Genomic DNA, 57671 nt, shown 5'->3' on the forward strand with positions numbered 1-57671 from the left:
CACGCCAACTGTTGACCATGAAAAAATCTCCGCAATCAGGTTTCGCGCAGTTTACCGATCTTCCTCGTAAAACCTAGCGTGTCCTGGCCAGCCAGCGACCGTTTTCGCACACTGCACGACCGTCCATTTCCAGTTCGGTGAGTGCCGCCAGCACTTTGGGCAACGCCCAGCCGCTGCTGTCGGCCAAACCTTCACTGGTGTGCGGCGCGGCGTGGAGCAGGGAGAGCAACGGGTGATCGACTTTCGCCGTATCTGTCGATAAAGGTAGATGCTGCCAACCGCGCAGGGCTTCGAGGATATGTTCAATGGTTTCCACCAGCACCGCGCCGTCGCGGATCAACTGATGGCAACCGCGCGCACCGGGATGATGAATCGAACCGGGAATGGCATAAACCTCGCGCCCTTGTTCCGCAGCCAGCCGGGCGGTGATCAATGAACCACTGGCGACGCTCGCCTCGACCACCAGTACGCCAAGGGACAAACCACTGATGATCCGGTTGCGGCGCGGGAAGTTGCTCGCCGTCGGCCCGGCGTCCAGCGGAAACTCGGAAAGCACCGCGCTGCCGGATGCAATCATCGCGTCAGCCAGCCGTCGATTGCGCTGTGGATAAAAGTTTTCCAGTCCCGTTCCAAGCACACCGACAGTCAGCCCGCCGACATCCAGCGCGGCTTGATGCGCAGCGGCATCGATGCCCAATGCCAGACCGCTGGTGATGACAAAACCGGCCCCGGCAAGGCTTCGGGAAAACGCCGCCGCCGTGTCCATACCCGGACGCGAGGCGCGGCGACTGCCGACCATCGCCAGTTGCGGTTTTTCCAGAATCATCGGATCACCGGCAACAAACAATAGTGGTGGCGGATCGGGAATCTGCGCCAACAGCGCCGGATAATCCGCCTGGTCCCACATCAGCAAATGCTGATCCGGCCGCTCTAGCCAGCGCATTGCGTGGCTGGCGCCATCGCGAACTTCGGGACAGCGCCGTGCTTCTGCGCACACCGCCGGCAATCCCAGCGAACGCCAGGCGCTGGCCGGCGCACTGATGGCTTTGGAAGCCGAGCCGAAGGCTTCGAGCAATTTGGCAAAACGCTTCGGGCCGACATCCGGCAAGCGATGCAGGCGCAAGCGCGCTTCCAGTTCCGCCGGAGAAACCGGCGTACAGACAGGTGACATGATGGATCATCCTTGATCGTAATAAGCCCCGAACCATTCGGAACAAGCTGTGGATAACTCTGTTGGTAACTTGTGAAGCAAGCTACGGATTTCGCACCTTGTCGAGCACCGCCAGTGAACGCGATGCGTTGAGAACGAGTCCGTAGCTGAGTTTGTCGTAGGTGCGGAAAACCATCAGCAACCCGGCGCGTTCGTCGGGAATTTTCAGCGGCTGACCAGTGATACGGTCGCGCACGGTTTCACCGGTTTTCATCACTGCCAGCACATTCCCTTCGGCCAGACCATCGCGCTTGCCCTTGTTCAGCGTGACCACGTCCATCACGCCGATCTGGGTGACGCCGCGCGGCACGTCGATGATCACGCCGTTGATGTTGGTCGTCGGGGCGCTGGGCATGAAGGTCGAGTTGATCGAACGCTCTTCGCCACTGAACAAACGGTCGCCGAGGCGTACTTCCTGGGTGGTGCGTTGCAGGGCGAGGGTGGCGACGTCGCCTTCGGTGGCGACGATCTCACCGCCACCGATGTCGTCGGCGTTGATCCCGAGAAACTCTTTGGTCTGCGGATCGGTGTAGACCTTGCCCTGACGGAAAATCCCGTAAACCGGCTGATCCGGATCGAAATGACCGCGCGCGAAGATGCGGTCACCGGTACCGCTGAGCACGCGCTCGGCATCGCCGGCGACGATGTACGGCGCCTTGTCGAAATCCTCGACCTTGTCGACGATGCGGTTGCTCAGCAGAAAGCTGTTGATCGATTTCAGTGGAATGCTTGGAATCGCCTCGGCCACCGGGCTGGTGCGAATCCGGGGCGAGAGCTTGATGGTGCCGCGCGACTCGCCACGATTGAGCGTCAGACGCGGCTGGCCGTCGACGTAACTGAAGGTCAGCGTGTCGCCCGGGTAGATCAGGTTGGGGTTTTCGATGTGCGGATTGGCCCGCCACAGTTGTGGCCACTGCCAGGGTTCGCGCAGGTATTTGCCGGATATGTCCCAGAGTGTGTCCCCCGAAACCACCGTGTATTGCTGTGGAAAACCATCCCTGAGTTGCACTTGCCCTTGCGCCGCGCCGGCCGAAGCCAACAGCAGCAGGGCGAGTAGTGTTTTCCTCATGCAGTGAATCCCTTTATCATGTGCATTCGCGTGAACCGTCAGAGCCCCCGTGGCTCGCTTGTGCAAAATGCACAAGCTACGCTTCACAACGGTAGCCTGCATCTTCGGACCTGCCAGGCCATCGCCCGACTTTACTCAACGTGTGCAGCAATCAAAGCCTATGGCCATTTTAAACATCCTCGAATTCCCGGACCCGCGTCTGCGCACTATCGCCAAGCCTGTGGCTGTAGTGGACGACGAAGTGCGTCAGTTGGTCGATGACATGTTTGAAACAATGTATGAAGCGCCGGGCATCGGCCTTGCCGCGACCCAGGTCAACGTGCACAAACGTATCGTCGTGATGGACCTTTCCGAAGACCGCACCGAACCGCGGGTGTTCATCAACCCCGAGTTCGAATCGCTGACCGATGAAATGGAGCAATACCAGGAAGGCTGCCTGTCGGTACCGGGTTTCTACGAAAACGTCGACCGCCCGCAAAAGGTCAAGATCAAGGCGCTGGACCGCGACGGCAAGCCCTATGAGCTGATCGCCGAAGGCCTGCTCGCCGTGTGCATCCAGCACGAATGCGACCACCTCAACGGCAAATTGTTCGTCGATTACCTGTCCACGCTCAAACGCGACCGGATCAAGAAGAAGCTGGAAAAGCTGCACCGCCAGAACGCTTGATGCCCCCCCTCCAAAGGCTTGCTGCGGCAAGCCTTTTTCTTTTTATGAGACGCCCTTCATGACTGAGCCACTGCGCATCGTTTTTGCCGGCACCCCGGAATTCGCCGCCGAACACCTTAAGGCCCTGCTGAACAGCCCTTACGAGATCGTTGCGGTGTACACCCAACCGGATCGTCCGGCCGGTCGCGGGCAAAAACTGATGCCGAGCCCGGTCAAACAGCTCGCCCTGGAAAATAATATCCAGGTGTTGCAGCCGCCGACGTTGCGCAACCCTGACGCGCAGGCTGAACTGGCCGCATTGAAGCCAGACCTGCTGGTGGTGGTCGCCTACGGCCTGATCCTGCCGCAAGTGGTGCTGGATATCCCGCGTCTGGGCTGCATCAACAGTCACGCCTCCTTGCTGCCACGCTGGCGCGGTGCGGCGCCGATTCAGCGCGCCGTAGAACACGGTGATGCGGAAAGCGGCGTGACCGTGATGCGCATGGAGGCCGGCCTCGACACCGGTCCGATGCTGCTCAAGGTTGTCACCCCGATCAGCGCTGAAGACACGGGCGGCAGCCTGCATGACCGCCTCGCCGAAATGGGCCCGCCAGCCGTGGTGCAGGCGATTGCCGGTCTGGCCGCCGGCACGCTGGTAGGCGAAGTGCAGAACGACGAGCTCGCCACTTACGCACACAAGCTGAACAAGGACGAAGCACGCATCGACTGGAGCCGTCCGGCGGTTGAGCTGGAACGTCTGGTGCGCGCCTTCAACCCATGGCCGATCACCCACAGCACCCTCAACGGTGAAGCGCTGAAAGTCCTGGCGGCGACGCTCGCCGACGGCAAAGGCGCCCCGGGTGAAATCCTCAGCGCCAGCAAGGACGGTTTGGTCGTCGCCTGCGGCGAACAGGCGCTGTGCTTGACCCGCCTGCAATTGCCTGGCGGCAAAGCGCTGAACTTCAGCGACCTGTTCAACAGCCGCCGTGAGAAATTCGCGGTCGGCACCGTGTTAGGTGCAGCGGTGGACGCACAATGAACCCGCGTCTGGCCGCCGCCAAGGCACTCGCCGCCGTGCTCAGCGGCAAAGCCTCGTTGAATAGCTCCCTGCCGACGCAACTGGACAAGGTCGAGGATCGCGATCGCGGCTTCACTCAGGATCTGGCTTTCGGCACCGCGCGCTGGCAGCCACGTCTGTCGGCGCTGGCCGAGAAGCTGCTGCAGAAACCGTTCAAGGCTGCTGACGCCGACGTCGAAGCACTGCTGTTGGTCGGCCTCTACCAATTGCTCTACACCCGCGTGCCGGCCCACGCCGCCATCGGCGAAACCGTCGGTTGCGCCGACAAGCTGAAAAAACCTTGGGCCAAAGGTCTGCTCAACGCCGTATTGCGCAATGCCCAGCGCGAAAGCGAAACGATTTTCGCCGAGCTGGAACGTGATCCGGTGGTGCGCACTGCCCACCCGCGCTGGCTGCAAAAATCCCTCAAGGCATTCTGGCCTGAGCAGTGGGAAGCGATCTGCGCAGCGAATAATGCACATCCGCCGATGATCCTGCGGGTCAATCGCCGTCATCACAGCCGCGACGCCTACCTCAGTCTGCTGACTGAAGCGGGTATCGCTGCGACGCCATGCGTGTACAGCCGCGATGGCATCATCCTTGAAGCGGCTGCCGATGTGCGCAGCCTGCCGGGTTTCGCCGCAGGCTGGATCAGCGTGCAGGACGAGGCTGCGCAGCTGGCCGCCGACCTGCTTGATCTGGCACCGGGGCAACGCGTACTCGACGCCTGTTGCGCCCCCGGCGGCAAGACCTGCCACATCCTCGAAGCCGAACCGGCGCTCGCCGGCGTGGTCGCGGTGGATCTGGAAGCCAAACGGCTGGTGCGCGTCAAAGAAAACCTTGAGCGCCTCGGCCTCAACGCTGAACTGATCGCCGCCGACGGTCGCGATATCGAGAAGTGGTGGGACGGCAAACCGTTCCAGCGCATCCTGCTCGACGCGCCATGCTCGGCCACCGGCGTAATCCGCCGCCATCCGGACATCAAGCTGACCCGTCAGCCGGACGACATCGTCGCCCTCGCGCAACTGCAAGGCGAACTGCTCGACGCCATGTGGAAAACCCTCGAAGTCGGCGGCATCCTGCTGTACGCCACCTGCTCGACCTTGCCGACCGAGAACACCGAAGTCATCGCCGCGTTCCTCGAGCGCACCCCCGGTGCCCGCGAACTGGACCTGGCCACCAGCGCCGGGATCAAACAGCCCCATGGTCGCCAATTGCTGGCCCAGCAGGGCGGCCATGACGGGTTCTACTACGCCAAGCTGATCAAGATCGCTGCCGCGCGCGGCTAAACGGATTCAACGGAGTGACTGGATGAAAATCATCATCCTCGGTGCGGGACAGGTCGGCGGTTCGCTGGCCGAGCATTTGGCCAGCGAGGCCAACGACATCACGGTGGTCGACACCGACGGCGAGCGCCTGCGCGACCTCGGCGACCGCCTCGACATTCGTACCGTGCAAGGCCGTGGCTCGCTACCGTCGGTACTGCGTCAGGCCGGCGCCGACGACGCCGACATGCTGGTGGCGGTGACCAACAGCGACGAAACCAACATGGTCGCCTGTCAGGTTGCTCACACGCTATTCCACACCCCGACCAAGATCGCCCGGGTGCGCGAAGCGTCCTACCTCAATCGCGAGGAGCAACTGTTCCAGAACGAAGCGATTCCGGTCGACGTGTTGATCAGCCCCGAGCAAGTGGTGACCAACTACATCAAGCGTCTGATCCAGCATCCCGGCGCTTTGCAGGTGATCGACTTCGCCGAGGGTGCGGCGCAACTGGTGGCGGTGCGCGCCTATTACGGCGGGCCGCTGGTGGGTCAGCAACTGCGGCAGTTGCGTGAACACATGCCGAATGTCGAGACCCGCGTGGCAGCGATTTTCCGCCGTGACCGGCCGATCCTGCCCCAAGGCGATACGGTGATCGAGGCCGATGACGAAGTCTTCTTCATTGCCGCCCGTGAGAATATTCGCGCGGTGATGAGCGAAATGCGCCGCCTCGACGAAACCTACAAGCGCATCGTCATTGCTGGCGGCGGGCAGATTGGCGAGCGTCTGGCCGAGGCCATCGAAAGCCGTTATCAAGTGAAGATCATCGAGATGAGCCCGGCACGTTGCCGCTACCTCTCCGACACCCTCGACAGCACCGTGGTGCTGCAGGGCAGCGCGTCCGACCGCGACTTGCTGCTGGAAGAGAACATCGCTGACGCCGATATCTTCCTCGCCCTGACCAATGATGACGAAGCCAACATCATGTCGTCGCTGCTGGCCAAACGGCTGGGGGCGAAGAAGGTCATGACGATCATTAACAACCCGGCCTACGTCGATCTGATTCAGGGCGGCGATATCGACATCGCCATCAGCCCGCAACTGGCGACCATCGGCACCCTGCTGGCCCACGTGCGCCGTGGCGATATCGTCAGCGTGCATTCATTGCGTCGCGGTGCGGCGGAAGCCATCGAGGCGATTGCCCACGGTGATGCAAAGTCGAGCAAGGTGATTGGCAAACCGATCGAAAAGATCGGCCTGCCGCCGGGTACCACGATTGGCGCGGTGATCCGCAATGAACAAGTGATCATTGCCCACGACCATACGGTGATCGAAGCGGGCGACCATGTGATTCTGTTCCTTGTGGATAAAAAGCATATTCGCGATGTGGAGAAGCTGTTTCATGTGGGGTTGAGCTTCTTCTGATCCTGAATTTTCGGTGACTGTGGCGGCCTCTTCGCGAGCGAGCCCGCTCCCACAGGGGTAACGTATTCCAAATGTGGGAGCGGGCTTGCTCGCGAAGGCGGCCTCACTAAACCCGATGAACACCTGACACTCCCCGAAAAGGAATCCACCGATGCTCGAATCCCTGGAAAAAATGCTCGCCAAGGGTGTGGATAACTCCCTGCTGCGCTTCGGCCTGGGCAAGGGCTATCTGGATCTGGGCGAAAACGCCAAGGCCGCCGAGCACTTCCAGCGTTGCGTTGGCTTAGATCCCAAGTATTCAGCGGCATGGAAACTGCTGGGCAAGGCACATCTGGCGCTGGGTGATCACGCCGCTGCGCGTCAGGCGTGGGAGCAGGGCCTGGAAGCGGCCCGCGCCCATGGCGACAAGCAGGCCGAGAAGGAAATGACGGTGTTTCTGAAGAAGCTCGATCGTCAGGCGCAGTAAATCAAAGGTAACGAAGGCCAATGCCTTCGGCGTCCACCGTCACCACTTCCATCCGCACTCGCGGCGCGCCTGCGGGTAAACCCTGCACCTGGCCGTAAACCACGGCGCCTTTTGGCAAAGAAGCCAACACCGGATGCTGCACAAACACCCCCGTAGGCGACAGGTTGCGCGTCTGCCCGAGGCATTCGCCAAAGCTGTCGTGGGTGATCTTGATGCGGAAGGATTTGCGTTGTTCGGACATCTTGTCGCGCCCTTTGATGAACGGTTGTGGATAACCTCAGCAGAGAGGTTATCCACAGATCATGCCAATCAGCTCAATACCAGCGCGCTTCGCCCGGCGGACGCTTCTTGAAGCGCTTCATGCTCCACATGTACTGGCTCGGATACGCCGCCACATAACGCTCGACGACTTTACTCATCGCTGCGCAGGATTCGGCGGTATCGGTGCTGTACATGGCTTCCGGCGCCGCTTCGAGGATGACCTTGTAGCCAGATCCGTCGGGCAGGCGCAGCGCATGCAGGAACACGCCGACGGCTTTGCCACCGGCCAGCATGTTCGGCACGAATTTGCTGGTCAGCGCCTGCGTGGCGAAGAACGGTACAAAGATCCCGGCGGATTCGGCCGGTTCCGGGTCAGCGGGAATACCCACTGCACCGCCTTTGCGCACTTCCTTGATGACGCTGAGGATGCCTTCTTTGGTCGATGCGGCGACTTTGTTGCCCAGTTGCACACGCTGTTTACGCAGCAATTCATCCACCGCCTTGAGCTTCGGCGGGCGATAGAAAATGATCGGTTTGCACTGGCTGCAATAGAAGTGGTTGAGCACTTCCCAGTTGCCCAGGTGGCTAGTGATGCCGACCACACCTTTGCCCGAAGCCAGCGCATCCTTGAGGACGTCGAGGCCTTCGACTTCGCGCACCAGATCGATCGAACGCTGCGCCGGCCAGATCCACGCGCAGGCGCTTTCGGTCAGCGACTTGCCAATGTCTTTCAGGCTCTGGCCGACCAGACGCTCACGTTCGGCCGGGTCCATCTGTGGAAAACATTTGGCGAGGTTGATCCGCACCACGTCGCGGGAGCGGTTGGGGGTTTTCCACATGATCCAGCCGATCGCCGAACCCACGGCTTGCACGGCCCGCCATGGCAGCAGGGCAAACAGCCGCAGAGCGCCTACCAGCAAGGCGCCTTTAAACTTTTCCACAGGTCACTCCTGATCTTGTGCGTTGCGCGAGGCGGCCATTCTAACCGCCGTTGGCGAGCTGCGCGTAGCGGTCGCAATCCTGGGTGTGATCCATGACCATGCCCGAGGCCTGCATCAGCGCGTAGCAAATGGTCGGTCCGACGAACGTGAACCCGGCCTTTTTCAGGCCTTTGCTCATGGCGACGGCCTCGGGGGTGATCGCCGGGACTTCACTGCGATCCTTGAAATGATTGATGATCGGTTGGTCGTTGACGAACGACCAGAGAAACGCCACTGGATCCTCCAAGGCGAGCCAGGCTTGGGCATTGCGCCGGGCGGCGTTGAGTTTGAGACGGTTGCGGATGATTCCGGGATCGAGCATCAATTCATCGATTTCGGCGTCGCTCATCTGCGCCACACGCTGCACATCGAAGCCGAACAACACCTCGCGATAACGCTCGCGTTTGCGCAGGACGGTGATCCAGGACAGCCCGGCCTGGAACCCTTCGAGCAAAAGCAACTCGAACAAACCCTGCGCATCGCGTAGCGGCGTGCCCCACTCCTGATCGTGATAAGCCATGTATAGCGGATCTTCGGTACACCAAAAGCAGCGTGGCATAAGGCTCCAGGGGGCGTGCGCAGCAACGAATCGGGTATACTCCCGCTCTTTAAATCGCAGCCCAAGAAACAGGTGAATTTCGTGAGCCAGCCTACGCCAGCCGTGCGTACCTTCCAAGACTTGATCCTCGCGCTCCAGCAATACTGGGCCGAGCAAGGTTGCGTGGTACTTCAGCCCTACGATATGGAAGTAGGCGCCGGCACTTTCCACACCGCGACCTTCCTCCGCGCCATCGGCCCGGAAACCTGGAACGCCGCCTATGTGCAGCCGAGCCGCCGTCCGACTGACGGCCGTTACGGCGAAAACCCGAACCGTCTGCAGCACTATTATCAGTTCCAGGTCGTCCTGAAACCGAACCCGGACAACTTCCAGGAACTGTACCTGGGCTCGCTCAAGCATGTCGGTCTGGACCCGCTGGTCCACGACATTCGCTTCGTCGAAGACAACTGGGAATCGCCGACCCTCGGCGCCTGGGGTCTGGGCTGGGAAGTCTGGCTCAACGGCATGGAAGTCACTCAGTTCACTTACTTCCAGCAAGCGGGCGGCATCGAGTGCTACCCGGTGACCGGCGAGATCACCTACGGTCTCGAGCGTCTGGCCATGTACCTGCAAGGCGTGGATTCGGTCTACGACCTGGTCTGGGCTGACGGCCCGTTCGGCAAAGTGACCTACGGCGATGTGTTCCACCAGAACGAAGTGGAGCAGTCCACTTACAACTTCGAACACGCCAACGTCGACAAACTGTTCGAACTGTTCGACTTCTATGAAAGCGAAGCCAAGCGCCTGATCGAACTCGAACAGCCGCTGCCGTTGCCGAGCTACGAAATGGTCCTGAAGGCTTCGCACACCTTCAACCTGCTGGATGCGCGCCGGGCGATCTCGGTGACCGCGCGTCAGCAATACATTCTGCGCGTGCGCACCCTGGCGCGTTCCGTTGCGCAAGCCTACCTGCTGGCGCGCGCCAAGCTGGGCTTCCCGATGGCGACCCCGGATCTGCGTGACGAAGTACTGGCCAAGCTGGAGGCTGCACAATGAGTGCGCAAGATTTTCTGGTTGAACTGGGCACCGAAGAACTGCCACCCAAAGCCCTGAACACCTTGGCTGAGGCGTTCCTCGCCGGTATCGACAAGGGCCTGCAAGCCGCTGGCCTGAGCTACGAAAGCAAAACCGTCTACGCCGCGCCGCGTCGTCTGGCTGTGCTGATCACAGCGCTGGCGACTCAGCAGCCGGATCGCAGCATCAACCTCGACGGCCCGCCACGTCAGGCGGCGTTTGACGCTGACGGCAATCCAACGCAAGCAGCCTTGGGTTTCGCCAAGAAGTGCGGCGTCGATCTGAGCGAAATCGATCAGAGCGGCCCGAAACTGCGTTACAGCCAGAACATCGCCGGCAAGCCGACCGCGAGCCTGCTGCCGACCATTGTCGAGGATTCGCTGAACGACCTGCCGATCCCGAAACGCATGCGTTGGGGTGCGCGCAAGGAAGAGTTCGTGCGTCCGACCCAGTGGCTGGTGATGCTGCTCGGTGACCAGGTCATCGACTGCACCATCCTCGCGCAGAAGGCTGGCCGTGACTCCCGTGGTCACCGTTTCCATCACCCGCAAAGCGTGCGCATCGGTTCGCCGTCGAGCTACCTCGCCGACCTGCGTGCCGCTTACGTGCTGGCCGACGCCGACGAGCGTCGCGAGATCATCAGCAAGCGTACCGAAGAGCTGGCGACCCGTCAGGAAGGCACGGCAATCGTTCCGCCAGCACTGCTCGACGAAGTGACTGCGCTGGTTGAATGGCCGGTGCCGCTGGTGTGCTCGTTCGAAGAACGCTTCCTCGACGTACCGCAAGAAGCGCTGATCACCACCATGCAGGACAACCAGAAATACTTCTGCCTGCTGGATGCCGACGGCAAGTTGCTGCCACGTTTCATCACCGTGGCCAACATCGAAAGCAAAGACCCACAGCAGATCATCGCCGGTAACGAGAAAGTGGTTCGCCCACGCCTGACCGACGCCGAGTTCTTCTTCAAGCAAGACAAGAAGCAGAAACTCGAAGCTTTCAACGATCGCCTGCAGAACGTGGTGTTCCAGGAAAAACTCGGCAGCGTGTACGACAAGGCCGAGCGCGTATCGAAACTGGCTGCGTACATCGCCGCACGCATTGGCGGCAACGCCTCGTGGGCGGCCCGCGCGGGTCTGCTGTCGAAGTGCGACCTGGCCACCGAGATGGTCGGCGAGTTCCCGGAGATGCAAGGTGTTGCCGGTTACTACTACGCGCTGAACGACAACGAGCCGCAAGACGTCGCGCTGGCACTCAACGAGCAATACATGCCACGCGGTGCCGGTGCTGAACTGCCGGCAACCCTGACCGGCGCGGCCGTTGCGATCGCTGACAAGCTCGACACCCTGGTCGGTATCTTCGGTATCGGCATGCTGCCAACCGGCAGCAAAGATCCGTACGCCCTGCGCCGTGCGGCACTCGGCGTGCTGCGTATCCTGATCGAGAAAAAACTCGACCTCGACCTGAACGACGCTGTGGCTTTCGCCGTTAGTGCGTTCGGTGCCAAGGTCAAGGCTGCCGGCCTCAACGAAGCCGTTCTGGAGTTCATCTTCGACCGCCTGCGTGCGCGTTACGAAGACGAAGGCGTCGACGTTGCCACCTACCTGTCGGTGCGTGCCCTGAAGCCAGCCTCGGCGCTGGACTTCGACCAGCGTGTGCAGGCGGTGCAAGCCTTCCGCAAACTGCCGGAAGCGGCAGCGCTGGCGGCGGTGAACAAGCGTGTATCGAACCTGTTGAGCAAAGTCGAAGGCGCGGTGCCGACCGAGGTGCAAGCCAAGTACTTCGACAACGCCAATGAGTTCTCGCTGTACTCGGCAATCCAGCAAGCGGATCAAGCGGTGCAGCCAATGGCCGCCGCCCGTCAGTACAACGAATCGCTGGCACGCCTGGCAGCATTACGTGAGCCGGTGGATGCATTCTTCGACGCGGTGATGGTTAATGCCGACGACGCCAATGTGCGGGCCAACCGTTACGCGCTGCTGGCGCGTCTGCGTGGCCTGTTCCTCGGTGTTGCCGACATTTCGCTGCTGGGTTGAGGGATTGCTGTTGAAACTGCTGATTCTCGATCGGGACGGAGTGATCAATTACGACTCCGACGCTTACATCAAGTCAGTGGCGGAGTGGATTCCGTTACCCGGCTCGATCGAAGCGATTGCGCAGTTGAGCAAGGCCGGCTGGACGGTGGCGGTGGCCACCAACCAGTCGGGCATTGCTCGCGGCTATTACGACCTCGCCACCCTTGATGCCATGCACGCGCGCTTGCGCGAACTGGTCGCGGAGCAGGGCGGTGAAGTCGGGCTGATCGTGTATTGCCCGCATGGCCCGGACGAAGGCTGCGATTGTCGCAAGCCGAAACCGGGGATGCTGAAAACCATCGCGGCGCATTACAACGTGACGCTGGCGAATGTCTGGTTCGTCGGCGATAGCCTTGGTGACCTGGAGGCCGCCAAAGCCGTCGACTCACAGCCAGTTTTGGTAAAGACCGGAAAAGGCGCAAAGACTCAGGGCAAAACCCTGCCGGTTGGCACTCTGATTTTTGACGATCTGGCGGCGATTGCCGCAGAACTTATCCACAACTAGAGTACTTCTGAAGTTCCTGACCAGGGATTGATCGGGAGTGCGCTTGAACACTCGGGCATTGCCCCGTAACGGTAAACGTCACTATGTCGATACTGCGGGCCATCAGGATTTTTCTCTTTTACCTGCTGCTGGGCACCACTTCCCTGCTGTGGTGCAGCTTGAGTTTTTTTATCGCGCCGTTTTTGCCATTCAAGGCGCGTTATCGTTTTATCAACGTGTATTGGTGCCGCTGTGCCTTGTGGCTGACCAAGGTGTTTCTCGGTATCCGTTACGAAATCAAAGGCGCGGAAAACGTGCCTGACCGGCCCTGCGTGATTCAATCGAACCACCAGAGCACTTGGGAGACGTTCTTTCTCTCCGCTTATTTTTCGCCCTTGAGCCAGGTGCTCAAGCGCGAACTGCTGTATGTGCCATTCTTCGGCTGGGCGATGGCCATGCTGCGCCCGATCGCGATTGATCGCGACAACCCGAAAGCGGCGTTGAAACAAGTGGCGGCCAAGGGTGACGAACTGCTCAAGGACAACGTTTGGGTGCTGATCTTCCCCGAAGGCACCCGCGTTCCTCACGGCACCATTGGCAAGTTTTCCCGCAGTGGCAGTGCCTTGGCAGTAAATGCGGCGCTTCCGGTGCTGCCGATTGCGCACAATGCCGGCAAGTTCTGGCCAAAAATCGGTTGGGGCAAGAAGTCCGGGGTGATCACCGTGGTCATTGGCGAACCGATGTACGCCGAAGGCACTGGCCCTCGCGCCATCGCCGATCTGAACGACCGCGTGCAAGCGTGGAACGAGAAGACCCAACGAGAAATGGGTTCACTGCCACCAGCCCCAAAAGCACCCGTGGCAAATGATCAGGTGGCTGTCTGAGATTTTGTGGATAACCTGTGTACGATTTTGTTGAAAAGGCTTGAATACTCACACTAAGCGGTTGATTTACCTATATATTTCTCAAGCTCATAAAACACCGTAAAAGGTGCATAAGTTTTTTTAGGATGTAAAAAACCGGCTGATATAGCCGGTTTTTTTGTGCCCGTTCACTCGCGGATCAGCGGCAATTCGAGCAGGAACGTGGTGCCTTGTTCGACCACACTCCGGCATTCGATTTTGCCGCCATGGTGGTCGATCACTGCCTTGACCATCGACAGGCCCAGGCCCACGCCGTCGATCCCTTGTGCCGAGGAAAAGCGTCGGTACTGGCTGAACAGATCAGGTAACTCTTGTTCGGCGATGCCTTTGCCCTGATCCGTCAGTTCGCAACGTAGCCACTCTTCGTGGCAACTGACCCGCAGTTGAATAGAGGTCTCCACCGGACTGTACTTGATCGCATTCTCCAGCAGATTGAACAATGCACGCGTGAGTAATCCCTGATCAGCCATGATCAGGCGCTCCTGGGATTGTTCATCCATGTCGTGCAGCAGTTCGATGCGTTTCTGCTGGGCGATGGGCAACGCCTGATCCAGCACATCCAGCACCAACATCGCGAACAGGCTCGGCTGGAACTGATAGGTCTCGGACTCGGCCCGCGCCAGCAAGACGAAACCATCGGTCAGATCCAGCGCGCGACGCACCTGGCGCTCGATCTGGTCGAATAACGGCGAATCCGCCCCGGCCTGATGGCGATGAACATCGAGGAGGGCGAGGATGGCCGAATGCGGGGCACGCAGGTCGTGGGAAAGAAAGCGCAGTAATACTCCGCGTTGTTCCTCGGCAGCACGTTCGGCGCTGAGATCGGTGAGGCTCAGCAGCCAACCGATTGGCGTGTCCCCGTCCACCGGCAGCAGGGCGGCACGCTCCAGGCGCAGGCTGCGTTCCTTGTGATCGCGAAACTCCAACAACGGCATGGCCGACAGTGACGTTCGCGGCTCTGTGGACAACTCCGGGTAACCGAGGCGCGCCAATTGCTCGAGGACGTCGTCCCCCACCAGATTGTGGTCGAATAGTTGGCGAGCCTTGCGATTGCCCAACAGGATCTGGCCTCTGGGATCGCTGATCAGTGTGGCGACGGGCAAGTACTCCAGACCGTCGGCAATAAAGCGCCGGGTATCGCGGGTGCGACTCATGGCCTGTTCAAGCGCCATGATCTGCCCCTGCAAGCGATCAGCCCCGGTAAATTGCGTACGACGACGTTCGGGGAAAACTTTCGGCTCGCTGTCCAGCCGCGACAGCTCCCAGCCGAAATACGTCAACACCACGCTCAGACGCCGCCAGTTCCAGATCAAATAGCCGAACAACATACCCAGCACCGCCGGTGTCGGCGACCACCAGCGGTGCATTTCCGCCAGTCCGGCACTGGTCAGCAGCCCGCACGCCATGCCAATCAACGTTAGCCAAAGTGCCCATCGTGGTCGCCACAGCAGCAACCCGAGGACACAGGCCACCAGCCCTACCGATAACAACGCTCCCGTAACAGGCGTTGCATCGTGCAGATTGACCTGAGCGCGATACGACAACAGCGCAGTCAGCGGCAACAGCACTAGACTTATCCACAACCACTCGCGTACCAGCTGTCGAAACAGTCGCTGCACTTGGCTCGGCTCACGGCTTTCACGCCGACGATGATTGTTCATGGGGAAAAAGGGCAGGGCAGGGTGAATGGTTTCATAGGTCACAGGTCTGAGACGTAGACCGAAGAATCATAGCGGACGTCGATCAATGGCGGATCGCTTCTTTCACGGCAATGGCCGAGCGACTATGGTTATCAGCCAACAGCCCAGCAACAAGGAACCTTCGCCAATGCGTGTTGCGATACTGGACGACGAACCCGCCGAACTGCGCCGGGTCGAGCAGACCCTGCAGCAAATGGCCGACGCTGGCGAGCAGCCGTGGTCGCTGCACAGCTTCGAGCGTGGTGAAGACCTGCTGCGCCAACTGCGCCGGGAAACCTTCGACCTGCTGATTCTCGACTGGCAACTGCCCGACCTCACCGGCCTGGCGCTGCTGCGTTGGACTCGCGAACACATGGAAGCACCGCCGGCGGCGATCATGCTGACCAGTCGCGATGGCGAGAGCGATATCGTCCAGGCCTTGAACGCTGGCGCCGATGATTACGTGAGTAAACCGTTCCGTCCCAATGAACTGAAAGCCCGCGTTGCCGCAGTGCTACGTCGGCACAGCCAGCCACGCAGCGCCACGAATGAAGCGCTGAGCTTCAATGACCTGACGTTTGATGATGCGGAACTGACCGTCATCCGCGAGGGCAAACCTATCGTCATGACTGAGCGGGAGTATCGACTCGCCCGGTGCCTGTTCAGCAATCTGGGCCGACCGTTGTCGCGGGATTATCTGTATGAACGGTTTTGGCCGCATGAGGAAATAGCGTCTTCGCGACCGCTGGATACGCATATCTATCGGCTGCGTAACAAGTTGGGGCTGACGGCGGATCGGGGTTGGCAGTTGCTGACGATTTATGGATATGGATATCGATTGGAGAGTGTGGCGTCGGCGTCTGAATAAAGTCAAAGATTGCAGCCTGCGGCAGCTCCTACATGGATTACCTGTAGGAGCTGCCGCAGGCTGCGATCTTTTGATCTGCCAATAAAAAAGGCCAACGCAATGCGTCGGCCTTTTTTGTTTGACGCAAACCGGGATCAGAAATCCAGATTGGAAACCGCCAACGCATTGCTCTCGATGAAGTCACGGCGAGGTTCGACCGCATCACCCATCAGGGTGTTGAAGATCTGATCGGCGCCAATGGCATCTTCGATGGTGACTTTCAGCATGCGGCGCACGCTTGGGTCCATGGTGGTTTCCCACAGCTGATCCGGGTTCATTTCGCCCAGACCTTTGTATCGCTGAATGGTGTGGCGCTTGGTGCTTTCGGCCATCAACCAGTCCAGGGCTTCCTTGAACTCGGTGACCGCTTTCTTGCGCTCGCCACGCTGGATGTACGCGCCTTCGTCTAGCAGGGTGCTCAGTTGAGCGCCAAGGGTGACGACGGTTTTGTAGTCGTTGCTGCCGAAGAAGTCGCGGTTGAAGGTGACGTAGTTCGACAGGCCGTGGGAGATCAGTTCGACCTCTGGCAGCCATACACCACGTTCACGGTCTTCGCGCAGGCTGGCCTTGTAGACCAGACCCGACTTCTCGACGGTGCGCAGACGCACTTCGTACTGGGCCAGCCAGTCCTGCATCTTGGCGTGATCGCCAAGCATTTCCAGGCTCACGGCCGGCAGGTAGATGAAGTGCTCGGTCAGCTCCTGCGGGTACAGGCGCGACAGACGCTTGAGGGTCTTCATCACCATGCGGAAGTCGTTTACCAGACGCTCCAAGGCTTCACCGGAAATACCAGGAGCCTCCTCGTTCAGGTGCAGGCTCGCGTCTTCAAGGGCCGACTGCGTCATGTACTCTTCCATGGCGTCGTCGTCTTTGATGTATTGCTCTTGCTTGCCTTTCTTGACCTTGTACAGCGGCGGCTGGGCGATGTAGATGTAGCCGCGCTCGATCAGCTCCGGCAACTGACGGAAGAAGAAGGTCAGCAGCAAGGTACGGATGTGCGAACCGTCGACGTCAGCATCGGTCATGATGATGATGTTGTGATAGCGCAGCTTGTCGATGTTGTACTCTTCGCGACCGATGCCGCAGCCCAGCGCGGTGATCAGCGTGCCCACTTCCTGGGACGAGATCATCTTGTCGAAGCGCGCCTTCTCGACGTTAAGGATCTTGCCCTTCAACGGCAGGATCGCCTGGGTCTTGCGGTTACGTCCCTGCTTGGCAGAGCCGCCCGCGGAGTCACCTTCCACGAGGTACAGTTCGGACAGCGCCGGATCTTTTTCCTGGCAGTCAGCGAGCTTGCCCGGCAGACCGGCGATGTCCAGCGCGCCTTTGCGACGGGTCATCTCACGGGCCTTGCGCGCAGCTTCACGGGCACGGGCAGCGTCGATCATCTTGCCGACGACCAGCTTGGCTTCGTTCGGGTTTTCCAGGAGGAAGTCGGAGAAATACTTGCCCATCTCCTGCTCGACTGCGGTCTTCACTTCGGAAGACACCAGCTTGTCTTTGGTCTGCGAGCTGAACTTCGGATCCGGCACTTTTACCGAGATGATCGCGGTCAGGCCTTCACGGGCATCGTCACCGGTGGTGGCGACTTTGTGCTTCTTCGCCAGACCTTCCTGCTCGATGTAGTTGTTCAGGTTCCGCGTCAGAGCCGAACGGAAGCCCACCAGGTGAGTACCGCCGTCGCGCTGCGGAATGTTGTTGGTGAAGCACAACAGGTTCTCGTTGAAGCTGTCGTTCCACTGCAGGGCGATTTCCACGCCGATGCCGTCTTCACGCTGGATGTTGAAGTGGAACACCTGGTTGACCGCAGTCTTGTTGGTGTTCAGGTATTCAACGAACGCACGCAGGCCGCCTTCGTACTTGAACAGCTCTTCCTTGCCGCTGCGCTCATCCTTGAGGACGATGCCGACACCGGAGTTGAGGAAGGACAGTTCACGAATGCGCTTGGCCAGGATGTCCCAGCTGAAGTGAATGTTCTTGAAGGTTTCACTGGAAGCCTTGAAGTGGATCTGGGTACCGGTGGTTTCGCTGTCGCCAACGATGGCCATCGGTGCCTGAGGTACGCCGTGGACGTAGGTCTGTTCCCAGATCTTGCCGCTGCGGCGAACGGTCAGAACCAGCTCTTCGGACAGAGCGTTCACTACCGACACACCTACACCGTGCAGACCGCCGGAAACTTTGTAGGAGTTGTCGTCAAACTTACCGCCAGCGTGGAGGACGGTCATGATGACCTCGGCGGCGGAAACGCCTTCCTCTTTGTGCACGTCTACCGGGATGCCACGACCATTGTCTTTAACGGTGATGGACTCATCCGGATGGATGATGATGCTGATGTCGTCGCAGTGGCCGGCGAGGGCTTCGTCGATCGAGTTGTCGACCACCTCGAACACCATGTGGTGCAGACCGCTGCCATCGTCGGTGTCACCAATGTACATACCGGGACGTTTGCGTACGGCATCCAGGCCTTTCAGCACTTTAATGCTCGTTGAGTCGTACGTATTTTCTTCGCTCAATGCCTTCACTCCCGATGGTCGTGGGTCTGGGTGATACGGCCCTGTTCCACGTGGAACAGAGCGACTGGCGTTTCCGTCTGCCAGCCTTCCCTCAATAATTCGTGATCTACACAGGTGATGAACACCTGGCAGCGTAAGTCTTCCAGCAAGCGGCACAGCGCACGACGGTGACTCTCGTCCAGCTCGGACGGCAAGTCATCCACCAGATAAATACACTGGCCGCGGCGGGCCTGGCTGACCAGATGCCCCTGGGCAATCCGCAATGCACAGACCACCAACTTCTGCTGACCCCGGGACAAAATGTCCGCGGCGTTGTGTGCGCCCAATCGAAGACGCAAATCAGCCCGCTGCGGTCCGGCCTGGGTATGGCCCATTTGCTGGTCCCGTTGCACGGAACCGGCCAATACGGCGCTCAGTTCCCGGTCTTTGTCCCAACCTCGGTAATAGCTGAGCGTCAAACCTTCGAGCTCAACCAGTTCGCTCAAGGTTTGTTCAAAGACTGGTTTCAAGGCTTTGATGTAAGCGCGGCGGTATTCATCGATTTCAGCGCTGGCCTGGCACAGTTCCCTGTCCCAAACCGCTTGCGAAACGGCGTCAAGTGTACCATGTCGCAGCCAGGAGTTTCTCTGGCGCAAGGCCTTCTGCAAACGCTGCCAGGTGGCCATGAAGCGCGGCTCGACGTGGAACACCCCCCAATCGAGAAACTGTCGACGAATCTTCGGCGCACCTTCGAGCAGACGGAAACTATCCGGGTTGATCAGTTGCAGCGGCAGGATCTCCGCCAGTTGCGCAGCGCTTCTGGCATTCTGGCCGTCGATGCGGATCTGAAATTCGCCCTGACGATCGCGGGAAATCCCTAACGCACTGTGGCCGCCCTCAGCCAATTCGACCTGACCGAACACGGTACAGGCGAGCTGTTCGTACTGGATGACCGGCAACAGCCGCGTGCTACGAAACGAACGGGCAAGCCCCAGCAGATGAATGGCCTCCAGAACACTGGTTTTGCCGCTGCCGTTGGCGCCGTAAAGAATGTTGATGCGGGGGGAGGGGGAGAAGGTCACCGGGTGCAGATTGCGCACCGCGGTGACCGAAACACGACTTAAAGACATCCAGGGTCAGCTGATTACAGACGCATCGGCATGACAACGTAAGCCGAATCGTCATTGTCGGACTCTTGCACCAGCGCACTGCTGTTGGAGTCGGACAGGATCAGACGCACCTGCTCGGTGGTCATCACGCCCAGCACGTCGAGCAAGTAGCTCACGTTAAAGCCGATTTCCAGAGAGCCGCCGTTGTATTCAACGCCCACTTCTTCTTCCGCTTCTTCCTGCTCCGGGTTGTTGGCCTGAATCTTCAACTGACCGCTGGCGAGTTGCAGACGGATGCCGCGGTATTTCTCGTTAGACAGAATCGCAGTACGGCTGAACGCTTCACGCAGCGCCTGGCGATCGCCCAATACCAGCTTGTCGCCACCCTTCGGCAGTACGCGCTCGTAATCCGGGAATTTGCCGTCGACCAGTTTCGAGGTGAAGGTAAACTCGCCAGTGGTCGCACGGATGTGGTGCTGACCCAATACGATGCTGACGTTGCCGTCCGGCTCGGTGAGCAGACGTGCCAGTTCAAGAATACCTTTGCGCGGCACGATCACCTGATGGCGATCCGGCTGGCCGATATCGGCTTTCATCGAGCACATGGCCAGACGGTGACCGTCGGTGGCCACAGCGCGGATGATGCCTTCGGACACTTCCAGCAGCATGCCGTTGAGGTAATAACGCACGTCCTGCTGAGCCATGGCGAAGCTGGTGCGTTCGATCAGACGACGCAGTTTGCTTTGCTCCAGGCTGCAGGTCAGAGAACCCGGGCCTTCTTCAACGGTCGGAAAATCGTTGGCTGGCAGCGTCGACAGAGTGAAACGGCTACGGCCGGCCTTCACGACCAGCTTCTGCTCGTCGACCTTGATGTCGATCAATGCATCGTTGGGCAGACTTTTGCAGATGTCCATCAGCTTGCGCGCAGGCACGGTGATGGAACCTGTTTCAGCCGGCTCCTCAAGTTGCACACGACCGACCAGCTCGACTTCGAGGTCGGTACCGGTCAGCGACAGTTGCTGGCCTTCGACAACCAGCAGCACGTTGGAGAGTACCGGCAAGGTCTGTCGGCGCTCGACGACGCCTGCGACCAGTTGCAGGGGTTTCAACAGGGCTTCGCGTTGAATGGTGAAATGCATGGTCTAGTCCCTTGCCTTAATAAGCTGCGCTGGTGTTCATCAAGTGGTCAGTGTACGCAGCAGGTTCTTGTAGTCCTCGCGGATGTCCGCGTCGGATTCCTTAAGTTCGTTGATCTTGCGGCAGGCGTGCAAAACGGTCGTGTGGTCGCGGCCACCAAACACATCGCCGATTTCCGGCAGGCTGTGGTTGGTCAGCTCCTTGGACAAAGCCATGGCGACCTGACGCGGACGAGCCACCGAGCGCGAACGGCGCTTGGACAGCAAGTCAGAGATCTTGATCTTGTAGTACTCGGCGACGGTACGCTGAATGTTATCCACAGAGACCAGTTTGTCCTGCAACGCCAACAGGTCTTTCAGGGATTCGCGAATCAGCTCGATGGTGATGTCGCGGCCCATGAAGTGCGAGTGGGCGATCACGCGTTTCAGCGCACCTTCCAGCTCACGGACGTTGGAGCGAATGCGCTGGGCAATGAAGAACGCGGCGTCGTGCGGCAACTCGACTTTGGCCTGATCAGCCTTCTTCATCAAGATCGCCACGCGGGTTTCCAGTTCCGGCGGCTCGACGGCCACCGTCAGGCCCCAGCCGAAGCGGGATTTAAGGCGCTCTTCAAGGCCTTCGATTTCTTTCGGATAGCGGTCACTGGTGAGAATGACCTGCTGGCCACCTTCAAGCAGGGCGTTGAAGGTGTGGAAAAACTCTTCCTGCGAGCGCTCTTTGCGGGCAAAGAACTGAATATCGTCGATCAGCAAAGCATCCACCGAACGGTAGAAACGCTTGAACTCGTTGATCGCGTTCAGTTGCAGCGCCTTGACCATGTCGGCCACGAAGCGCTCCGAATGCAGGTACACAACCTTGGCATTCGGGTTCTTCTTTAATAGATGGTTACCCACGGCGTGCATCAAGTGGGTTTTACCCAGACCGACGCCGCCATAAAGGAACAATGGGTTGTAACCGTGTTTGGGGTTGTCCGCCACTTGCCAGGCCGCCGCGCGGGCGAGCTGGTTGGATTTACCTTCGACGAAATTTTCAAAGGTGAACGTGCGGTTCAGGTAACTGGTGTGCTTGAGTGCACCTTCGACCTGCACGGTGCGCTGTTCGGCGCGAACCGGGGCTTGTTGCGAAGCGGCGCCGGACATCGGATCGAAACTGTCGCGAGACGGTTCATCGCTGACTTCCGGGCTTTTCTGCGTCGAGCGCTTGGCCGTGGGCGCAGGCGTCTGCGTGGGGGCCGGCGTGTTCACAGGCGCGACATTGGCCTGAGCCTGGGAAACCTGCGCGGCGGCCAGCGGTGCATTAGGCGCGGCACGCGGTGCCGAGCTGCGCTTGCTGCCTATTAATAAGGAGAGCGCCGGCGCCATGCCGTTGCCATGCTCATCCAGCAGTTCAAGGACGCGGCCCAGGTACTTTTCGTTGACCCAGTCCAGCACAAAACGGTTCGGTGCGTAGACGCGCAACTCGTCGCCTTCGGCTTCGACCTGTAGTGGACGGATCCAGGTGTTGAATTGTTGGGCAGGCAGCTCCTCGCGCAAAAGCTCCACGCACTGCTGCCAAAGTTCCACTGACACGGATATCCCCTAAGTTGAAAGCCGGTGAGGCAAAAACAAGCGGCCATTGTAGCGGCGAGCCGTCCACTTATCCACATGCAGGTTGCGCGGCGATCATGATTTATCAATGGGTTGACCGAGGAAAAAGCGACCAACGGTGCGTGAATAAGCTCTGTGGATAACCGTCTCTAAGGGCACTGGACAACTGGGGGTTGAACTCAGTGGATAACCTGCCTGTGGATAACAGGCCTTTCCACACACAGGTTATCCGACAGCGCAGCACAGGCTGAACACGGTTTTCCACTGTAGTTGTCATTCTCTGTACATCAAGACCGATAAGGGCTCATGCCACTTATCCACAGAAGAAGTCGTGCCTAGCTTTTACAAGCTTTACAGAAAAGCTTTAAATAATTCCCTTCTTTATTTTTATGTTTGGCAGACAGGCTTTCAGTCAGAGAGAGCCTCGAGATCTATTTATAAGGAAACGCTGGTTGGAAATTGACCTGAAGGCGTGCTTTCTCTAGAATCCCCGGTCTCTTAAAACGGGGGCCATTCCGGCCCGTTGTGGACGAACCAGGTAACACGACATGAAACGTACTTTCCAACCAAGCACTATCAAACGCGCTCGTACCCACGGTTTCCGTGCTCGCATGGCTACCAAGAACGGCCGCGCAGTCCTGTCGCGTCGTCGCGCCAAAGGTCGTGCGCGTCTGGCAGTTTGATAATCCGGTACTGGAGGTGAGTCAGGACTTCAGTCGGGAAAAGCGTCTGCTTACCCCCCGGCATTTCAAGGCAGTCTTTGACTCCCCTACCGGCAAGGTTCCGGGGAAAAATCTCCTGCTCCTTGCACGCAACAACGATCTTGATCACCCCCGTCTCGGGCTGGTTATCGGGAAAAAGAGCGTAAAGCTCTCCGTTGAGCGCAATCGCCTCAAACGTTTGATGCGCGAATCATTCCGTCTGCACCAGGATTCACTGGTCGGCTGGGATATCGTTATCGTCGCGCGCAAAGGTCTGGGCGATGTAGAAAACCCCGAATTGATTCAGCATTTCGGCAAGCTCTGGAAGCGTCTGGCACGCAGCAAGCCAGTTCCAGAAGTCAAAACCGAAACTGTAGGGGTAGACAGTACCGATGCGTAAACTGGCACTCGTTCCGATCCAGTTTTATCGCTATGCCATTAGTCCTTTGATGGCCAGCCACTGTCGTTTCTACCCCAGTTGTTCCTGCTACGCGTATGAAGCCATCGAAAATCATGGCCTTCTGCGCGGTGGCTGGCTGACCTTTCGTCGTTTAGGTCGCTGTCATCCGTGGAATCCCGGTGGTTATGACCCGGTTCCACCTATCCCTACCTCCCGTTCTTCTTCGATGGCCGAGTAATCATGGATATCAAACGCACGATCCTGATCGTCGCCCTGGCAATCGTGTCCTACGTTATGGTTCTTAAATGGAACCAGGACTATGGCCAGGCTGCCCTGCCGACTCAGAATGTTGCTTCCAGTACGACTACATCCGGTTTGCCGGATACCGCCACTGGCAATAATGCTGCCGCCAGTGACGATATTCCGCGCGCCGCTAGCGATACCAGCGCACCTGCCGAAACTCCGGTAGCCGCCAGCAAGGATCTGATCCAGATCAAAACCGACGTGCTTGATCTCGCGATCGATCCACAAGGTGGTGATGTTGCTCAACTGACCTTGCCTTTGTATCCACGTCGTCAGGATCGTCCTGATGTTCCGTTCCAGCTGTTCGATAACGGCGGTGAACGTGTTTATCTGGCACAAAGTGGTCTGATCGGCACCAACGGCCCGGACGCAAATCCGGCTGGGCGCCCTGTCTACTCCGCCGAGAAGAAGATTTATCAACTGGCTGACGGTCAGGACCAACTGGTCGTCGACCTGAAGTTCAGCAAGGACGGCGTCAATTACATCAAGCGTTTCACTCTGAAGCGTGGCCTGTATGACGTCGCCGTTTCCTACATTGTGGATAACCAGAGCGCTCAGCCCTGGAATGGCGCGATGTTCGCCCAGTTGAAGCGCGACAATAGCGCTGATCCTTCGTCCACTACTGCTACTGGCACCGCGACTTACCTGGGCGCTGCCCTGTGGACAAGTTCGGAGCCGTACAAGAAAGTGTCCATGAAGGACATGGACAAGGCGCAACTGAAAGAAACCGTCACTGGCGGTTGGGTAGCCTGGCTGCAACACTACTTCGTGACTGCGTGGATTCCGGGCAAGGGCGAAAACAACATCGTCCAGACCCGTAAAGACAGCAAAGGCAACTACATCATCGGTTACACCGGTCCTACGCTGACCGCTGCTCCGGGCGCCAAAGTTGAAACCAGCGCTGTGCTGTACGCGGGTCCGAAAAGCCAGGCTGTATTGAAAGAGTTGTCCCCAGGTCTGGAACTGACCGTCGACTACGGCATTCTGTGGTTCATTGCCCAGCCAATCTTCTGGCTGCTGCAACACATCCACGCCATTGTCGGTAACTGGGGCTGGTCGATCATCTTCCTGACCATGCTGATCAAGGGTCTGTTCTTCCCCCTGTCGGCTGCCAGTTACAAATCGATGGCGCGCATGCGTGCCGTTGCGCCGAAACTGGCTGCTCTGAAAGAGCAACATGGCGATGACCGGCAGAAAATGTCGCAAGCCATGATGGAGCTGTACAAGAAAGAGAAGATCAATCCGCTGGGCGGCTGCTTGCCGATCCTTGTGCAGATGCCGGTTTTCCTTTCGCTGTACTGGGTTCTGCTGGAAAGCGTGGAGATGCGTCAGGCGCCGTTCATGCTGTGGATCACTGACCTGTCGATCAAGGATCCATTCTTCATCCTGCCGATCATCATGGGCGCAACCATGTTCATCCAGCAGCAGTTGAACCCGACTCCGCCGGATCCGATGCAGGCGAAGGTCATGAAAATGATGCCAATCATCTTCACCTTCTTCTTCCTGTGGTTCCCTGCTGGTCTGGTGCTGTACTGGGTTGTGAACAACTGCCTGTCGATTGCACAACAGTGGTACATCACGCGTAAGATCGAAGCGGCGACGAAAAAAGCCGAGGCGTAACTTGCACTGTGGATAACACCACTCAAAACGCCCCCTAGTGGGGCGTTTTGCTATCTGCCACTTTTGTCTGGATTCCGGTTTATGAGCACACCTCGTGAAACCATCGCCGCTGTCGCCACCGCTCAAGGTCGCGGCGGTGTGGGCATCGTTCGTATTTCCGGGCCGCTGGCCAGCGTTGCAGCGAAAGCCATCAGCGGTCGCGAACTGAAACCGCGTTATGCCCATTACGGGCCGTTTTTCAGTGACGACCAACAAGTACTTGATGAAGGTCTGGCGTTGTATTTCCCGGGGCCGAACTCGTTTACCGGTGAAGACGTCCTGGAATTGCAGGGCCATGGTGGCCCGATCGTTCTGGACATGTTGCTCAAGCGTTGCCTGGAGTTGGGTTGCCGCTTGGCCCGTCCGGGCGAATTCAGCGAACGCGCCTTCCTCAATGACAAACTCGACCTGGCCCAGGCCGAGGCAATTGCCGATTTGATCGAAGCCAGTTCTGCACAGGCTGCGCGTAATGCCCTGCGTTCATTGCAGGGCGCATTTTCCCAACGTGTGCATAACTTGACCGAACAGCTGATCGGTCTGCGCATCTATGTCGAAGCTGCTATCGACTTCCCGGAAGAAGAAATTGATTTCCTTGCCGATGGCCACGTACTGAGCATGCTCGATAAGGTGCGCAACGAGTTATCCACAGTACTGCGTGAAGCCGGGCAGGGCGCCTTGTTACGTGACGGTATGACCGTGGTGATTGCCGGTCGTCCGAATGCCGGCAAATCCAGTCTGTTGAATGCTTTGGCCGGTCGCGAAGCTGCAATCGTGACGGAGATTGCCGGCACCACGCGGGATATCCTGCGCGAACATATCCACATCGACGGTATGCCACTGCACGTTGTCGATACTGCAGGTCTGCGTGATACCGATGATCATGTGGAAAAGATCGGTGTTGAACGGGCATTGAAGGCTATTGGTGAAGCCGATCGGGTGTTGCTGGTGGTCGATGCAACCGCTCCGGAAGCACTGGATCCGTTTGCGTTGTGGCCGGAATTCCTCGAAACCCGTCCGGATCCAGCGAAAGTCACGCTGATTCGCAACAAAGCGGATCTGACCGGCGAAGCAATTGCCCTCGAAACCAGTGAAGACGGGCATGTGACGATCAGTCTGAGTGCCAAGTCGGCCGGTGAAGGGCTGGACTTGCTGCGTGACCATCTGAAAGCCTGCATGGGTTACGAGCAAACCTCGGAAAGCAGCTTCAGCGCACGCCGCCGCCATTTGGAGGCTTTACGTCACGCCAGCGCCGCGCTGGAACACGGCCGTGCGCAGCTGACTTTGGCTGGCGCTGGTGAACTGCTCGCCGAAGATTTGCGTCAGGCCCAACATTCCCTCGGGGAAATAACCGGAGCCTTTAGCTCGGATGATCTGTTGGGAAGAATCTTTTCCAGCTTCTGCATCGGCAAATGACAAAAAGGGGCTGTGGACAATTTATCCACAGCCCCTTTTTCGTTTACCAGTTGTAAGACACCGTACCGAGCAAGGTGCGGTCCTCGCCCCAATAACAACGGCCAGCATCGTTGCATCCCGACACATATTCCTTGTCAAACAGGTTCTTCGCATTCAGGTCGACGCTCCAGTGCGTGTCGATCTGATAACCGATCGCCGCATCCACCAAGGTGACATCGCCGGCATCGAGCTTCCCGTACAGCGACGGCGAGGTGTAGGCGAATGCACTGTCGAAGTAACGCACACCACCACCAAGGTACAAACCCTTCAGATCGCCATCGAAGAATCGGTACTTGGCCCAGACCGAAGCCTGATTACGCGGCACGCCGGTCATTTGATGGCCTTTGACCAGCGAGGTCGCGGCGTCCTTGGTGATCCGTGCGTCGGTGTAAGTGTAGGCCGCCGTCACGTTGAGGTTTTGGGTCAGGTTGCTGTTCAGTTCCAGTTCCACTCCCTTGGAACGGCTTTCGCCGACCTGACGATAGGTCGCTGTCGTCGAGTCGAAGTAGGTGTCGTCCTTTTTGCGCAGGTCATACACCGACGCGGTGAACGCAGTATCCCAACCGATCGGCTCGTACTTCAGACCCACTTCGTATTGGCTGCTGGTGATCGGATCGAGCGGTGCGCCGGCATTGGAAATCTGCTGCACCGGCACGAATGAAGTGGAATAGCTGACATACGGCGTCATGCCGTTGTCGAACTGGTACATCACCCCGCCTTGATAAGTGAATTTCTTGTCCTCGGAGCTGATGTTGCTGCCCTTGGCCACCTTGTCGCGGAAATCACTGTCGACCCAGTCCTGACGACCGCCGAGCAGGAACAGCCAATGGTCGTACTTGCTCTGGATCTGTGCATAAACGCCTTTCATCTGTTGTTCGAGCAAGGTGTTTTGCACTGCGATCGGTGTGGTCGGGTCGCGCAGGTAAACCGGGTTGTAGATATCGATCGGTCCGACGATGCCGGCATTCCAGTCCTGATTGAACGATGTGCGGTCATAGCTGGCGCCGAACAGCACGGTGTTTTCCAGTTCGCCGACCTGGAATTTGCCTTCCAGTTGGTTATCCAGGGAGTACACCATTGATTTATTGAAGCGATCGTACGCAGTCATGTTCAGGCGCGTGCCGAACCCGGCGTTGTTGAGGTTGCCTGGCCAGGTTTCATGGCGGGTAATGCGCGACTGCATATAGCGCGAGTTCTGCCGGAACTGCCAGTCGCCGTTGAACGCGTGGCTGAACTCGTAACCGGTACTCCAGGTTTCCCGTTCGAAGGTGTTCCAGTCCGGGTCGCCGAGCATGGTGCCTTTGGATAACTTGCCATTTGGGTTGGTCAGCAATGTCCCGGCGGCCGGCAGGCCAAGTTCCATGTTGGTGTGATCCTTCTGGTAGTTAGCCAGCAGGGTCAAGGTGTTGAAATCGTCGAAATTCAGGGTCAGCGAAGGCGCGATGTAGAGACGGTCATCCGGCACGTGATCGGTCTGCGTGTCGGATTTGCGCCCGAGCATCACCACGCGCCCGAGCATATTGCCGCTGTCGTTGAGTGGCCCGGAGACATCGACGCCGATCTGCCGGCGATTGTTTGAGCCGTAACCCAGTTGCACTTCGCCTTGCGGTGCAGCGGTTGGCCGTTTGCTGACCAGATTGACCAGGCCGCCGGGGGCGTTTTCCCCATAGAGCAATGAGGACGGGCCACGGAAAATTTCCACCCGCTCAAGTCCGTAAGGCTCGGTGCTGGTGTCATACCGGTTGCCTTGCACACGCAGGCCATCGCGCAGCAGGCCGTAGCCGTAATCGGTGGCGTTGAAACCCCGTATGAAAAACAGATCGCCGGCCAGACTGTCGCCGGCGGCAAACGGAGGGGCAAAGATTCCCGGCACGTAGCCAAGCACCTCGGTGAGCGTCTGAGATTTCTGATCCTTCATGCGTTGCGCGGTTACGACTGACACCGAACGGGGCGTTTCCGACAGCGGTGTGCTGGTTTTCGTACCGATCCGACTGTTCTGCGCCTTGTAGCCAACGTCGGCGGCGTAATCCAGCGTCATAGGGTTGGCTAGCTGAGCATTGATGTTGGTCGGTGCCAGTTCCAGTGAATCACCATTGGGCAGCGCCTGCAGAATGTAGCTGCCCGGTGCCTGCGGTACGGCTTGCAAGCCCGAGCCTTGCAGCAGTTGAGCAAATCCCTGTTCAACGGTGAAGTTGCCGTTCAACCCCGCGCTGCGCAAGCGGCTGGTCTGTTGCGGCGAGAACGACAGAATCACGTTTGCGGCGGAGGCGAACTGGCTCAAAGCATTGTCCAGCGGTCCGGCGGCGATGACATAAGGCTGGGTGGCCGTCGCAGCGAACGCGCTATGGGTCATGACCACACAGGACGCTGCGCTGGTCATCAGTAGGCCGTACGTAATGCAGTGGTGGGAAAAACGCTGACGGAACGTGGGAAGACGCATGTGTGGATAAGCCCTGAAGGTGGCGAAGAGCCGCGTTTATCGCGATTACCTGTAGGGCCGGGTCAGGGCGAAAAAAGATAACCCCGTTTACGATTTATTTTTCCCCAGGTGTTTTCCGATCACGTGGTGTGGCTGATCGAGACCCAGTAACGAGTGAAATAACGCACGTTGATCGGCAACGATGCCTGGAGATTGGCCAGTACCGCATCGGTGGAATCAAGCCGGAAAGTACCGGAAACCCGCAGATCGCGCGCCCGACTATCGCAATGCAAAACCCCGCTGCGATAACGCCCTAGCTCTTCGATTACCTCTCCCAACCGTGCATCGAGGACAATCAACTGGCCGTTGGTCCACGCCACTGCCGGGGATTCAAAGGGAAGAAGACGTCCGATATGCCGACTATCAAAGTCAGCGCCTTCACCTGCTTTCAAGACCATCGCGGCCGTTGATGGATCAGCGGGTTGCACACTGACCCGATCTTCCAGCACGCCGACCCGCGTTGAGCCCGACAACTGATGCACAGAAAAACGCGTGCCCAACGCTTGAATGCGGCCATCGCGGTTTTCGACAAAAAATGGCCGCTGATCGCCAAGCTTGCCGGTTTGAATGAGGATCTCACCCGAGCGCAGGCGAATCAGGCGTTGCACCGCATCGAAGGACACATCAATGGCGGTATCGGTGTTGAGCTGGATCTGGGTGCCATCCGCCAGCGAAATGCTACGACGCTGACCAACACCGGTTTTGTAGTCGGCCCAGACATTGCCAATGGATGTATGTTGCTGAGCACTCCAGCCCAAGAACCCTGTGCCGGTCGCGAGCAGCAACAGCTTCAACACCTGACGTCGTTGCTGGCCGGTATTCAGCGCGCGACGTTTCAAGTCCTTCGGCAAAGTACCGAGATGTCGCTGCAATTGTTCCATCTGGTTCCACGCCGCCAAGTGCGCTGGATCGCTATCTATCCACAGCTGCCAGGCCTTCTGTTCGGCGAGCGTCGGCGGATCGGCCTGAAACTGCACGTACCAGCCGGCAGCGGCTTCGAACACTTTGCGGTTGGGGGCGATAGCCATCAGCGCTGCGCCATGATCAAGCTACATTCTGTCAGGGCGCGGATCATGTGCTTCTTTACTGTGGTCAGGGAAACCTTCAACTGCACAGCGATCTGTTGATAAGTCAGGCCGTCGATCTGCGAAAGCATGAAGATCTGCCGGGTTCGCGCGCCCAGGCCGGCCAAGGCTTTATCCACAGCGACCAGAGTTTCGATGATCAGCGCCTTGTCTTCTTCGCTGATGGCGGTGGCCTCTGGTCGAGCAGCCAAGGTCTGTAAGTAGGCGACTTCAATGGCCTGTCTTCGATATCGATCAATGACCAGGCCGCGTGCAATGGTCGCCAGATAATCCCGCGGTTCGCGAATCTGCGCGGCATTACGTGCAGCGAGAATTCGCACGAAGGTGTCATGCGCGACATCGGCAGCATCGCAGGCGTCATGCAATTTGCCCTTGAGCCATCCATATAGCCACGAATGGTGTTGCTCGTAGATGTGCTCGATCGCAGCGTGATGGGCGGGTAGGGACATAAGAGAAACTGACGAGTTAATGATAATGGCTATTATTAGCCTCTGTTACGTCCTCTCACAATAGCCCTTTCACTTCCCTCATTTGGTTCCAGTTCGTCACCGATCTTTCGGTGGCGCTTTTTTTTGCGCTCTGAAAAAGCCATTTGGTCGATTTTCTGTGGATTAAGCCCTGTGAATAACTGCCACTGAGGTCGGTTGATAACAGGGCCTCAAAACTGGATATAACTCCCTCTGTGGATAACCACCCCTTTCATCCACAGGCTTACACCGGTTATCCAAGGGCCTCATTGGCACATGGGCACAGGGTTTTAAAACTCTGTACATATTGAATATAAAGGCCTGTAGCGATCTATCCACAGAAAGGTGGTTCAGTAAGAATAAACATAAAAACAAAGGTTTTATAAATTTCTCTCTTTTTTATTCTTTTAACCTTGAGTTCTCCACAGCTGGTTAAATTTTGTGCAAAGGGTTCTTTAGGAAGGGCGAAGTCCCTATACTTGTCGACCAGGTCCAGAAACCTGATCTCAAACTATTCCTGATTGACCTACTTAAGCAGGCACGAGGTGCGTGGTGGATTTCCCTTCCCGTTTTGAAGTGATCGTCATCGGCGGCGGTCATGCCGGTACCGAGGCAGCACTGGCCTCAGCACGTATGGGGGCAAAAACCCTGTTGCTGACGCATAACGTGGAAACCCTCGGTGCCATGAGTTGCAACCCGGCCATCGGTGGCATCGGCAAGAGCCATCTGGTCAAGGAAATCGATGCCCTCGGCGGCGCGATGGCCACGGCCACCGATTTGGGCGGCATCCAGTTTCGCGTGTTGAACAGCCGTAAAGGCCCGGCCGTGCGTGCAACCCGTGCGCAAGCCGACCGGATTCTGTACAAGGCAGCTGTCCGCGAAATTCTGGAAAACCAGCCGAACCTGTGGATATTTCAACAAGCGGCTGATGACCTGATCGTCGAGCAGGAACAGGTCCGCGGTGTTGTCACGCAAATGGGTCTGCGCTTCTTCGCCGATTCAGTGGTGTTGACCACCGGCACGTTCCTTGGCGGACTTATCCACATCGGTTTGCAGAATTTTTCCGGCGGTCGCGCCGGTGATCCGCCCTCGATCGCCCTGGCTCACCGTCTGCGTGAACTGCCATTGCGTGTCGGTCGCCTGAAAACCGGTACGCCGCCGCGTATCGACGGCAAGTCTGTGGATTTCTCGGTTATGACCGAGCAACCCGGCGATACGCCGATCCCGGTGATGTCGTTCATGGGCAACAAGGAACAGCATCCACGCCAGGTCAGCTGCTGGATTACTCACACAAACGCCCGCACTCACGAAATCATTGCGGCTAACCTCGATCGTTCGCCGATGTATTCCGCTGCCGGTGAGATCGAAGGTATCGGCCCGCGCTATTGCCCGTCGATCGAAGACAAGATTCACCGCTTTGCCGACAAGGAAAGCCATCAGGTGTTTATCGAACCGGAAGGTTTGACCACCCATGAGCTGTATCCGAACGGGATATCCACAAGCTTGCCGTTCGATGTGCAATTGCAGATCGTGCAATCGATCCGCGGCATGGAAAACGCGCACATCGTGCGTCCGGGTTACGCGATCGAGTACGACTATTTCGATCCGCGGGATCTGAAGTACAGCCTGGAAACCAAAGTCATCGGCGGTCTGTTCTTCGCCGGGCAAATCAACGGCACCACCGGTTATGAAGAAGCTGGCGCTCAGGGATTGCTCGCTGGCGCCAACGCTGCACTGCGCGCCAAGGGCAAAGAAGCCTGGTGCCCGCGTCGCGATGAGGCGTACATCGGCGTGTTGGTCGACGACCTGATCACTCTCGGCACCCAAGAGCCGTACCGCATGTTCACTTCCCGTGCCGAGTACCGGCTGATCCTCCGTGAGGACAACGCCGACCTGCGTCTGACCGAAAAAGGTCGCGAGCTCGGCCTGGTCGATGACGCGCGTTGGGCGGCCTTCTGCAAGAAGCGCGAAAGCATCGAGCTGGAAGAACAGCGCCTGAAAAGCACTTGGGTTCGCCCGAATACGCCGCAAGGTGATGCGATTGCCGAGAAATTCGGCACGCCGCTGACCCACGAATACAACTTGCTCAATCTCTTGAGTCGTCCGGAAATCGACTACGCTGGTCTGGTCGAAGTGACTGGCAACGGCGCCGAAGATCCACAGGTCGCCGAACAGGTTGAAATCAAGACCAAGTACGCTGGTTACATCGACCGTCAACAGGACGAAATCGCCCGTTTGCGCGCCAGTGAAGACACGCAATTGCCTGTGGATATCGATTACACCAACATTTCCGGTCTCTCCAAGGAGATCCAGAGCAAGCTCGGCGCGACTCGTCCAGAGACGCTGGGCCAGGCCTCGCGGATCCCGGGCGTTACTCCGGCAGCGATTTCGCTGTTGATGATTCATTTGAAAAAACGCGGCGCGGGCCGTCAGTTGGAGCAAAGCGCTTGAGTTCTAAGGTCACTTCGCAACACGCCGAAGAGTTATCCACAGGAGCCCGCGCGCTCGGTGTCAATCTCACTGAAACCCAGCACGAATTGCTGCTGGGTTATCTGGCCTTGTTGATCAAATGGAACCAGGCCTACAACCTGACCGCTGTACGCGATCCGGACGAAATGGTGTCGCGGCACTTGCTCGATAGCCTGAGCGTGATGTCGTTCATCGAAAACGGTCGCTGGCTCGATGTTGGCAGCGGCGGCGGTATGCCGGGGATTCCGTTGGCGATCCTGTATCCGGACTCGCAAGTGACCTGCCTGGACAGCAACGGCAAGAAAACTCGTTTCCTGACCCAGGTCAAACTCGAACTCAAACTGGATAACCTGCAAGTTATCCACAGTCGTGTCGAAGCCTTCCAGCCTGCGCAGCCGTTCAACGGGATCATTTCCCGGGCGTTCAGCAGCATGGAAAACTTCACCAACTGGACTCGCCACCTCGGTGATGCCGATACACGCTGGCTGGCAATGAAGGGCGTTCATCCGGCCGATGAGCTGGTAGCATTGCCGGCAGACTTCAAACTCGATAGCGAACATGCCCTGGCCGTACCCGGTTGCCAAGGCCAACGCCATCTGCTGATACTGCGCCGCACGGCATGATTGGGAACACAAGCAAGAATGGCTAAGGTATTCGCGATAGCGAACCAGAAGGGTGGTGTGGGCAAGACCACCACCTGCATCAACCTCGCAGCATCGCTGGTCGCAACCAAGCGCCGGGTGCTGTTGATCGATCTCGATCCACAAGGCAACGCCACCATGGGTAGCGGTGTGGATAAACACGGCCTGGAAAACTCGGTTTACGACCTGCTGATCGGCGAATGCGATCTGGCCCAGGCCATGCACTATTCCGAGCACGGCGGTTATCAACTGCTGCCGGCCAACCGTGACCTGACCGCTGCGGAAGTGGTGCTGCTGGAAATGCAGATGAAGGAAAGCCGTTTGCGCAGCGCGCTGGCGCCGATCCGCGAAAATTACGATTACATTTTGATCGACTGCCCGCCGTCGCTGTCGATGCTCACGCTGAACGCACTGGTCGCCGCTGACGGGGTGATTATCCCTATGCAGTGTGAATACTTTGCCCTCGAAGGCTTGAGCGACCTTGTGGATAACATCAAGCGCATCGCTGAATTGCTCAATCCGAACCTGAAAGTCGAAGGCCTGCTGCGAACCATGTACGACCCGCGCCTGAGTCTGATGAACGACGTGTCGGCGCAGCTCAAGGAACACTTCGGCGATCAGCTCTACGACACGGTGATCCCGCGCAACATCCGTCTGGCCGAAGCGCCAAGCTACGGCATGCCGGCGCTGGCCTATGACAAGCAATCGCGTGGCGCCCTGGCCTATCTGGCCCTGGCGGGCGAGATGGTTCGCCGTCAGCGCAAAAATTCACGTATCGCCGCCGCTCAGGCAACTTAAGGAATCCCCATGGCCGTCAAGAAACGAGGTCTCGGACGTGGACTGGATGCACTGCTGAGTGGTCCGACGGTCAGCGCGCTGGAAGAACAAGCGGCGCAAGCTGACACCCGCGAGCTGCAACACCTGCCGCTGGACCTGCTGCAGCGCGGCAAATACCAGCCGCGCCGGGACATGGATCCGCAGGCGCTGGAAGAACTGGCAGCGTCGATCAAGGCTCAAGGTGTGATGCAGCCGATCGTGGTGCGCCCGATTGGCGGCGGCCGTTTCGAGATCATCGCCGGTGAACGCCGCTGGCGCGCAAGCCAGCAAGCCGGGCAGGAAACCATTCCGGCGATGGTGCGCGATGTGCCGGATGAAACCGCGATCGCTATTGCGCTGATCGAAAACATCCAGCGCGAAGATCTTAATCCGATCGAAGAAGCGGTGGCCCTGCAACGTTTGCAGCAGGAATTCCAGCTGACTCAGCAACAGGTCGCCGAGGCTGTGGGTAAGTCCCGCGTCACTGTGGCTAACCTGTTGCGGCTTATTGCACTGCCGGAAGTCATCAAGACCATGCTGTCCCACGGCGACCTGGAAATGGGTCATGCCCGTGCATTGCTCGGTCTGCCGGACAATCAGCAGGTTGAGGGGGCGCGACATGTTGTCGCACGCGGGCTGACCGTGCGCCAAACTGAGGCACTGGTTCGCCAGTGGTTGAGTGGTAAACCGGAGCCTGTGGAAGCGGCCAAACCTGACCCCGATATCGCCCGTCTCGAACAGCGTCTGGCCGAGCGCCTAGGCTCTGCGGTGCAGATTCGCCACGGGAAGAAGGGAAAGGGTCAGTTGGTGATTGGTTACAACTCACTCGATGAGCTTCAAGGTGTGCTCGCACACATCCGCTGAAACATTTCCTCATGTAGCGCGCAGTCGGAAATCACTACCTGACAGTTGAATAGGGGCAGAACCGCCCCTATACTCTGCGCGCATTTTGTCGGCACAAATTATGCCAAGTTATTGAATTCTGGCAGCCGACCATTGGAGAGCAAACGTGATGGAAACCCGCAAGCCAAACCGCCTGCCGTTCCATCGCCTGGCGGTTTTTCCGGTGTTGATGGCTCAATTTGTCATTTTGCTCATTGCCGCTTTGGCGCTCTGGCAATGGCATGGAGTCGTTGCCGGATACTCGGGACTTTGCGGAGGCCTGATAGCCTTGCTGCCCAATGTTTATTTCGCTCACAAGGCATTTCGGTTTTCCGGCGCCCGAGCAGCCCAGTCCATCGTCCGGTCTTTTTATGCCGGCGAGGCAGGCAAACTGATTTTGACGGCAGTGCTCTTTGCACTGGTGTTTGCAGGTGTGAAGCCATTGGCGCCGATAGCAGTATTCGGCGTGTTCGTGCTGACTCAGTCGGTCAACTGGTTCGCTCCCCTGCTGATGAGAACAAGACTTTCGAGACCTTAGGGCGTTTGAGGCAACCATGGCAGAAACAACCGCTTCGGGCTATATCCAGCACCACTTGCAGAACCTGACCTTCGGTCAGCTACCTAACGGCGGCTGGGGCTTTGCCCATACCGCAGCAGAAGCCAAAGAAATGGGCTTCTGGGCTTTCCACGTCGATACTCTCGGCTGGTCGGTCGCGTTGGGTCTGATTTTCGTACTTCTTTTCCGCATGGCGGCAAAGAAAGCGACTTCGGGTCAGCCGGGTGCTTTGCAGAACTTCGTTGAAGTATTGGTCGAATTCGTCGATGGCAGCGTGAAAGACAGCTTCCATGGCCGCAGCCCGGTGATCGCACCGCTGGCACTGACCATCTTCGTCTGGGTGTTCCTGATGAACGCCGTCGACCTGGTACCGGTCGACTGGATTCCTCAGTTGGCCATCCTGATTTCCGGCGATCACCACATCCCGTTCCGCGCCGTGTCGACCACCGACCCGAACGCGACCCTGGGCATGGCGTTCTCGGTTTTCGCACTGATCATTTTCTACAGCATCAAGGTCAAGGGCATCGGCGGCTTCATCGGCGAACTGACCCTGCACCCGTTCGGCAGCAAGAACATCTTCGTTCAGGCTCTGCTGATCCCGGTGAACTTCCTGCTGGAATTCGTGACCCTGATCGCCAAGCCGATCTCTCTGGCTCTGCGTCTGTTCGGCAACATGTATGCCGGCGAGCTGGTGTTCATTCTGATCGCTGTGATGTTCGGCAGCGGCCTGCTCTGGCTGAGTGGCCTGGGCGTTGTCCTGCAGTGGGCGTGGGCGGTGTTCCACATCCTGATCATCACCCTGCAGGCGTTCATCTTCATGATGCTGACCATCGTCTACCTGTCGATGGCGCACGAAGAAAACCATTAAGGCCAGTCTCGACTAGTCTGATGTCCTTCCCGGTCAAACGGGAAGGGGCTCTTCACCGGGCACCTGAAACGATTTGTTTTACCGCTTTAATCTAAAAAACCTAAACCATACGACGTAAAAGTCGGGAGGAAAGATGGAAACTGTAGTTGGTCTAACCGCTATCGCTGTTGCACTGTTGATCGGCCTGGGCGCACTGGGTACCGCAATTGGTTTCGGCCTGCTGGGCGGCAAGTTCCTGGAAGGCGCAGCGCGTCAGCCAGAAATGGTTCCAATGCTGCAAGTTAAAATGTTCATCGTTGCCGGTCTGCTCGACGCCGTAACCATGATCGGTGTTGGTATCGCTCTGTTCTTCACCTTTGCGAACCCGTTCGTTGGTCAGATCGCTGGCTAATTACCCGGATTCTTCCGAGTAATTTGATGTGATGGACAACGTAACTGCGAGGTGTTGGCGTGAACATTAATGCGACCCTGATTGGCCAGTCCGTTGCGTTCCTGATTTTTGTACTGTTCTGCATGAAGTATGTATGGCCTCCGGTCATCGCTGCTCTGCACGAACGTCAAAAGAAGATCGCTGATGGTCTGGACGCTGCCAGCCGTGCAGCTCGCGACCTGGAGTTGGCCCAAGAAAAAGCGGGTCAGCAACTGCGCGAAGCGAAAGCTCAGGCAGCTGAAATCATCGAGCAAGCCAAGAAACGCGGTAACCAGATTGTCGAAGAGGCCGTTGAAAAGGCCCGTGTCGACGCTGACCGTGTGAAGGTTCAGGCTCAAGCCGAGATCGAACAGGAACTGAACAGTGTCAAAGACAAGCTGCGCGCCCAAGTGGGCTTGCTGGCTGTCGGCGGCGCCGAGAAGATCCTGGGTGCCACAATCGATCAAAACGCGCACGCAGAGCTGGTTAACCAACTGGCTGCTGAAATCTAAGCGAGGGCGATCATGGCAGAACTGACCACGTTGGCCCGACCTTACGCTAAGGCGGCCTTCGAGCACGCTCAGGCCCACCAGCAACTGGCCAATTGGTCAGCCATGCTCGGCCTGGCTGCAGCGGTGTCGCAAGACGACACCATGCAGCGCGTGCTCAAGGCCCCGCGACTGACGAGCGCAGAAAAGGCCGCCACGTTTATTGACGTGTGCGGCGACAAGTTTGATGCCAAGGCACAGAACTTCATCAATGTCGTTGCCGAAAACGACCGTCTCCCGCTTCTGCCGGAGATTGCCGCTCTTTTCGACCTGTACAAGGCCGAACAAGAGAAGTCGGTAGACGTTGAAGTGACCAGTGCTTTTGCATTGAACCAAGAACAGCAAGACAAACTCGCCAAGGTTCTCAGTGCACGACTCAACCGGGAAGTGCGCCTGCAAGTTGCGGAGGATGCTGCCCTTATAGGTGGTGTCGTTATCCGCGCCGGCGACCTGGTTATCGATGGCTCGATTCGCGGCAAAATCGCGAAACTTGCCGAAGCATTGAAATCTTGAGTTTGAAGGGGCAGCAGAGCAATGCAGCAACTCAATCCTTCCGAAATAAGTGAAATTATCAAGGGCCGCATCGACAAGCTCGATGTGACCTCCCAAGCCCGTAACGAAGGCACTGTCGTCAGCGTATCTGACGGCATCGTGCGGATTCACGGTCTGGCCGACGTCATGTACGGCGAGATGATCGAGTTTCCGGGCGGCGTCTACGGTATGGCCCTCAACCTGGAGCAAGACTCCGTAGGTGCCGTTGTACTGGGCGCTTACCAGTCTCTGGCTGAAGGCATGAGCGCCAAGTGCACCGGCCGCATCCTCGAAGTTCCGGTTGGTAAGGAACTGCTGGGTCGTGTAGTCGACGCACTGGGTAACCCTGTTGACGGCAAAGGTCCACTGGGCAACACCTTGACCGACGCGGTCGAGAAAGTTGCACCGGGCGTGATCTGGCGTAAGTCGGTAGACCAGCCTGTACAGACTGGCTACAAGGCTGTCGATGCCATGATCCCTGTCGGCCGTGGCCAGCGTGAGCTGATCATCGGCGACCGTCAGATCGGTAAAACCGCTCTGGCGATCGACGCGATCATCAACCAGAAAGACAGCGGCATTTTCTGCGTCTACGTAGCTATCGGTCAGAAGCAATCGACCATCGCCAACGTGGTTCGCAAGCTGGAAGAAAACGGCGCCCTGGCCAACACGATCATCGTGGCTGCCAGTGCTTCGGAATCTCCTGCGCTGCAATTCCTGGCACCGTACTCCGGTTGCACCATGGGTGAATTCTTCCGCGACCGCGGTGAAGACGCGCTGATCGTTTATGACGATCTGTCCAAGCAAGCAGTGGCTTACCGCCAGATTTCCCTGCTGCTGCGCCGTCCACCAGGCCGTGAAGCTTACCCAGGCGACGTGTTCTATCTCCACTCCCGTCTGCTGGAGCGCGCATCCCGCGTTTCGGAAGAATACGTAGAGAAGTTCACCAACGGCGCAGTGACCGGCAAAACCGGTTCCCTGACCGCACTGCCGATCATCGAAACCCAGGCTGGCGACGTTTCCGCGTTCGTTCCGACCAACGTGATTTCCATCACCGACGGTCAGATCTTCCTGGAATCGGCCATGTTCAACTCGGGCATCCGCCCTGCAGTGAACGCCGGTGTTTCGGTATCCCGTGTGGGTGGTGCCGCTCAGACCAAGATCATCAAGAAGCTGTCCGGTGGTATCCGTACCGCTCTGGCTCAGTACCGTGAACTGGCGGCATTCGCCCAGTTCGCGTCTGACCTGGACGAAGCGACCCGTAAGCAACTTGAGCATGGTCAGCGCGTTACCGAGCTGATGAAGCAGAAGCAATACGCACCAATGTCGATCGCTGACATGGCGCTGTCGCTGTATGCCGCTGAGCGTGGGTTCCTGACTGACATTGAAATCGCCAAGATCGGCAGCTTCGAACAAGCGCTGATTGCTTTCTTCAACCGCGATCACGCCGATTTGATGGCCAAGATCAACGTTAAAGGTGACTTCAATGACGAAATCGACGCTGGCATGAAAGCCGGTATCGAGAAGTTCAAGGCCACCCAAACCTGGTAAGCCGCAGCGGGAGCCGCGAGGCTCCCGCTTGCTAACCTGATAGGTGTTACATGGCAGGCGCAAAAGAGATTCGCAGTAAGATTGCGAGCATCAAAAGCACGCAAAAGATTACCAGCGCCATGGAAAAAGTGGCGGTCAGCAAAATGCGCAAGGCACAAATGCGCATGGCTGCTAGCCGTCCTTATGCGGAGCGTATCCGCCAGGTAATTGGGCATCTGGCCAACGCCAACCCGGAATACCGCCACCCGTTCATGATCGACCGCGCCATCAAGCGTGTCGGTTATGTCGTTGTGAGCAGTGACCGTGGTTTGTGCGGCGGCTTGAACACCAACCTGTTCAAGGCCCTGGTCAAGGACATGGCGGTAAACCGCGAAAACGGCGTCGAGATTGATCTGTGTGTTGTTGGTAGCAAGGGTGCGGCCTTTTTCCGCAACTTCGGCGGTAACGTCGTTGCAGCTATCAGCCACCTGGGTGAAGAGCCGTCGATCAATGATCTGATCGGCAGCGTCAAGGTGATGCTGGATGCCTACCTGGACGGCCGTATTGACCGCCTGTCCGTGGTGTCCAACAAGTTCATCAACACCATGACGCAACAGCCTACCGTGGAGCAGTTGATTCCACTGGTGGCCACCCCGGATCAGGATCTCAAGCACCACTGGGACTATCTCTACGAACCGGATGCCAAAGAGCTGCTTGACGGCTTGATGGTCCGCTACGTTGAGTCGCAGGTCTACCAGGCGGTGGTCGAGAACAACGCGGCTGAACAAGCTGCGCGGATGATCGCGATGAAGAACGCTACCGACAACGCCGGTGATTTGATCAGCGATTTGCAGCTGATCTACAACAAGGCGCGTCAGGCTGCGATCACCCAAGAGATCTCGGAAATCGTCGGCGGCGCTGCCGCGGTTTAACGGTTCAAATATTCAGAGGATCCAGCTATGAGTAGCGGACGTATCGTTCAAATCATCGGCGCCGTTATCGACGTGGAATTTCCACGCGACAGCGTACCGAGCATCTACAACGCGCTGACTGTACAAAGCGCGGCCGCAACCACTCTGGAAGTTCAGCAGCAGCTGGGCGACGGCGTGGTTCGCACCATTGCGATGGGTTCCACCGAGGGCTTGAAGCGCGGTCTGGAAGTTACCGACTCTGGCGCAGCCATCTCCGTACCGGTCGGTAAAGCGACCCTGGGCCGGATCATGGACGTCCTCGGTAACCCGATCGACGAAGCTGGCCCGATCGACACCGAAGAGCGCTGGGGCATTCACCGCGCAGCGCCTTCGTTCGCTGAACAGGCAGGCGGCAACGACCTGCTGGAAACCGGCATCAAGGTTATCGACCTGGTTTGCCCGTTCGCCAAAGGCGGTAAAGTCGGTCTGTTCGGTGGTGCCGGTGTAGGCAAAACCGTAAACATGATGGAACTGATCCGTAACATCGCCATCGAGCACAGCGGTTATTCCGTGTTCGCCGGTGTGGGTGAGCGTACTCGTGAGGGTAACGACTTCTACCACGAGATGAAGGATTCCAACGTTCTGGACAAAGTGGCACTGGTTTACGGTCAGATGAACGAGCCGCCGGGAAACCGTCTGCGCGTAGCACTGACCGGCCTGACCATGGCCGAGAAGTTCCGTGACGAAGGTAACGACGTTCTGCTGTTCGTCGACAACATCTATCGTTACACCCTGGCCGGTACCGAAGTATCCGCACTGCTGGGCCGTATGCCTTCGGCAGTAGGTTACCAGCCGACCCTGGCTGAAGAGATGGGCGTTCTGCAAGAACGTATCACTTCGACCAAGGAAGGTTCGATCACCTCGATCCAGGCGGTATACGTACCGGCGGACGACTTGACCGACCCGTCGCCAGCGACCACCTTCGCCCACCTGGACGCCACCGTCGTTCTGTCCCGTGACATCGCTTCCCTGGGTATCTACCCAGCGGTAGATCCACTGGATTCGACTTCGCGCCAGCTGGACCCGAACGTAATCGGCCAGGACCACTACGACACCGCTCGCGGCGTTCAGTACGTTCTGCAACGTTACAAAGAGCTGAAGGACATCATCGCGATCCTGGGTATGGACGAGCTGTCGGAAGCCGACAAGCAGTTGGTAAACCGTGCTCGTAAGATCCAGCGCTTCTTGTCGCAGCCGTTCTTCGTGGCTGAAGTCTTCACCGGTGCTTCGGGTAAATACGTTTCCCTGAAAGACACCATTGCTGGCTTCAAAGGCATCCTCAACGGTGACTACGACCACCTGCCAGAACAAGCGTTCTACATGGTTGGCGGCATCGAAGAAGCGATCGAGAAAGCCAAGAAACTGTAATCCCGGCGCCCGGCAACGGGCGCTCATTAGGTTGAGGCAATCAGATGGCTATGACAGTCCATTGCGATATCGTCAGCGCGGAAGGGGAAATCTTTTCCGGCCTGGTCGAGATGGTGATTGCGCACGGTGCACTGGGTGATCTTGGTATCGCTCTGGGTCACGCGCCGCTGATCACTAATCTCAAGCCGGGTCCGATCCGCCTGATCAAGCAAGGCGGGGAAGCCGAGGTGTTCTACATCTCCGGTGGTTTCCTCGAGGTTCAGCCGAACATGGTCAAGGTGCTTGCCGATACCGTGCAACGCGCCGCCGACCTGGATGAAGCTCAGGCCCAGGCAGCTCTCAAGGCTGCCGAAGCTGCTCTGCACGAGAAGAGCGCAGATTTCGACTACGGAGCTGCGTCCGCACGTCTGGCCGAGGCTGCAGCACAGCTGCGCACCGTCCAGCAGATCCGCAAGAAGTTTGGCGGTTAATCCGTCAGCCGCTTGTTGTGCGATTGATAAAAAAGGGTAGCCTCGGCTACCCTTTTTTCTTTTCCGAATTCCCGAAACCCGGTCGCAGTTGCTGACCACCCAGGATTGGTAGCCAGTCATGTCTCTTGAAATTGTTATCCTCGCGGCCGGCCAAGGCACACGTATGCGTTCGGCACTGCCGAAAGTGCTGCATCCGATTGCCGGCAACTCCATGCTGGGCCATGTAATCCACAGCGCCCGGCAACTCGACCCACAACGCATTCATGTGGTGATCGGCCACGGTGCCGATGTGGTGCGTGAGCGTCTGGCCGCTGATGATCTGAATTTCGTCCTGCAGGACCAGCAACTGGGCACCGGCCACGCCACCGCTCAAGCGGTGCCGTTCATTACCGCCGACACCGTACTGATCCTTTACGGAGACGTGCCGCTGATCGAAGTCGAAACCCTGCAACGTTTGCTCAAGCATGTGGTACCTGGGCAAATGGGGTTGCTCACCGTTGAACTGGATGACCCGACCGGTTACGGCCGCATCGTGCGCGATGCCGACGGCAAGGTAGCCGCAATTGTTGAGCACAAAGACGCCAGCGAAGCGCAACGCGCGATCACCGAAGGCAACACCGGCATTCTCGCGGTGCCGGCCAATCGTCTGGCCGACTGGATGAGCCGTCTGTCGAACAACAATGCCCAGGGCGAGTACTACCTGACTGACGTGATCGAGATGGCAGTCAGTGATGGTCTGGTTGTCGCCACCGAACAACCGCACGACGCGATGGAAGTGCAGGGCGCCAACGACCGCAAACAATTGTCGGAGCTGGAGCGTCATTACCAGTTGCGCGCTGGCCGTCAGTTGATGGCGCAAGGCGTCACCCTGCGTGATCCGGCGCGTTTCGATGTGCGTGGTGAAGTGACCGTGGGCCGCGACGTGCTGATCGATATCAACGTAATCCTTGAAGGCAAGGTGGTCATCGAAGATGACGTGGTGATCGGTCCCAACTGTGTGATCAAGGACAGCACCTTGCGCAAGGGCGTGATGATCAAGGCCAACAGTCATATCGAAGGTGCCGTTCTGGGCGAGGGTAGCGACGCCGGCCCATTCGCGCGTCTTCGCCCAGGCACAGTGCTCGAAGCGCGCGCGCATGTGGGTAACTTTGTTGAACTGAAAAATGCCCACATGGGTGAAGGCGCCAAGGCCGGTCACCTGACTTATCTGGGCGATGCCGAAATCGGTGCGCGCACCAACATCGGCGCCGGCACCATCACCTGCAATTACGACGGCGCCAATAAGTGGAAAACCGTGTTGGGTGCGGACGTGTTTATCGGCTCCAATAATTCGCTGGTAGCGCCTGTGGATATCTCTGACGGTGCAACCACGGCGGCTGGTTCGACCATTACCCAGAATGTAGATAACGCGCAGTTGGCCGTGGGTCGAGCGCGGCAGAAGAATATCGATGGCTGGAAGCGGCCGGAGAAAATCAAGAAGAGCTGATTTATCCACAGTTCCTTTTAGCGACGTAAATTCAATGTGGGAGCGAGCTTGCTCGCGAATGCGGTAGATCATTCAGCATTGATGTTGACTGACACGACGCCTTCGCGAGCAAGCTCGCTCCCACATTTTTGTTTGTGTCGTGTTCAAAAAAGTCTGACTGCCGCTTGACGATTTATGGCTGATAGGTTTTGATTGCTTACGTTATCTTTCGAAACGAAACTTAAATCGCCATGTCGAAACGCAACACGCCGCAACGCCGTCACAACATCCTTGCTTTGCTCAACGAGCAGGGCGAGGTCAGTGTGGATGAGCTGGCCAAACGCTTCGAAACCTCCGAAGTTACGATTCGCAAGGATCTCGCCGCGCTGGAAACCCATGGTCTGTTGCTGCGTCGTTATGGCGGGGCGATCACCATGCCGCAGGAACTCGTTGCGGAAACTGCGCAGACTGTCTCCAAATACAAGCAGGCGATTGCCCGAGCTGCGGTCAAACGCATCCGCGAACACGCGCGCATCATCATCGACAGCGGTAGCACCACCGCCGCAATGATTCCCGAACTGGGCCAGCAACCAGGGCTTGTGGTGATGACCAACTCCCTGCACGTCGCCAATGCCCTGAGCGAACTCGAACACGAACCGGTGCTGTTGATGACCGGCGGCACCTGGGATCCGCATTCGGAGTCCTTTCAGGGCCAGGTTGCCGAGCAGGTACTACGCTCTTACGACTTCGATCAGTTGTTCATCGGCGCCGATGGCATCGACCTGGTGCGCGGCACCACCACCTTCAATGAACTGCTGGGGCTGAGCCGGGTTATGGCCGAGGTGGCGCGGGAAGTCATCGTCATGGTCGAGGCTGACAAGATCGGCCGCAAGATTCCCAATCTGGAGCTGCCGTGGAGCAGCATTCATACCCTCATTACCGATGATCGCCTGCCTATCGATGCACGCGATCAGATACAGGCCCGCGGTATCACCGTGATTTGCGCGGCTGTCAGTCAGGAGAAATAAACATGTGTGGAATTGTCGGCGCAGTTGCTGAACGTAATATCACCGCCATCCTGCTCGAAGGCCTCAAGCGCCTTGAATACCGCGGCTATGACAGCGCCGGTGTGGCGGTCTTCACCAACGACGAAACCCTTGAGCGCATGCGTCGCCCGGGTAAAGTCAGCGAGCTCGAAGCGGCGCTGGCCGAGCACCCGCTGGTGGGTCGGCTCGGTATTGCCCACACCCGTTGGGCGACTCACGGCGCGCCGTGCGAACGCAACGCCCACCCGCATTTCTCCGGCGACATCGCCGTGGTGCACAACGGCATCATCGAAAACCATGAAGCCCTGCGTGAACAACTGAAAGCGCTGGGCTATGTGTTTACTTCGGACACCGACACCGAAGTCATCGCCCACCTGCTCAGCCACAAACTCAAGGACCAGCCAGACCTGAGCGTTGCGCTTAAAGCGACGGTCAAGGAACTGCACGGTGCCTACGGTCTGGCCGTGATCAATGCCAAACAACCGGATCGCCTGGTTGCCGCGCGCAGTGGCAGTCCGCTGGTGATTGGTCTGGGTCTGGGCGAAAACTTCCTCGCTTCCGACCAGTTGGCGTTGCGTCAGGTCACCGACCGCTTCATGTACCTGGAAGAGGGCGATATCGCCGAAATTCGCCGCGATAACGTGCAGATCTGGGACATCAATGGCAATGCCGTCGAGCGCCAGACCGTGCAGTACAGTGACGGCGCCGAAGCCGCCGACAAGGGTGAATTCCGCCACTACATGCTCAAGGAAATCCATGAGCAACCGGCGGTGGTGCAACGGACCCTCGAGGGTCGTCTGAGCAATGATCAGGTGCTGGTGCAAGCGTTCGGCCCACAAGCGGCCGAGCTGTTCGCCAAAGTGCGTAACGTACAGATCGTCGCCTGTGGCACCAGCTATCACGCCGGCATGGTCGCCCGTTACTGGCTCGAAGAACTGGCCGGCATCCCGTGCCAGGTCGAAGTCGCCAGCGAATTCCGCTACCGCAAAGTGGTGGTGCAGCCAGACACCCTGTTCGTGACCATCTCGCAGTCCGGTGAAACCGCCGACACCTTGGCGGCCCTGCGCAACGCCAAAGAGCTGGGTTTCCTCGCCAGCCTGGCCATCTGCAACGTAGGCATCAGCTCGCTGGTGCGCGAATCCGACCTGACTCTGCTGACCCAGGCCGGCCGCGAAATCGGCGTCGCCTCAACCAAAGCCTTCACTACGCAACTGGTCGGTCTTTTGCTGTTGACCCTGTCGCTGGGTCAAGTGCGCGGCACCTTGGCCGACGGCGTTGAAGCACGTCTGGTCGAAGAACTGCGACGCCTGCCAACCCGTCTCGGTGAAGCATTGGCCATGGACAGCACCGTGGAAAAGATCGCCGAGCTGTTCGCCGAGAAGAACCACACCCTGTTCCTCGGTCGTGGCGCGCAATTCCCGGTGGCGATGGAAGGCGCCTTGAAACTCAAGGAAATCTCCTACATCCACGCCGAAGCCTATCCGGCCGGTGAACTGAAACACGGCCCGCTGGCGCTTGTGGATAACGACATGCCGGTGGTCACCGTGGCGCCGAACAACGAACTGTTGGAAAAGCTCAAATCCAACCTGCAGGAAGTGCGTGCGCGTGGCGGCGAACTGATCGTGTTCGCCGACGAGAAAGCCGGAATGACCAACGGCGAAGGCACTCACGTGGTGCAGATGCCGCATATCCACGACATCCTCTCGCCGATCCTCTACACGGTTCCGCTGCAGTTGCTGTCGTACTACGTGGCGGTGCTCAAGGGCACGGACGTGGATCAGCCGCGTAACCTGGCGAAGTCGGTGACGGTGGAATAAGTTATCCACAGCTGACTTACGCACAAACAAATCGCAGCTTCGGCTGCGATTTTTGTATCCGACTTGAGGGATTTCATGGACCGCTTCCAGGAAATGCACATCTTCACCACTGTCGCCCAGGAACAAGGCTTCTCTGCTGCCGCACGGCGTCTGGGTCTGTCGGCGGCCAGCGTCACGCGGGCGGTAGCGGCGCTGGAGCAGCGGATTGGCACGCATTTGCTGGTGCGGACCACGCGCAGCGTGCACCTCACCGAAGCCGGGCAGCGATATCTGGAGGATTGCCGGAGGATTCTCGCCGAGGTGCAGGAAGCGGAGGATTCGGCGGCGGGCAGTCATGCCCAGCCGCGTGGGCAACTGACGGTCACGGCGCCGGTGTTGTTCGGTGATTTGTTTGTGACGCCGGTGATGGCGCGTTATCTCGCGCAGTATCCGGACGTGACGATCAATGCGGTACTGGTCGATCGGATCGTCAACATGGTCGAGGAAGGCATTGATGTGGCGGTGCGCATCGGTGACCTGCCGGACAGCAGTCAGCATGCGATTCGCGTGGGCGAGGTGCGGCGGGTCATTTGCGGCTCGCCAGACTACTTCGCCAAGCATGGCCGACCGGCGCATCCCCACGCGTTGGCGGGCGCGCCAGTGGTGGCGACTTCTGCGATTGGCCAGCAACGCAGTTGGCCGTTTCTCGACGCTGGCGAACCGCTCAGCGTGCGGCCTGAGCCGCGTCTGATCGTGACCGCCAATCAGGCCGCGATTACCGCAGCCTGCACGGGCCTGGGGTTGACCCGAGTATTGTCCTATCAAGTGGCGAGGCAGGTTGCTGACGGTGATCTGGAGATCGTACTCGCGGAATTCGAACTGCCACCGCTGCCGATCCATGTCGTGTACCAGGGTGGGCGCAAGGCACCAGCGCGGATTCGCAGTTTTGTCGATTTCACGGCAGAAGCGTTGCGCGAACATCCTGCGTTGAAAAATGCGGCGTTATTGCACTCAGTGAAATAATCGATTGCACTTGCTGGTGATTCTGTTCTTTTCGCGTTAAGGGGAAGATGGCCTCCATCGGCGCTCTCATTCCCGCAGCGGCGCCCCTGTTCAGCGGAGTCGACCATGCAAGCGATCAAACTCTACAACTTTCCACGTTCCGGCCACGCCCACCGTGTCGAGCTGATGTTGTCCCTGCTGCAACTGCCGACCGAGCTGATCTTCGTCGATCTGGCCAAGGGTGAGCACAAGCAACCGGCGTACCTGGCGATCAACAGTTTTGGCCAGGTACCGGCGATTGACGACGACGGTGTGGTGCTAGCTGATTCCAACGCGATTCTGGTGTACCTGGCGCAGAAATATGGCCATGGTCGTTGGCTGCCAACCGATCCGGTCGGTGCCGCACGGGTGCAGCGCTGGTTGTCCGCCGCTGCCGGGCCGATTGCCTTCGGTCCTGCTGCAGCACGGTTGGTCACGGTGTTCGGCGCACAACTGAATGCCGAAGAGGCGATCAACCGGGCGCACAACCTGCTCAAGGTGATGGACATCGAGTTGGGCAAAACGCCGTATCTGGCCGGCGACGAACCGACCATTGCCGACGTTTCGGCCTACAGCTACATCGCCCACGCGCCGGAAGGCAATGTGTCGCTGGACGACTACGGCAATGTCCGCGCCTGGCTGGCCCGGGTTGAAGCGCTGCCGGGTTTTGTCGGCATGCCGCGCACGGTTGCCGGTCTGCAAACCACCGCCTGATTTTTCGCAATCCACACTGTGCCGACGGTGCAGGGGAGAGGTCGTGATGGAACGTTCACCGTGGCACGCTGGCGAACAGCAATTGCAGGCCCATGTCGGTGTTGCCGAACGCATGGAGGCCTTCGGGCGTAAGGTGATTCGCACCTGGATGCCGGATCAGCACCGTGAGTTCTACCGGCAATTGCCCTTCATGCTGTACGGCGCAGTCGATGCGCAGGGGCGGCCGTGGGCCAGTGTGCTCGAAGGTGCGCCGGGGTTCGCCCAGTCACCGGATCCCGAGCATCTGCACTTCGCCAGCCAGCCAGCCTTTGATGATCCGGCGCAACTGCGCAATGGCGAGCCGATCGGTTTGCTTGGCATCGAGTTGCACACCCGCCGACGCAATCGCCTTAACGGTCATGTTGGCAATCTGACGGCCAACGGGTTCGACGTGAGCGTGGATCAGGCCTTCGGCAATTGCCCGCAATACATTCAACTGCGCCAATTTCAGCGGGTGCCGTTGACGGATCCGCAGACGCGTCCGGCTGAGCATCTGCACGGTCTCGATGACGCAGCCATTGCGCTGATCGCCGGCGCCGATACGTTTTTTGTCGCCAGTTATGTGGATGTCGACGGCCAGCGCGCGGTGGATGTTTCCCATCGCGGTGGCCAGGCCGGTTTCGTCCGCGTGGAAGGCAATCGTCTGACCATCCCTGATTTCGCCGGCAACCTGCACTTCAACACCCTCGGCAATCTGCTGCTCAATCCCAGGGCAGGCTTGCTGTTCATCGACTTTTCCACAGGCGATCTGCTGCAACTGAGCGGGCGTACCGAGATCCTTCTCGATGACCCGCAGATCGAAGCCTTTCAAGGCGCGGAACGGCTGTGGACCTTTGAAGTGGAGACACTGGTACGGCGCCCGGCAGCCCTGGCGTTGCGCTGGCGCTTCGACGGCATGTCACCGACCAGCCTGCTGACCGGTAACTGGGCCGAGGCCGATGCACGTCTGCAGGCGCAGGCATTGGGCAATCAATGGCGGCCGTTGCGCGTGGCGAGGATCGAAGCGGAGAGCCGCAACATCCGCTCGATTTATCTGGAGCCGACCGACGGCGCCGGTTTGCCGGTGTTTCTCGCCGGCCAACACCTGCCGCTGCGTTTCACCCTCGACGGTGAGGTACACATCCGCACCTACAGCCTTTCGAGTGCGCCGTCGGATGGTTTCTACCGGATCAGCGTCAAGCGCGAAGGGCTGATTTCCTCACACCTGCATGAGCAGATTCGCGTCGGTGATGTACTGGAAGCGCGAGCACCGCAAGGGCATTTCACCGTCGCGCCACTGGAGCGCCGGCCATTGGTGCTGTTGGCCGCCGGGGTGGGCATCACGCCGTTGCTGTCGATGCTGCGCGAGGTGGTGTACCAAGGCTTACGCACGCGAGGGATTCGTCCGACATTGCTGTTGCAGAGTTCGCGCAGTCTGGCGGATCAGCCATTTCGCCGGGAGCTGGATCAACTGCTCGAAACTGCGGGCGACGCTGTGCGAGTCCTGCGTTTGCTCAGCCAACCGGAAGCGGATCTGCAAGAAGGCGAGGATTTCGATGTGCAGGGGCGTATCGACGGCACGGTGCTGAGGAACCTGCTGGGCGCCGAGGATTTTGATCAGCTCGACTTTGTGCTCTGCGGCCCCGGAGGTTTTACCCAAGGGTTGTACGACACCCTGCGCGAACTGGATGTGCGTGACGCGCAGATTCATGCGGAAACCTTCGGCCCGTCGACGCTGAAACGTCAGGCCGATGCGGACGCGATCGTGATTGAACAACCGCCCGCTGCAACCACGTCGGTACCGGTGGTGTTCGAGCGCTCGGCGAAAGAAGCGCGCTGGCAGCCGGACGGCGGCAGTCTGCTGGAGCTGGCGGAAAGCCGCGGACTGCGCCCTGAGTTCAGTTGCCGAGGCGGTTCATGCGGCACCTGCAAGACCCGGCTGGTCAGTGGGGCGGTGAATTATCCACAGGTGCCGGCGGATATGCCGGAAGCGGGGCATGTGCTGATTTGTTGCGCGGTTCCGGCGCAAAGCAATCAGCCACTGGTATTGGATCTGTAACCTAATCCTGTAGGAGTGAGCCTGCTCGCGATAGCGCCGGGTCAATAGACATCTTTGTTGCTGACAGACCGCTATCGCGAGCAGGCTCACTCCTACAATGGATCTGTGTTCAACCCACACTTAGGCGTAGGACAGATCTTTTTCTTCCAGCAACTCCTGATACAGCTCCGTCCACTTGCGGCCCATGTCATCGGCTGTGAATAACTGCCGATAGCGGGCTTCAGCCTTCACACCCATGGCGGCGGCGCGCACCGGGTCTTCCCACAGCGTACGCATCGCCTCGCGAAACGCCTGTGGATTACTTGGCGGTACGACCAGCCCGGTTTCGTTGTGGATATTGATGTAGCTGGTGCCGGTGCCGATCTCGCTGGAGATCATGGGCTTGCCGTACATTGCGCCTTCCAGCAAGGAAATGCCGAAGGCTTCGGAACGCAAGTGTGAAGGGAACACGATGGCGTAGCTCAGTTGCAGCAGGGCGACTTTGTCCTCGTCACCGAGGCGCCCAAGGAAGTGAATGTTACGCAGACCCAAAGCCTGCGCCTGAGCATGCAGTTCGAGTTCCAGCGGTCCGGCGCCGACAATGACCACGGGATAGTCCACGTCTTTCAGGGCCTCCAGCAGAATGTGCAGGCCTTTGTAGTAGCGCATCACGCCGACAAACAGAAAGAACTTATCCCCAAGCTGTTGGCGCCAGCGGTTCATCCGCTCGTTGTCCGGCTGTGGATAACCGGCCTTGTTCAAACCGTAGGGAATCACCCGGGTTTTGTTCTGGAACTGCTGCAGCACATCGCTGGTGTGCAGGTAGTTCGGCGAAGCGGCAACAATGCGGTCGGCGCTGGCGAGGAAACGATTCATCAGCGGGCGGTAGAGTTTGAGCAAGTGCTTCTGGCGAATGATGTCCGAGTGATAAGTCACCACACTCGGTTTACCTGTCGCGCTGGCGAAATGCACCAGGTCCATGAACGGCCACGGGAAGTGGTAATTGACCACATCGGCCTCGGCCGCCATCTCACGAAACTGTTTGAACACGCTCCAGGAAAACCCGGTGGAGGCGAACTGGATGTCGAGTCTGGCGCGGTGCACGTGGTGCTGCCCGAGTTCAACCACCGGCGGATTCGGATTGGCACTGAGGGTCAGCACCTGGCCGTCGATGCCGTGCTGGGCGCCGCTTTCGCAGAGTTGGAAGATCACTTGCTCAATGCCGCCGACCGAGTCAGGCAGGTACGTCTTGAAAAAATGAAGAACTCGCATTCAACCTCCCATCGCCTGGCGGTAGGCAGCGGCCGTGGCCTGTGCACAACGTTCCCAGGAAAAAAGCCGTGACTGCTGCAATCCGGCTGCCTGGCATGCCTGCCAATGCGCTTGATCGTCGATCAGTCGGCTCAGCGCATCACGCAGGCCTTCCGCATCGTCAGCTTCAATATAGTTGCCCGCCGCGCCCGCGACCTCCGGCATCGCCGAAGAACGTGTGAGCAGCACCGGTGTGCCGCTGGCCATGGCCTCCAGGACCGGCAGGCCAAAACCTTCATACAGCGATGGAAAAATCAGCGCGCGGGCACCGGCCAGCAGTTGCGCCACCTGCTCATCGGGCAAATAGCCGAGCAGGCACACATGTCCACTGGCCAACGCCTGACGCAAAGGCTCGCTGAACTGCTCGCGCTCCCAACCGGCCATGCCGACGATCAGCAGCGGAAAGCGCTGGCGCACGGCTTCCGGAAGCAAGGCATGAGCGCGCAGAGCGAGGCTGAGGTTCTTGCGCGGCTCCAGCGTGCCCACACACAGGAAATATTCCCGCGCCGCAACGGCGTGGGCCTTGAGCACCGCGTCAATGGCAGTCGCCTCGCGCGGATGAAAGCGCGCGGCGACGCCCAGTGGCGCCACGACAAATCGCTCGGCTGGCAGGCCGAAATAATCCTGGGCCTCGGCGGCAATCGCTTGCGAGTCGGTGAGAATTACCTGCGCTTGTTGTACACCCAGAGCCAATCGACGTTCGATCTCCTTGAGTCGTGCCGGGGGTTGGGTCTCGGGGAAATGCAGATGAGTCAAGTCGTGCAAGGTGATCACGGTCGGGCCGTCGAAGGCCAGCGGCCACAGGCTCGGTTCGTGATAAAGGTCGATGCCTTGCGCACGGCCCTGATCGAAGCGTTTCTGCTCCAGCCAGCGGCGCGCCTGATAGGCCCCGGGAATCTGCCGCAGCAGCGGCGTCAGGCGTGAGTAACCGGGCATGGCCGCTTCCGGCAGCGCCGAGCTCCAGCCCCAGCCATGGAACAGCGTCACGTCGATATCGGGCTCGCTGTGCAAGGCGTTGACCAGTTCGGCCACGTAATGACCGATGCCGGTGCGCGGTGCCTGGAGAATGCGTGCGTTAAGAGCAATGCGCATGCTGACTCTCGGGGGCAGGCATCGATGCATTCAAGTTGCGCTCAATACGTTCGACCAATTGGGCGCTCGCTTCGCGCCAGCTCAGCCAGCGCCATTGTTCAAGGCCCAGCGCTGCCGGAAACTCGCCGGTACGCTCCATGCCGGTCACCAGATCGGTCAGACTCTGGGGATTCGCCAGGTCGAAATACGCCATATAGTCGCCGCCGATCTCGCGAAACACCGGAATATCGCTGGCCATTGCCGGTAACTGGCGTTGCATGGCTTCCACCAGTGGCAAGCCGAAACCTTCGACATGGGAAGGGAACACCAGCGCTGTGGCATGTGAGTAGGCATGTTCCAGACTTTTGTCCGCGAGCGCATTGAACATGAACAAGCGTCGGTCCAGTTCGGGATGTTGGCGAATGCGTTCGATCAGTGCGTCGCACTTCCAGCCAATCTTGCCGACGATGCATAACCTGGCTTTCGATCCGGTTGCCCAGGCGAGCTCGAACGCATCGAGCAGGTACGCATGGTTTTTGCGCGGCTCGATGGTGCTGACCATGAGAAACACCGGATCAGTCGTCTGGAACATGGCCAGCAGCCCACGATCGACCTTGTCATCGGCCTCACTCAAGTCCAGTTCGGAGCCGAGGTGGAAATAATCAAACCAGCGCTGAGCGACCTGTTGCGTGCCGATCCGGCGCAGCATTTCCTGGCGAACCTGATCGCGGATAGTGGTCGAGATCGCGACGTAACCGTCGGCGGTGCGTGCGATCCAGTCGAACCAGTCGTTAAACACTTTGACCAGCCCGGCATCGCAAAACTGCGGATGGGTCAGAGGGATCAGGTCGTAGATCACCGAGATGATGCCCACGCCTTCACGCTTGAGTTGCTCGGCGAGGGGGAAAAAGTTGGCGTGCCAGGACGAATCGAGCAGCACCAGTTGATCGCCCGCCCGGTGGGCCAGCGGTACGCAGCGCTCGGGAATGTGCTTGCCCTTGAGGACGCGTTCAAGCAGGCGCATGGGCAAGCTCAAACAGGCGAATGCCGTGAGCCGGCAGCCGACGTACAGCACCCGGCGGGTGAAATGCGACTGGTTGAACGGCCAGCGCCGTTCCACAGCTCGGTGACGTAACCAGAAAGCGTTGGCCCACTGTTCCAGTTTCACTCGCAGGCCGATCAAATCGAGCTTCGGCGACTTCAGCGGCGCCAGACTCTTAACTTCATACAAACCGCCATCGATCATCACCACGGGGATGCATTCGAGGGCTTCATCGGCCGCCGGCAACTGCTGGATGACGTTGCGTACAACACGTTGAATGCCCGAGTTGGCGGAGGGATGTTCGAATACGTAAGTGCACTCCACCAACAATCGTGTCATCGCAAGATCTCCGTATCAGGCGGTTGTACAAGGGTTTCACTGGAGCGGCTGATTTCGGTCCGGGCTTGTAACCAGGAGCAGCCGACAAAGTCTTCCTGGCGATTGTTGATCACGTGGAAGATCAGACCGTAGTCGCGCCACTCGAAGTTGCGATCCAGGTGCGAGTCCAGGCGTGACAGGCTCAACGCCACTGAGTAGCTACCCTTGCCCAGACGCATGTCGAAAGCGAAACGAAAGGTCACGCGTTCACCGACACTTAACTCGGTGATGGCTTTGTCGAGGCGATGGGTGTTGATGCCGTAAATCGCCTGACCCAGGCGATCCTTGATCATGAAGCCGAGAATCAGCCGCTCGATGTCTTCACGAATTTCAGTCTGCACCTCCAGCACCACAGGCTGACCGACCTCCGCGACTTCAAGGCTGCGTCCCTGCACATCGAGCAGGCGCACGCTGAGAATGCCTGCTTCACCGGTGCCGGAAATGGTCTGTACCTGGCCGTTGGCGAGCATCTCCTGGCGCACGGTCTGGCCTTCGCGCTGGGCGAGCATGGCGTTGTAGTAGTCCATGACTTCTTCAGGTTTGCCACGCAGGGCCAGACGCCCGTTCTCCAAGAGAATCGCGGTGTCGCAGATCGATTGAATGGCCGATCGGTCATGGGACACGATCAGCAGGGTCGTGCCGGCCTTGCGGAAGCTGCGGATGCGCTCGAAACTTTTATGCTGGAAATACGCATCGCCGACTGACAGCGCTTCGTCGACGATCAGAATGTCCGGACGACGCGCGGTGGCGACACTGAACGCCAGGCGCATCTGCATGCCGCTGGAATAGGTGCGCACCGGTTGATCGATGGCTTCACCGATTTCGGCGAAGTCTTCGATTTGCGGCATCAATGCTTCGATTTCTTCGACCTGCATGCCCAGCAACTGACCCGCCATGAAAGCGTTCTGCCGCCCGGTGAAGTCCGGGTGAAAGCCCATGCCCAATTCCAGCAATGCGGCCACGCGGCCTTCCAGGTGGATCTGTCCACGGGTCGGTTGGGTGGTGCCCGTGATCATCTTCAGCAGGGTGCTTTTGCCCGCGCCGTTGACGCCGACAATGCCAACTGCTTCACCGGGTTTGATTTCGAAATCGATGTCTTGCAGGACCCAATGCAGGTGGTGGCGGTTCGGGGAAAACGGCACCAGCCATTCGAGCAAGCGGCTCCAGCGATTCGGATACTGTTTATAGGCTTTGGCCAGGCCAGTGACGCGGATATGTCCCATCAGAGTTCGTCCACCATTTCACCGACACGCTGACGGAACACGCGCAGCGCCATGGCGCAGAGCAGCAAGCCGATGACCAGCAGTGGGGTCAGTGACGACCACTGCGGCCACTGGTTGTAAAGAAACACGTTCTGGTAGCTGGTCATCAGTGGTGTCATCGGGTTCAGGCTGATGATGTGCTGGATGCCTGACGGCAGGATCGACAGCGGGTAAACGATAGGGGTCAGCCAGAACCAGAACTGCAGGCAGATGCCGAACATCTGCCCGACATCGCGAAAGAACACATTTAGAACGCCGAGCAGCATTCCCAGCCCCGCGGCAAAGATCACTTGCACGATCAACAGCGGTATCAGCGCCAGCAGGGCCATGCCGGGGAGGCGGCCGCTGATCAGCAAGAAACCGAAGAACAGCCCGAGAATGATCGCAAAATTGATACCGGCGTTGAGCAGGGTAATCACCGGCAGGCAGATGCGCGGGAAGCTGATTTTCTTCAGCAGGTTGGCATTTTCCAGAAACATGCTCTGGCTGCGCGTGGTGATTTCCGCGAACAGACCCCACGTCAGCAGGCCGGCGCAGAGATAGACGCTGTAGGCCAGGCCATCGTCCACGCCCGGCAGACGGGCACGCATGATTTGGGAAAAGATCACCGTGTACACAACGATCATCGACAACGGGTTGAGTACAGTCCACAGCGCGCCGAACAACGAGTTGCGATAACGCGATTGAAACTCCCGCTTGACGCTGCCGAGGATGAACCCGCGATAACTGCGCATTGAGCGGTAAAGGGTAAGCAGCATTCAAACCGTCCTGCCGTATTGGTCTTCGAAGCGGACGATATCGTCCTCTCCCAGGTATTCGCCGCTTTGCACTTCGATGATCACCAGATCGATCACCCCGGGGTTTTCCAGGCGATGCTTGTGGCCGGCGGCGATGAAGGTCGATTCGTTCTTGGCCACCAGCGTGGTGCCGGAGCCATTGTTGGTGACTTTGGCCATGCCTTCGACCACCACCCAGTGTTCATTGCGGTGATGGTGCATTTGCAGTGACAGCTTGCCGCCAGGCTTGACCACGATGCGTTTGATCTTGAAGCGCGGGCCTTCCTCGAGCACGGTGTAGGTGCCCCATGGACGGCTGACGGTACGGTGCAGGCGATAGGCCTCGTGGGCCTTGTCCTTGAGCTGTTTGGCCACCCGTCGCACGTCTTGCGCGCGGTCGGCGTGGGCCACCAGCACAGCGTCAGCGGTGTCGACCACGATGAGGTTATCCACACCCACCGTCGCCACCAGACGGCCTTCGCTCTGGACGAAGTTGTTGTGGCTGTCGATGAAAATCGCTTCGCCGCTGGCGCGGTTGTTGTCGGCGTCGGCCGGCACCAGTGCCGCGACGGCGCCCCATGAACCGATGTCGCTCCAGTCGAAGCCGGCGGGCACGACCACGACTTTTTCCGAACGCTCCATCAAGGCGTAATCGATGGAGATGTCCGTGATTTCAGCGAACAGCGCCGACGACAGTTCCTGTTGCAGACAACCGGCGGTTTCGATCGGCGCG

General features: G+C 58.7%; 54 protein-coding genes (2 of these 54 cut by a window edge). 34 read left to right on the forward strand and 20 right to left on the reverse strand.

Going from position 1 to position 57671, the window contains the following annotated elements:
* The 3 genes from ACM6IV_RS13025 to ACM6IV_RS13035 all read right to left on the reverse strand — a co-directional run.
* Positions 1-19 carry the 5' portion of an L-threonylcarbamoyladenylate synthase gene (locus ACM6IV_RS13025; RefSeq protein WP_064389694.1) on the reverse strand. Its footprint begins 539 nt before the window's first position, so the window shows 19 of its 558 coding nt (coding positions 1-19); its start codon is at positions 17-19; its stop codon lies beyond the left edge, outside the window.
* Positions 20-73: 54 nt separating this feature from the next.
* Entirely contained in the window at positions 74-1171 is a 1098-nt protein-coding gene (gene dprA, locus ACM6IV_RS13030) for a DNA-processing protein DprA (RefSeq protein ID WP_414870310.1), read from the reverse strand.
* An 82-nt stretch (positions 1172-1253) separates the two neighbouring features.
* Positions 1254-2279 carry a LysM peptidoglycan-binding domain-containing protein gene (locus ACM6IV_RS13035; protein WP_414870311.1) on the reverse strand — a complete coding sequence of 342 codons (1026 nt, stop codon included), beginning with the start codon at positions 2277-2279 and terminating at the stop codon, positions 1254-1256.
* A gap of 160 nt (positions 2280-2439) precedes the next feature.
* Here ACM6IV_RS13035 and def point away from each other — a divergent pair, with 160 nt between their 5' ends.
* The 5 genes from def to ACM6IV_RS13060 all read left to right on the forward strand — a co-directional run bounded on the left by def (position 2440) and on the right by ACM6IV_RS13060 (position 7136).
* Positions 2440-2946, forward strand: a complete 507-nt coding sequence (def, locus tag ACM6IV_RS13040) for a peptide deformylase (protein WP_414870312.1) — start codon at positions 2440-2442, stop codon at positions 2944-2946.
* Positions 2947-3004: 58 nt separating this feature from the next.
* Positions 3005-3964, forward strand: coding sequence for a methionyl-tRNA formyltransferase (fmt, locus tag ACM6IV_RS13045; protein WP_414870313.1), 960 nt, complete (start codon positions 3005-3007; stop codon positions 3962-3964).
* A complete protein-coding gene (rsmB, locus tag ACM6IV_RS13050) occupies positions 3961-5271 on the forward strand; it encodes a 16S rRNA (cytosine(967)-C(5))-methyltransferase RsmB (RefSeq protein WP_414870314.1) in 1311 nt (436 codons plus the stop codon). Before fmt ends, rsmB begins: the two co-directional genes overlap by 4 nt.
* Positions 5272-5293: 22 nt before the next feature.
* Positions 5294-6670, forward strand: a complete 1377-nt coding sequence (gene trkA, locus ACM6IV_RS13055) for a Trk system potassium transporter TrkA (RefSeq protein ID WP_414870315.1) — start codon at positions 5294-5296, stop codon at positions 6668-6670.
* Positions 6671-6821: 151 nt separating this feature from the next.
* Complete coding sequence (locus tag ACM6IV_RS13060; RefSeq protein WP_414870316.1) at positions 6822-7136, forward strand: tetratricopeptide repeat protein; 315 nt, start codon at positions 6822-6824, stop codon at positions 7134-7136.
* Between the two features lies 1 nt (position 7137).
* On the opposite strand, the gene ACM6IV_RS13065 is transcribed toward ACM6IV_RS13060, so the two are convergent.
* From ACM6IV_RS13065 to ACM6IV_RS13075, 3 genes are all read right to left on the reverse strand, one after another.
* On the reverse strand, positions 7138-7377 hold the full coding sequence (locus ACM6IV_RS13065; RefSeq protein WP_414870317.1) for a PilZ domain-containing protein: 240 nt from the start codon (positions 7375-7377) through the stop codon (positions 7138-7140).
* Between the two features lie 73 nt (positions 7378-7450).
* On the reverse strand, positions 7451-8338 hold the full coding sequence (locus ACM6IV_RS13070) for a lysophospholipid acyltransferase (RefSeq protein WP_095191112.1): 888 nt from the start codon (positions 8336-8338) through the stop codon (positions 7451-7453).
* Positions 8339-8378: 40 nt separating this feature from the next.
* Positions 8379-8936, reverse strand: coding sequence for a DNA-3-methyladenine glycosylase I (locus ACM6IV_RS13075; RefSeq protein WP_414870318.1), 558 nt, complete (start codon positions 8934-8936; stop codon positions 8379-8381).
* Between the two features lie 81 nt (positions 8937-9017).
* Here ACM6IV_RS13075 and glyQ point away from each other — a divergent pair, with 81 nt between their 5' ends.
* From glyQ to ACM6IV_RS13095, 4 genes are all read left to right on the forward strand, one after another.
* Complete coding sequence (glyQ, locus tag ACM6IV_RS13080) at positions 9018-9971, forward strand: glycine--tRNA ligase subunit alpha (protein WP_057023233.1); 954 nt, start codon at positions 9018-9020, stop codon at positions 9969-9971.
* Positions 9968-12022 carry a glycine--tRNA ligase subunit beta gene (gene glyS / locus ACM6IV_RS13085; RefSeq protein WP_414870319.1) on the forward strand — a complete coding sequence of 685 codons (2055 nt, stop codon included), beginning with the start codon at positions 9968-9970 and terminating at the stop codon, positions 12020-12022. Before glyQ ends, glyS begins: the two co-directional genes overlap by 4 nt.
* Before the next feature lie 4 nt (positions 12023-12026).
* Positions 12027-12566 carry a D-glycero-beta-D-manno-heptose 1,7-bisphosphate 7-phosphatase gene (gene gmhB / locus ACM6IV_RS13090; protein ID WP_194935684.1) on the forward strand — a complete coding sequence of 180 codons (540 nt, stop codon included), beginning with the start codon at positions 12027-12029 and terminating at the stop codon, positions 12564-12566.
* 83 nt (positions 12567-12649) lie between these two features.
* Entirely contained in the window at positions 12650-13429 is a 780-nt protein-coding gene (locus ACM6IV_RS13095) for a lysophospholipid acyltransferase family protein (RefSeq protein ID WP_414870320.1), read from the forward strand.
* Between the two features lie 167 nt (positions 13430-13596).
* On the opposite strand, the gene ACM6IV_RS13100 is transcribed toward ACM6IV_RS13095, so the two are convergent.
* Complete coding sequence (locus ACM6IV_RS13100; protein WP_414870321.1) at positions 13597-15129, reverse strand: ATP-binding protein; 1533 nt, start codon at positions 15127-15129, stop codon at positions 13597-13599.
* A 166-nt stretch (positions 15130-15295) separates the two neighbouring features.
* Here ACM6IV_RS13100 and ACM6IV_RS13105 point away from each other — a divergent pair, with 166 nt between their 5' ends.
* Positions 15296-16015, forward strand: coding sequence for a response regulator transcription factor (locus ACM6IV_RS13105; RefSeq protein ID WP_414870322.1), 720 nt, complete (start codon positions 15296-15298; stop codon positions 16013-16015).
* 134 nt (positions 16016-16149) lie between these two features.
* Here ACM6IV_RS13105 and gyrB read toward each other — a convergent pair whose 3' ends face one another.
* From gyrB to dnaA, 4 genes are read right to left on the reverse strand one after another with little or no spacing between them, the layout of a single operon-like run.
* On the reverse strand, positions 16150-18567 hold the full coding sequence (gene gyrB / locus ACM6IV_RS13110) for a DNA topoisomerase (ATP-hydrolyzing) subunit B (protein ID WP_007960764.1): 2418 nt from the start codon (positions 18565-18567) through the stop codon (positions 16150-16152).
* Between the two features lie 5 nt (positions 18568-18572).
* Positions 18573-19676 carry a DNA replication/repair protein RecF gene (gene recF, locus ACM6IV_RS13115; RefSeq protein WP_003220208.1) on the reverse strand — a complete coding sequence of 368 codons (1104 nt, stop codon included), beginning with the start codon at positions 19674-19676 and terminating at the stop codon, positions 18573-18575.
* 14 nt (positions 19677-19690) lie between these two features.
* Positions 19691-20794 carry a DNA polymerase III subunit beta gene (gene dnaN, locus ACM6IV_RS13120; protein WP_007911887.1) on the reverse strand — a complete coding sequence of 368 codons (1104 nt, stop codon included), beginning with the start codon at positions 20792-20794 and terminating at the stop codon, positions 19691-19693.
* Between the two features lie 39 nt (positions 20795-20833).
* Positions 20834-22360 (reverse strand): chromosomal replication initiator protein DnaA, encoded by a 1527-nt coding sequence (gene dnaA / locus ACM6IV_RS13125; RefSeq protein WP_414870323.1) that lies wholly within the window; start codon positions 22358-22360, stop codon positions 20834-20836.
* A gap of 566 nt (positions 22361-22926) precedes the next feature.
* On the opposite strand from dnaA, the gene rpmH reads away from it, so the two are divergent.
* The 5 genes from rpmH (at position 22927) to mnmE (ending at position 26854) form a co-directional block, all read left to right on the forward strand.
* Positions 22927-23061: a 50S ribosomal protein L34 gene (rpmH, locus tag ACM6IV_RS13130; protein ID WP_003213577.1), complete on the forward strand. Its 135-nt coding sequence runs from the start codon at positions 22927-22929 to the stop codon at positions 23059-23061.
* Positions 23062-23077: 16 nt separating this feature from the next.
* A complete protein-coding gene (rnpA, locus tag ACM6IV_RS13135) occupies positions 23078-23479 on the forward strand; it encodes a ribonuclease P protein component (protein WP_016984072.1) in 402 nt (133 codons plus the stop codon).
* Positions 23472-23717, forward strand: coding sequence for a membrane protein insertion efficiency factor YidD (yidD, locus tag ACM6IV_RS13140; RefSeq protein ID WP_010465488.1), 246 nt, complete (start codon positions 23472-23474; stop codon positions 23715-23717). Before rnpA ends, yidD begins: the two co-directional genes overlap by 8 nt.
* Before the next feature lie 2 nt (positions 23718-23719).
* The gene (yidC, locus tag ACM6IV_RS13145; RefSeq protein WP_414870324.1) at positions 23720-25402 is read left to right on the forward strand and encodes a membrane protein insertase YidC; all 1683 of its coding nucleotides are present in this window, start codon (positions 23720-23722) and stop codon (positions 25400-25402) included.
* Between the two features lie 81 nt (positions 25403-25483).
* A complete protein-coding gene (gene mnmE, locus ACM6IV_RS13150) occupies positions 25484-26854 on the forward strand; it encodes a tRNA uridine-5-carboxymethylaminomethyl(34) synthesis GTPase MnmE (RefSeq protein WP_110718206.1) in 1371 nt (456 codons plus the stop codon).
* A 43-nt stretch (positions 26855-26897) separates the two neighbouring features.
* On the opposite strand, the gene ACM6IV_RS13155 is transcribed toward mnmE, so the two are convergent.
* The 3 genes from ACM6IV_RS13155 to ACM6IV_RS13165 all read right to left on the reverse strand — a co-directional run bounded on the left by ACM6IV_RS13155 (position 26898) and on the right by ACM6IV_RS13165 (position 30906).
* On the reverse strand, positions 26898-29333 hold the full coding sequence (locus ACM6IV_RS13155; protein ID WP_414870325.1) for a TonB-dependent siderophore receptor: 2436 nt from the start codon (positions 29331-29333) through the stop codon (positions 26898-26900).
* A 119-nt stretch (positions 29334-29452) separates the two neighbouring features.
* A complete protein-coding gene (locus tag ACM6IV_RS13160) occupies positions 29453-30400 on the reverse strand; it encodes a FecR domain-containing protein (protein WP_414870326.1) in 948 nt (315 codons plus the stop codon).
* A complete protein-coding gene (locus ACM6IV_RS13165) occupies positions 30400-30906 on the reverse strand; it encodes a sigma-70 family RNA polymerase sigma factor (protein WP_414870327.1) in 507 nt (168 codons plus the stop codon). Before ACM6IV_RS13165 ends, ACM6IV_RS13160 begins: the two co-directional genes overlap by 1 nt.
* Before the next feature lie 570 nt (positions 30907-31476).
* Here ACM6IV_RS13165 and mnmG point away from each other — a divergent pair.
* The 19 genes from mnmG (at position 31477) to ACM6IV_RS13260 (ending at position 51119) form a co-directional block, all read left to right on the forward strand.
* The gene (mnmG, locus tag ACM6IV_RS13170; protein WP_414870328.1) at positions 31477-33375 is read left to right on the forward strand and encodes a tRNA uridine-5-carboxymethylaminomethyl(34) synthesis enzyme MnmG; all 1899 of its coding nucleotides are present in this window, start codon (positions 31477-31479) and stop codon (positions 33373-33375) included.
* Positions 33372-34016, forward strand: coding sequence for a 16S rRNA (guanine(527)-N(7))-methyltransferase RsmG (gene rsmG, locus ACM6IV_RS13175; protein ID WP_122604676.1), 645 nt, complete (start codon positions 33372-33374; stop codon positions 34014-34016). The genes mnmG and rsmG overlap by 4 nt, the downstream gene beginning before the upstream one ends.
* Positions 34017-34034: 18 nt before the next feature.
* Positions 34035-34832 carry a ParA family protein gene (locus tag ACM6IV_RS13180; RefSeq protein WP_008084406.1) on the forward strand — a complete coding sequence of 266 codons (798 nt, stop codon included), beginning with the start codon at positions 34035-34037 and terminating at the stop codon, positions 34830-34832.
* Between the two features lie 9 nt (positions 34833-34841).
* Positions 34842-35714 carry a ParB/RepB/Spo0J family partition protein gene (locus tag ACM6IV_RS13185; protein ID WP_250605570.1) on the forward strand — a complete coding sequence of 291 codons (873 nt, stop codon included), beginning with the start codon at positions 34842-34844 and terminating at the stop codon, positions 35712-35714.
* A 148-nt stretch (positions 35715-35862) separates the two neighbouring features.
* The gene (locus ACM6IV_RS13190; RefSeq protein WP_414870329.1) at positions 35863-36270 is read left to right on the forward strand and encodes a F0F1 ATP synthase subunit I; all 408 of its coding nucleotides are present in this window, start codon (positions 35863-35865) and stop codon (positions 36268-36270) included.
* Positions 36271-36286: 16 nt separating this feature from the next.
* The gene (gene atpB, locus ACM6IV_RS13195) at positions 36287-37156 is read left to right on the forward strand and encodes a F0F1 ATP synthase subunit A (RefSeq protein WP_042607991.1); all 870 of its coding nucleotides are present in this window, start codon (positions 36287-36289) and stop codon (positions 37154-37156) included.
* A 133-nt stretch (positions 37157-37289) separates the two neighbouring features.
* Positions 37290-37547: a F0F1 ATP synthase subunit C gene (atpE, locus tag ACM6IV_RS13200; RefSeq protein ID WP_003097235.1), complete on the forward strand. Its 258-nt coding sequence runs from the start codon at positions 37290-37292 to the stop codon at positions 37545-37547.
* A 59-nt stretch (positions 37548-37606) separates the two neighbouring features.
* Entirely contained in the window at positions 37607-38077 is a 471-nt protein-coding gene (locus ACM6IV_RS13205) for a F0F1 ATP synthase subunit B (protein ID WP_003229781.1), read from the forward strand.
* Positions 38078-38089: 12 nt separating this feature from the next.
* Complete coding sequence (locus ACM6IV_RS13210) at positions 38090-38626, forward strand: F0F1 ATP synthase subunit delta (protein ID WP_007911956.1); 537 nt, start codon at positions 38090-38092, stop codon at positions 38624-38626.
* Between the two features lie 21 nt (positions 38627-38647).
* Positions 38648-40192: a F0F1 ATP synthase subunit alpha gene (gene atpA, locus ACM6IV_RS13215; protein WP_007911958.1), complete on the forward strand. Its 1545-nt coding sequence runs from the start codon at positions 38648-38650 to the stop codon at positions 40190-40192.
* A gap of 50 nt (positions 40193-40242) precedes the next feature.
* A complete protein-coding gene (gene atpG, locus ACM6IV_RS13220) occupies positions 40243-41103 on the forward strand; it encodes a F0F1 ATP synthase subunit gamma (RefSeq protein WP_008084419.1) in 861 nt (286 codons plus the stop codon).
* Positions 41104-41130: 27 nt separating this feature from the next.
* Positions 41131-42510, forward strand: a complete 1380-nt coding sequence (atpD, locus tag ACM6IV_RS13225) for a F0F1 ATP synthase subunit beta (protein WP_016772406.1) — start codon at positions 41131-41133, stop codon at positions 42508-42510.
* A 44-nt stretch (positions 42511-42554) separates the two neighbouring features.
* The gene (locus tag ACM6IV_RS13230) at positions 42555-42980 is read left to right on the forward strand and encodes a F0F1 ATP synthase subunit epsilon (RefSeq protein WP_007954164.1); all 426 of its coding nucleotides are present in this window, start codon (positions 42555-42557) and stop codon (positions 42978-42980) included.
* Between the two features lie 118 nt (positions 42981-43098).
* Complete coding sequence (gene glmU, locus ACM6IV_RS13235; RefSeq protein WP_414870330.1) at positions 43099-44466, forward strand: bifunctional UDP-N-acetylglucosamine diphosphorylase/glucosamine-1-phosphate N-acetyltransferase GlmU; 1368 nt, start codon at positions 43099-43101, stop codon at positions 44464-44466.
* Positions 44467-44696: 230 nt separating this feature from the next.
* Positions 44697-45473: a DeoR/GlpR family DNA-binding transcription regulator gene (locus ACM6IV_RS13240; RefSeq protein WP_414870331.1), complete on the forward strand. Its 777-nt coding sequence runs from the start codon at positions 44697-44699 to the stop codon at positions 45471-45473.
* A gap of 2 nt (positions 45474-45475) precedes the next feature.
* A complete protein-coding gene (gene glmS, locus ACM6IV_RS13245) occupies positions 45476-47308 on the forward strand; it encodes a glutamine--fructose-6-phosphate transaminase (isomerizing) (RefSeq protein ID WP_414870332.1) in 1833 nt (610 codons plus the stop codon).
* Positions 47309-47383: 75 nt separating this feature from the next.
* On the forward strand, positions 47384-48310 hold the full coding sequence (locus tag ACM6IV_RS13250) for a LysR family transcriptional regulator (RefSeq protein ID WP_414870333.1): 927 nt from the start codon (positions 47384-47386) through the stop codon (positions 48308-48310).
* Between the two features lie 105 nt (positions 48311-48415).
* Positions 48416-49042, forward strand: a complete 627-nt coding sequence (locus tag ACM6IV_RS13255) for a glutathione S-transferase family protein (RefSeq protein WP_414870334.1) — start codon at positions 48416-48418, stop codon at positions 49040-49042.
* Between the two features lie 46 nt (positions 49043-49088).
* Positions 49089-51119, forward strand: coding sequence for a pyridoxamine 5'-phosphate oxidase family protein (locus ACM6IV_RS13260; RefSeq protein ID WP_414870335.1), 2031 nt, complete (start codon positions 49089-49091; stop codon positions 51117-51119).
* 120 nt (positions 51120-51239) lie between these two features.
* Here the strand turns inward: ACM6IV_RS13260 and ACM6IV_RS13265 are convergent, their stop codons facing one another.
* The 6 genes in view from ACM6IV_RS13265 to ACM6IV_RS13290 are tightly spaced (each overlapping or abutting the next) and all read right to left on the reverse strand, a layout consistent with a single transcriptional unit that may run on beyond the window.
* On the reverse strand, positions 51240-52370 hold the full coding sequence (locus tag ACM6IV_RS13265) for a glycosyltransferase family 4 protein (RefSeq protein WP_414870336.1): 1131 nt from the start codon (positions 52368-52370) through the stop codon (positions 51240-51242).
* Positions 52371-53501 carry a glycosyltransferase family 4 protein gene (locus tag ACM6IV_RS13270; RefSeq protein ID WP_414870337.1) on the reverse strand — a complete coding sequence of 377 codons (1131 nt, stop codon included), beginning with the start codon at positions 53499-53501 and terminating at the stop codon, positions 52371-52373.
* Positions 53485-54861 carry a glycosyltransferase family 4 protein gene (locus tag ACM6IV_RS13275; protein WP_414870338.1) on the reverse strand — a complete coding sequence of 459 codons (1377 nt, stop codon included), beginning with the start codon at positions 54859-54861 and terminating at the stop codon, positions 53485-53487. The genes ACM6IV_RS13270 and ACM6IV_RS13275 overlap by 17 nt, the downstream gene beginning before the upstream one ends.
* The gene (locus ACM6IV_RS13280; protein ID WP_414870339.1) at positions 54858-56123 is read right to left on the reverse strand and encodes an ABC transporter ATP-binding protein; all 1266 of its coding nucleotides are present in this window, start codon (positions 56121-56123) and stop codon (positions 54858-54860) included. The genes ACM6IV_RS13275 and ACM6IV_RS13280 overlap by 4 nt, the downstream gene beginning before the upstream one ends.
* On the reverse strand, positions 56123-56920 hold the full coding sequence (locus tag ACM6IV_RS13285) for an ABC transporter permease (RefSeq protein WP_414870340.1): 798 nt from the start codon (positions 56918-56920) through the stop codon (positions 56123-56125). Before ACM6IV_RS13285 ends, ACM6IV_RS13280 begins: the two co-directional genes overlap by 1 nt.
* Positions 56921-57671: the 3' portion of a mannose-1-phosphate guanylyltransferase/mannose-6-phosphate isomerase gene (locus tag ACM6IV_RS13290; RefSeq protein WP_414870341.1), read on the reverse strand. Its footprint extends 692 nt past the window's final position; 751 of the gene's 1443 nt are visible here — the last part of the coding sequence; its start codon lies beyond the right edge, outside the window; it ends in the stop codon at positions 56921-56923.

Source organism: Pseudomonas sp. IT-347P (genome assembly GCF_949768005.1).
In the GTDB taxonomy this organism is placed as follows: Bacteria; Pseudomonadota; Gammaproteobacteria; order Pseudomonadales; family Pseudomonadaceae; genus Aquipseudomonas.

Excerpts from the sequence above, each read along its gene's own strand:
- atpD (WP_016772406.1), top strand. The coding sequence starts at position 41,131 with ATGAGTAGCGGACGTATCGTTCAAATCATCGGCGCCGTTATCGACGTG.
- ACM6IV_RS13255 (WP_414870334.1), top strand. The coding sequence starts at position 48,416 with ATGCAAGCGATCAAACTCTACAACTTTCCACGTTCCGGCCACGCCCAC.
- atpB (WP_042607991.1), top strand. The coding sequence starts at position 36,287 with ATGGCAGAAACAACCGCTTCGGGCTATATCCAGCACCACTTGCAGAAC.
- ACM6IV_RS13240 (WP_414870331.1), top strand. The coding sequence starts at position 44,697 with ATGTCGAAACGCAACACGCCGCAACGCCGTCACAACATCCTTGCTTTG.
- trkA (WP_414870315.1), top strand. The coding sequence starts at position 5,294 with ATGAAAATCATCATCCTCGGTGCGGGACAGGTCGGCGGTTCGCTGGCC.
- ACM6IV_RS13165 (WP_414870327.1), bottom strand. The coding sequence starts at position 30,906 with ATGTCCCTACCCGCCCATCACGCTGCGATCGAGCACATCTACGAGCAA.
- ACM6IV_RS13160 (WP_414870326.1), bottom strand. The coding sequence starts at position 30,400 with ATGGCTATCGCCCCCAACCGCAAAGTGTTCGAAGCCGCTGCCGGCTGG.
- ACM6IV_RS13270 (WP_414870337.1), bottom strand. The coding sequence starts at position 53,501 with ATGCGCATTGCTCTTAACGCACGCATTCTCCAGGCACCGCGCACCGGC.
- ACM6IV_RS13095 (WP_414870320.1), top strand. The coding sequence starts at position 12,650 with ATGTCGATACTGCGGGCCATCAGGATTTTTCTCTTTTACCTGCTGCTG.
- ACM6IV_RS13210 (WP_007911956.1), top strand. The coding sequence starts at position 38,090 with ATGGCAGAACTGACCACGTTGGCCCGACCTTACGCTAAGGCGGCCTTC.
- yidD (WP_010465488.1), top strand. The coding sequence starts at position 23,472 with ATGCGTAAACTGGCACTCGTTCCGATCCAGTTTTATCGCTATGCCATT.
- ACM6IV_RS13275 (WP_414870338.1), bottom strand. The coding sequence starts at position 54,861 with ATGACACGATTGTTGGTGGAGTGCACTTACGTATTCGAACATCCCTCC.
- mnmE (WP_110718206.1), top strand. The coding sequence starts at position 25,484 with ATGAGCACACCTCGTGAAACCATCGCCGCTGTCGCCACCGCTCAAGGT.
- ACM6IV_RS13285 (WP_414870340.1), bottom strand. The coding sequence starts at position 56,920 with ATGCTGCTTACCCTTTACCGCTCAATGCGCAGTTATCGCGGGTTCATC.
- glmU (WP_414870330.1), top strand. The coding sequence starts at position 43,099 with ATGTCTCTTGAAATTGTTATCCTCGCGGCCGGCCAAGGCACACGTATG.
- yidC (WP_414870324.1), top strand. The coding sequence starts at position 23,720 with ATGGATATCAAACGCACGATCCTGATCGTCGCCCTGGCAATCGTGTCC.
- ACM6IV_RS13075 (WP_414870318.1), bottom strand. The coding sequence starts at position 8,936 with ATGCCACGCTGCTTTTGGTGTACCGAAGATCCGCTATACATGGCTTAT.
- ACM6IV_RS13185 (WP_250605570.1), top strand. The coding sequence starts at position 34,842 with ATGGCCGTCAAGAAACGAGGTCTCGGACGTGGACTGGATGCACTGCTG.
- rpmH (WP_003213577.1), top strand. The coding sequence starts at position 22,927 with ATGAAACGTACTTTCCAACCAAGCACTATCAAACGCGCTCGTACCCAC.
- glmS (WP_414870332.1), top strand. The coding sequence starts at position 45,476 with ATGTGTGGAATTGTCGGCGCAGTTGCTGAACGTAATATCACCGCCATC.
- fmt (WP_414870313.1), top strand. The coding sequence starts at position 3,005 with ATGACTGAGCCACTGCGCATCGTTTTTGCCGGCACCCCGGAATTCGCC.
- ACM6IV_RS13105 (WP_414870322.1), top strand. The coding sequence starts at position 15,296 with ATGCGTGTTGCGATACTGGACGACGAACCCGCCGAACTGCGCCGGGTC.
- ACM6IV_RS13060 (WP_414870316.1), top strand. The coding sequence starts at position 6,822 with ATGCTCGAATCCCTGGAAAAAATGCTCGCCAAGGGTGTGGATAACTCC.
- ACM6IV_RS13265 (WP_414870336.1), bottom strand. The coding sequence starts at position 52,370 with ATGCGAGTTCTTCATTTTTTCAAGACGTACCTGCCTGACTCGGTCGGC.
- atpG (WP_008084419.1), top strand. The coding sequence starts at position 40,243 with ATGGCAGGCGCAAAAGAGATTCGCAGTAAGATTGCGAGCATCAAAAGC.
- dnaN (WP_007911887.1), bottom strand. The coding sequence starts at position 20,794 with ATGCATTTCACCATTCAACGCGAAGCCCTGTTGAAACCCCTGCAACTG.
- ACM6IV_RS13155 (WP_414870325.1), bottom strand. The coding sequence starts at position 29,333 with ATGCGTCTTCCCACGTTCCGTCAGCGTTTTTCCCACCACTGCATTACG.
- atpA (WP_007911958.1), top strand. The coding sequence starts at position 38,648 with ATGCAGCAACTCAATCCTTCCGAAATAAGTGAAATTATCAAGGGCCGC.
- glyS (WP_414870319.1), top strand. The coding sequence starts at position 9,968 with ATGAGTGCGCAAGATTTTCTGGTTGAACTGGGCACCGAAGAACTGCCA.
- def (WP_414870312.1), top strand. The coding sequence starts at position 2,440 with ATGGCCATTTTAAACATCCTCGAATTCCCGGACCCGCGTCTGCGCACT.
- ACM6IV_RS13035 (WP_414870311.1), bottom strand. The coding sequence starts at position 2,279 with ATGAGGAAAACACTACTCGCCCTGCTGCTGTTGGCTTCGGCCGGCGCG.
- recF (WP_003220208.1), bottom strand. The coding sequence starts at position 19,676 with ATGTCTTTAAGTCGTGTTTCGGTCACCGCGGTGCGCAATCTGCACCCG.
- ACM6IV_RS13065 (WP_414870317.1), bottom strand. The coding sequence starts at position 7,377 with ATGTCCGAACAACGCAAATCCTTCCGCATCAAGATCACCCACGACAGC.
- ACM6IV_RS13100 (WP_414870321.1), bottom strand. The coding sequence starts at position 15,129 with ATGAACAATCATCGTCGGCGTGAAAGCCGTGAGCCGAGCCAAGTGCAG.
- ACM6IV_RS13190 (WP_414870329.1), top strand. The coding sequence starts at position 35,863 with ATGGAAACCCGCAAGCCAAACCGCCTGCCGTTCCATCGCCTGGCGGTT.
- ACM6IV_RS13180 (WP_008084406.1), top strand. The coding sequence starts at position 34,035 with ATGGCTAAGGTATTCGCGATAGCGAACCAGAAGGGTGGTGTGGGCAAG.
- dprA (WP_414870310.1), bottom strand. The coding sequence starts at position 1,171 with ATGTCACCTGTCTGTACGCCGGTTTCTCCGGCGGAACTGGAAGCGCGC.
- ACM6IV_RS13250 (WP_414870333.1), top strand. The coding sequence starts at position 47,384 with ATGGACCGCTTCCAGGAAATGCACATCTTCACCACTGTCGCCCAGGAA.
- ACM6IV_RS13280 (WP_414870339.1), bottom strand. The coding sequence starts at position 56,123 with ATGGGACATATCCGCGTCACTGGCCTGGCCAAAGCCTATAAACAGTAT.
- ACM6IV_RS13230 (WP_007954164.1), top strand. The coding sequence starts at position 42,555 with ATGGCTATGACAGTCCATTGCGATATCGTCAGCGCGGAAGGGGAAATC.
- atpE (WP_003097235.1), top strand. The coding sequence starts at position 37,290 with ATGGAAACTGTAGTTGGTCTAACCGCTATCGCTGTTGCACTGTTGATC.
- ACM6IV_RS13260 (WP_414870335.1), top strand. The coding sequence starts at position 49,089 with ATGGAACGTTCACCGTGGCACGCTGGCGAACAGCAATTGCAGGCCCAT.
- rsmB (WP_414870314.1), top strand. The coding sequence starts at position 3,961 with ATGAACCCGCGTCTGGCCGCCGCCAAGGCACTCGCCGCCGTGCTCAGC.